Origin of the sequence: Demequina pilifera, assembly GCF_048814985.1 — a bacterium.
Classification (GTDB): domain Bacteria; phylum Actinomycetota; class Actinomycetes; order Actinomycetales; family Demequinaceae; genus Demequina.
Genome location: NZ_JBMDTW010000006.1, coordinates 114873 through 168746, shown reverse-complemented (window position 1 = coordinate 168746; position 53874 = coordinate 114873). Strand labels below are relative to the sequence as shown.

The following is a 53874-nucleotide window of genomic DNA, read 5'->3' as shown; positions in this document are numbered from 1 at the left end:
ACGCCCGACGACCTCCCCGCCGCCCGAGAGCTTCTGGAGCAGCACGCGTGACAACACTGAACATTCGACGTGGACCCGAGTTCACGCGCATCATGGGGCTCGGCGTCGCCCGCGGCGAGACCGCGGTGCCCAACGAGGACATCATCGCGCCGATCAACTCGTCCGACGAGTGGATCCGCAAGATGACCGGGATCGTCACCCGTGTACGCGCGAACCGCGAGACCTCGGTCATCGACCTCTCCGAGGCTGCCGCGCGAGACGCGATCGCCCAGGCGGGGATCGACGCCGCCGACGTCGACACGGTGATCCTGTCGACGATCACGCACCCGTACATGACCCCAGGCGGGGCGCCCGTGCTGGCCGACCGGCTGGGCTCGACGGGCGCGGCCTTCGACATCTCCGCCGCGTGCGCCGGCTATTGCTATGGCATCGGCCAGGCCGATGCGCTGGTGCGGGCGGGCAATGCGCGCCACGTGCTGGTGGTGGGCGCCGAGAAGATGAGCGACTACGTGGACCCCGCGGACCGTTCGATCTCCTACCTGCTGGGCGATGCCGCGGGTGCGGTCGTCATCGGCCCCTCCGACAGTCCCGGCATCGGCCCCACCGTGTGGGGCTCCGACGGCTCCGGAGCACCCCTCATCGGTCAGACGTCCTCGTGGCTCGACGTCCGCGACGACCCCGACACCGCGTTCCCCACGCTGTACCAGGAGGGACCGAGCGTCTTCAAGTGGGCGTCGTTCAAGATGGCGCCGGTGGCCCTCGAGGCGATCGCCGCCGCTGGAGTGACGCCCGAGGACATCAAGGCCTTCATCCCGCACCAGGCCAACGTGCGCATCATCGACCAGCTGGTCAAGCAGATCGGCCTGCCTGCACACGTCGCGGTCGGCAAGGACATCGTCGACAGCGGCAATACCTCCGCCGCCTCCATCCCGCTGGCGACCGAGCGGCTGCTGCGCGACGGGGACGCCCACTCGGGCGACCTCGCGCTCCAGATCGGCTTCGGCGCGGGCCTGGTCTACGCCGCGCAGGTGGTGGTCCTGCCCTAGCGGCGGACACCGAACTAGGCTTCTCACCGTTCCATACGAACCCGATGCGAACGCATCACCACCACAAGGAGAGACACATGGCAGACAAGAATGAGATTCTCGAAGGACTCGCTGAGATCGTCGCCGAGGAGACCGGCCTCGACACGGCCGAGGTCCAGCTCGACAAGTCCTTCACGGATGACCTCGACATCGACTCGCTGTCGATGATGACGATCGTCACCCTCGCTGAGGAGAAGTTCGACGTGCGCATCCCGGACGAGAAGGTCAAGGACCTCACCACCGTCGGCGACGCCGTCGACTTCATCGCCGCCGCGCAGGGCTGACACACCCCCACATCCCCGATCCCCTCTGGAGCAACACCATGACTGTCGTCGTCACTGGACTCGGAGCGACCTCGCCTCTCGGCGGGGACGTCGCCACGACCTGGGAGGGCGCTCTCGCCGGCAGGTCCGGCGTGCGCACCCTCGACAACGACTGGGCGGAGACGTACGGCATGGCCGTCAACTTCGCCGGTCAGCTGGCGGTGTCGCCCCTCGAGGTGCTGTCGCGGCCCGAAGCCAAGCGCATGGACCCGAGCGCCCAGATGGCGATCGTGGCGACGCGCGAGGCGTGGGCCCACGCCGGATCGCCCGAGGTTGACCCCGAGCGCCTGGGCGCCGTGGTCTCCTCGGGCATCGGCGGCGTGTGGACGCTGCTGAGCGCCTGGGACACGATGAAGGAGAAGGGCGCCGCGCGTGTGCTCCCCCTCACCGTGCCCATGCTCATGCCGAACTCCCCCACCGCGTACGTGTCGCTCGAGCTCAAGGCGCGCGCAGGCTCGCACTCGCCGGTGTCGGCGTGCGCCTCCGGCGCCGAGGCGATCGGCATGGGGTTCGAGATGATCGAGTCCGGTCGCGCGGACATCGTGGTCGCCGGCGGCACCGAGGCCGCGATCCACCCGCTGCCCATCAGCGCCTTCGCCGCGATGGCCGCGCTGTCCAAGCGCAACGACGATCCCGCGGGCGCTTCCAGGCCCTACGACACCTCCCGAGACGGGTTCGTGCTCGGCGAGGGATCAGGCGTCGTGGTGCTCGAGTCCGAGGCGCACGCCAAGGCCCGTGGAGCGCACATCTACGCGCGGGTACTGGGTGTGGGCATGACGTCCGACGGCCACCACATCGCCGCCCCCGAGCCGGACGGCACGGGGCAGACGCGCGCCATGGAGCTCAGCCTCCAGCGAGCCGGCTTGTCCACCACCGACGTGGCGCACGTCAACGCTCACGCCACCTCGACCCCCGTCGGGGACATGATCGAGGCACGTGGCATTCGCGCCCTGCTCGGTTCGCACGCGGACCAGGTGGCGCTCAGCGCGACCAAGTCGATGACGGGCCACCTGCTCGGCGGCGCCGGCGCACTCGAGTCGGTGTTCACCATCAAGGCCCTCGAGACGCGCACCGCTCCCCCCACCATCAACGTGACGTCTCCCGACCCGGAGCTCGAACTCGACCTGGTGCGGGACACGCCGCGCGAGCTCCCCGAGGGCCAGCTCGCCGCGATCAACAACTCGTTCGGGTTCGGTGGCCACAACGTGGCGCTGGTGTTCGGCTCCGCCTAACTCGATCGCGCGAACCGTCTCGAACATTCTGGCGTCAGGGGCGCCGTTGAGTGGCTCCAATCGGGGCCAGCGGGCGGAGTGTCGAGGCCATCGATGTTCGGGACGGACCGGCGGCGCTAGATGTGTGTGGGCGTCGCCTGGTGAAACCGCAGCCGCCAGCGGCCGTCGTTGACCCACACCGACGTGCGGTGCGCCTCGCCACGAGAGGCCCTGGTCGGCACCGACGTATAGCGCACGAGCGCCACGTCTTCGCAGATCGCCACCGCGGAGAAGCCGGTCAGCGGCAGATCGACGTCGATCTCCGTCTCCTTCAGCGCCAGAATCTCGTCTCGTGAGTAGGTGCGGCCCGAGCGGCCCACCTCAGTGAACTCCGCAGCGAGCACCGCGTCCATGAAGCGCGGGTCGAATCGCGTCTCGGCCCGCCACATGGCCTCTTCCATCGCCTGGAGAGTGAGGACTTCTTCGTGAGCGAGTTCCTGCATCGCGTGGTCAGCCAACGCGGTGCAGCCAACGCACGGGCGCGCCCGAACCGGCGTAGCGGAAGGGCTCGAGCTCCTCGTCCCACGCAGCGCCGAGCGCCAGGTCCATCGCGCGCTTGAACTCCGCGACGGACGCACCGGCCTCGAGCACCGCGCGAATGCGGTCCTCGGGCACCACGATGTTGCCGTGCACGTCGGTGACGGCGTGGAAGATGCCAAGCGATGGGGTGTGCGACCAGCGACCGCCGTCCGAGCCGAAGGACGGGTCCTCGGTCACCTCGTAGCGCACGTGCTCCCAACCGCGCAGAGCCGATGCCAGGCGCGCTCCTGTGCCGGGGGTGCCCTGCCAGGCGACCTCGGCCCGGTACAGAGAGGAGCCGGCAGGTTGATCCGTCCATTCGAACGAGGCGCGCGCGCCCAGCACAGACTGGGCGGCCCACTCGATGTGCGGGCACATCGCGCGTGTCGCCGAATGCACGAAAAGGACACCTCGGGTGATCGCAGCCATGACCCATCCTTCCTAGTGAGGTACGTCTTCCCCTACGACCTCGAAGGACAACCCGGCTGCACCAGGTGTGTGCTCCTATGGTGCCTCATGTGCGCCGATAACTCCAGCGGCCGCGCACGGCATGTGGAACCCTGGACTCATGCCCGGCCCCACGACCTCTTCCCACGTGATGACGGCGCAGCAGGTCCGCGACGCGGAGCGCGAGGCAATGCGCACCGTCACCGAGCCAGTGCTCATGGCCCGGGCGGCCGATGCGGTCGCGGCTGAGTGCGAGTCCCTCCTGGCGCAGCGGTTCGGACGCACGCACGGATCCCGGGTGGTCGTGCTCGCAGGCAGTGGCAACAACGGCGGCGACGCGCTGCTCGCGGGCGCCCGACTGCACTATCGGGGCGCGGACACCACCGCCATCCTCGTGGCATCGCAGGCGCACGACATGGGGCGCGGCGAATGCGAGGCGGCGGGAGCACGTGTGCTCGAGGTGAGCGCGAGCGATGACGCGGCCGCGCTGCGCGCCATCGAGGAGGCGGACCTGGTGATCGACGGCATCGTGGGCGTGGGAGCGAACCCTGGACTGCGGCCCCCCGCCGATGCGCTGGTCGCCTCGATCCCCGCGAGCGCGGTGGTGGTCGCGGTGGACCTGCCCAGCGGGCTCGACGTCGACTCGGGTGCCGCGGACGCGCCGCACGTGCGAGCCGATGTGACCGTCACCTTCACCGCGCCCAAGCCGTGCCTGGTCGAGCAGCCAGCGGCCGCATCGGCCGGGCGCGTGGTCGTGGCCCAGGTGGGCGTGCCCCGCCGCTGACTCCCCGCTAGCCCTCGAGGGACTCGCGGAGTTCGCGCATGGCGCGCTTGCGGACGTCCCGCGCCAGCCGATCGAGGTAGAGCTTGCCGTCGAGGTGGTCCACCTCGTGGTTGATGAGGCGGGCCCAGATCTCCTCGCCCTCGATCACGACCTCCGCGCCGTCCAGGTCCGTGCCCACGGCCTTGGAGTAGGACGGACGCTCGCACGGGTACCAGAGGCCAGGCACTGACAGGCAGCCCTCGTCGCCGAGCTCCTGCAGGTCGCTGCTGCGCTCCACGATCTCCGGGTTGAGGATGTACCCCACCTCGCCGTCGATGTTCCACGAGAACGCCCGCAGGCCGACGCCGATCTGGTTCGCCGCCAGGCCTGCACGGCCCTCGTGGTCGACGGTCTCGAGGAGGCCCTCGACCAGTGTGCGGACGCGGTCGTCGATCTCGGTGATGGGATCGCACACGGTGCGCAGGACGGGGTCTCCGGTCACCCGGATGTCACGCATAGCCATGCCGCGCATTCTCTCACGCGCGCGGCGCGCGCCGGGAGTCGCGCCGGGCATGCGACGCGCGCGCGGCGCACCATGTGCCAGTCTGGATGGGTGAGCACTCCTCGTGAATGGGGCGCGTACCAGGTCCGCGAATGCTGGCCTGTGCCCGGCGCCGATGCGGACAAGTACTCTCGCGGCGTCGTGGGCCTGGTAGCCGGGTCGGATGCGTATCCAGGGGCGGCCGTGCTGGTCGCCTCGGGCGCGGCACGGGCTGGAGCCGGCATGATTCGCTACGTCGGCCCCCGACGCGCGCAGGACCTGGTGCTCGCGCACCGCCCCGAATGCGTGGTCCACGATCCCGGCGACGCTGCCGAATCCCTTCCGCGTGCGCAGGCCTGGGTGGTGGGGCCTGGCGTCGCCGACCACCCGGAGCAGGATGCGGCGATCGGCGCCGTGATGGCCTCGGGGCTGCCGATGGTCGTGGATGCGGGGGCCCTGGAGGCCGTCGCACGGTCACGCGCATCGGGCTCGCGGGAGGCCCCAGCGGACCGCGTGCTGCTCACCCCTCACGCGGAGGAACTGATGCGCACGCTCGGTGCGCTGCGCCACGATGCGACGGTCATGGACATCGCCGCCGACCGTGCCGGCCACGCGCGCCTGCTGGCGGAGACTGCGCGCGCGACCGTGCTGCTCAAGGGGGCGCGAACCATCGTCGCCTCGCCCGGAGGCGCGGTGGTGGAGCTTCCGAGCGCGCCCCCGTGGCTGGCGACCGCGGGCAGCGGCGACGTGCTGGCCGGGATCGCCGGAACGCTCCTCGCCTCAGGGCTGTCGGCGGCCGATGCGGGGGCGAGCTCCGCGTGGGTGCACGCGCGGGCGGCGGAGACAGCGACTCCCGGTGGCCCGGTCACGGCTCTCGACGTGGCGGCCGCGCTTCCAGCCGCGGTCGCGGCGCTGCTGTCCGGCTCTCGCTGAGGCGGAATAGCCGGAACGTCAACGGCTGTTGACGCTTGAGAGGGACCCCTACGACGGGCAAGGAGAACCGACATGAGTGGAACCGACCGATTGAGCAACGCAGCCGAGGACGCCAAGGGCAAGGTCAAGGAAGGCACCGGCAAGGCGACGGACAACGAGCAGCTCGAGGCCGAGGGCAAGACGGACCAGGGCAAGGCTGCCGCCAAGGACAAGGTGGAGGACGGCAAGGACGCTGTCGCGGAGAAGTACAACGACGCGACCGACCGCAACCAGGACTGATACTCACCGAGCCGACTGACGGCCGAAGCGGCGGGGGCCTTTGCCCCCCGCCGCTTCGGTGTGTATGAGCCATGTGTGCATGAGCCGTGTGTGCATGAGCCGTGAGGAACTCCCTCAGGGGCGCACGCGCGTCGCCTTGAGCCCGTACCGGTGCAACAGCTCCTCCATCAGGGGCGACGGCTCCCCACTCACGCTCAGGTGCTCGGAGCCGAAACGATCCGCCCCGGCATCGGGCGTGGCCCACACCGACCACCCCGGCGCATGGGGCGTGATCGATCCGATATGGATGTCGGTGCGCGCCACGCCCCCACCGCGCCAGTAGATCGTGGTGCGGTCGATGTTGACCATCGACCGGTCGCCCTTCACGCCCCAGCTCGTGCACTCGACGCTGTTGCTCGCGCCGGCCGGGATCTCCGAGTCCTCCCAGTAGCTCGTCTGCCAGTCCTCGTCGATCTCGACGTTCTCGCTGCCGATCTCGATCGCGAAGTCCGGCAGCGCGCGACGGAGCACGCGTTCCCACTCGCTGATGCCGATGGTCGTGGCGAGTTGGCCGCGGACCTCGACCCCGGCATCGGCCTCACGCAACAGGACCAGCCCTCGAACGATGTCCAGCCGCGTCGCCAGCAGGCGGCCGCAGTCGACGTGACGGCGGCACAGCCACGCTGCCTCCGGCGCCTCCCCCGAGGGCGTGACCTCGTAGCCGTCGCTCCACTGCTCATGCCACGAGAGGTCAGACTCGCGCGGGAGGAAGTCCACCAGCGCGCCGGCCTCAGTCACGTCCGCCCCGCAGACGCCGCATCGAGGTGTGCTCATGTCGCCAGGCTAGATCCCCGCACCGACACGCGCCCGGCGGCGGCGCTGCGACGCCCTCGGGGCTCGCTCAGCTGACGTCGTCGTCGACCCAGTCCATGGTCTTGGTGACCGCCTTCTTCCAATTGCGCATCAGGCGCGAACGCTCGTCATCGTCGAGGTCCGGACGCCACCGCTTGTCCTCGTCCCAGTTGTCGATGACGTCCTGCTCACCGTCCCAATACCCCACGGCGATGCCCGCCGCGTAGGCCGCGCCGAGCGCCGTCGTCTCGGCGACCTTGGGGCGCACCACCTCGACGTCGAGGATGTCCGCCTGGAACTGCATGAGTACCTCGTTCACCACCATGCCGCCGTCGACCTTGAGCTCGGTGAGCTCCACGCCGGAGTCCGCGCGCATCGCGTCGAGCACCTCCGCAGTCTGGTACGCCGTCGCCTCAAGAGCCGCTCGCGCGATGTGCCCGGCTGTGACGTAGCGGGTGAGGCCGACCAGGGCTCCCCTGGCGTCCGACCGCCAGTACGGAGCGAACAGCCCCGAGAACGCCGGTACGAAGTACGCTCCACCGTTGTCGTCGACCTCGGCCGCGAGCTTCTCGATCTCCGCGGCGGACTTGATGAGACCCACGTTGTCGCGCAACCACTGCACCAGCGAACCGGTCACGGCGATGGAACCTTCGAGAGCGTAGATCGCGGGCTTGTCGCCGATCTTGTAGCAGACCGTGGTCAGCAGCCCGTTCTTGGATGGCACCAGCTCCTCACCGGTGTTCATCAGCATGAAGTTGCCGGTGCCGTACGTGTTCTTCGCCATCCCGATCTCGAAGCACGCCTGACCGAAGGTCGCCGCCTGCTGGTCCCCCAGGATGCCCGCGATCGGCACCTCGGGCAGCAGGCCTCCCCGCCTGCCCTCCCCGTAGACCTCGGCTGAGGACCGGATCTCCGGCAGCATCGAGAGTGGGATGCCCATGTCGGCCGCGATGGACTCGTCCCAGGACAGGGTCGTGAGATCCATCAGCATGGTGCGGGAGGCGTTCGTCACGTCGGTGACATGGACCCCGCCCTTCTTGCCGCCGGTCATGTTCCAGAGCACCCACGTGTCGATGGTCCCCATGAGCAGGTCGCCGGCTTCCGCCTTCTCCCGCGCGCCGTCGACGTTCTCGAGGATCCACATGACCTTGGGGCCCGCGAAGTAGGTCGCGAGGGGCAGGCCCACGCGCTCCTTGTACTTGTCGGCGCCCTCGTCGCCGCCGAGCTTGTCGATGATCTTCTGAGTGCGCGTGTCCTGCCACACGATGGCGTTGTACACGGCCTTCCCGGTGGTCTTGTCCCACACCACAGCGGTCTCGCGCTGGTTGGTGATGCCCACCGCCTTGATGTTGTCGTGCGTGAGGTCGGCCTTGGTGAGCGCGAGACCCACCACCTCCCGCACGTTGGTCCAGATCTCGTGAGGGTCGTGCTCGACCCATCCCGCTTGGGGGAAGATCTGCTCGTGCTCCTTCTGACCGCTCGAGACGATCGAGCCCGAGTGGTCGAAGACGATCGCGCGCGAACTCGTGGTGCCCTGGTCGATCGCCAGAATGTAGTCGCTCATGGTGCTGTCCTTATCTCTAGAGGTATGGTGCGCGGTCGCGGCGTCGCCGCAGGCCCGCTAGTAGATCGCGCCGGCGAGCAGACCGCCGGCCACGCCGCCGATGAGCGGTCCCACGATGGGAACCCAGGAGTAGCTCCAATCGGAACCGCCCTTGCCCTTGATGGGCAGCAGTGCGTGTGCGATGCGTGGCCCGAGGTCGCGGGCCGGGTTGATGGCATAGCCGGTGGGTCCGCCAAGACTCGCGCCGATGCCGGTCACCAGCAGGGCGGCGGCGAGCGGGCCCAGGTCACCCGGCCAGTTGCCGAAGCTCAGCACCACGAACACCAGCACGAAGGTGCCGATCACCTCGGTGACGGTGTTCCACCCGTACGAGCGAATCGCCGGACCCGTCGAGAAGATGGCGAGCTTCGCCCCTGAGTCGGGGGTCTCGTCGAAGTGCTTCTTGTAGGCCAGGTAGACCACCACGGCGCCGAGGAAGGCACCGACGAGCTGGGCGCCGACGTAGGCGACGAAGTTGCCGGCGCTGACCTCGATGCCGGGACCGAACTCCTCGGCCCCGGAGGCCCAGATGCCGGCCGTCACGGCGGGGTTGATGTGGCCTCCCGAGGAGAAGGCCACGAAGACGCCCGAGAACACCGCGAGGCCCCATCCGAAGTTGATGAGCAGCCAGCCACCGTCGATGCCCTTGGACTTGGCGAGGAGGACGTTCGCCACCACGCCGCCTCCGAGGAGGATGAGCATGCCTGTACCGAGCATCTCGGAGAGGAAGATTTCAGACACGGGGACTTCCTTTCGTTCACGTCATTGTGAGAAGGGGGGGGCGACCAACGTCGCCGAGTGATGCCTGCACGGGCATCGCGGCTAATGGGAGCTGTCGTCTGCCTCCGATCCGGCCAGCGCGAGCATCGGCGCGATGTCCGATGCGATGGACCGCGCGGCGATCGCCTCGCTGTCGCTCGGCTCGCGGGCGGCGGCCGCATCGGCTTCCACACGAGCCCGATACGACGCGATCTCACGTTCGACTCGCTCCTCGTCCCACCCGTGAACGGCGGCGATGATCGCGGCGATCTCCGGCACTGCCGCCAGGCCCCCGTCCTCGACCTCGTACACCAAGCGCGTGCGGTGCATCATCACGTCCTCGAGGTGAATCACCTGCTCGTGCGTGGCCGCGAAGTGGATCTCGGCGCGCAGGTACGCGGGCGCGTGCTCGAGCGGCAGCGCCAGGTCCTCCTGCGCGCTCACCGCGTCGAGAAGCTGGGAAATGCCCGAGCCGTACCGGTGCGTGAGGTGGTCGAACGTCGCACGTGTCCATCCGTACCGCGCGCTGAGCGCGGGTCCCTGACGCTTCACGGCCTTGAGTCCCTCGGCGCCCCACAGTGGGATCCGGTCGGTGATCGACGGGAGGGCCTTGGCTCGCGAACCCAACGCGAAGTCCACGGCATCCTTCGCCATCACCCGGTACGTCGTGAGCTTGCCGCCCGCTATCACCGTCATCCCGGGTGCCGGCGACGCGACCGTGTGCTCGCGCGAGACCTTTGCCGACGACGTCCCATCCTTGGTTCCAGGCTGCAGCAGCGGCCGCAGGCCCGCCCACGTGCCGATCACGTCATCGTGCGTGAGCGGACGGGCCAACACAGCGTTGGCGTGCTCGAGCACATAGTCGATGTCGGTACGGGTCGCCACAGGGTGGGTGGGGTCGAAGTCGTACGGAGTGTCCGTGGTGCCAATGATCCAATACCGCGACCACGGAATGACGAACAGCACCGACTTCTCCGTCTGGAGGATGAGCCCCACGTCGCCCCGGATGGCTTCGCGCGGAACGACGATGTGCACGCCCTTCGAGGCGAGCACCTTGAGTCCGCCCTCGGACTGCGCGAGCGACTCAGTCTCCTCGGTCCACACTCCCGTGGCGTTGATGACATGGCGAGCCTTGATCGTGTGGCGCGTTCCCGTCTCGAGATCCTCGACGACGGCGCCCGTGACGGCTCCCACCGACGAGTGCGTGAGGGAGACGACCTGCGTGCGGTTGGCCGCGAGAGCGCCGTATGAGGCCGCGGTGCGGACGAGTGTGAGCACGAGCCTCGCGTCATCGACGGATGCGTCCCAGTAGCGGATCCCGCCGATCGCCGCGTCATGGCGCAGGTCAGGGAACTGCTCGCTCATGCCGGTGCGGCTGAGGTGGCGATGGACCGGAAGGGCACGACGCCTGCGGCCGTTCACCGAGGCGAGGGTGTCGTAGAGGGCGACGCCCGCACCCACGTACGCGCGTTCCCACACCCGGTTCTCGAGCGGATACAGGAAGGACACGGGCTCGACCAGGTGGGGCGCCAGCTCGGTGATGAGCAGGTCCCGCTCGGTCAGCGCCTCGCGCACCAGGTGGAAGTCGAGCATCTGCAGGTAGCGCAGCCCGCCATGCACCAGCTTCGAGGACCGCGAGGATGTGCCGGAGGCCCAATCCTGCGCCTCGACGATGCCGGTGCGGAGGCCGCGTGTCGCGGCATCCAGCGCGACGCCGGCGCCGGTGACGCCGCCGCCGATCACGAGCACGTCGAGCCCGTTCTCGTCGCTCATCGACTCGAGGTCGGCGATTCTGCTCTCCGGGGTGAGGGTGCTTCTCATGTGCGATTCGTCTCCATTCGTCACCTTCATGAGAACCTAGGGTGAACGAATGAGCAACCGGTGTGCACATACGTGCAGCCACGGGAGGCGGCTATGGGAACTCGTGACAAGTCGGGCAGCGCCGGAATAGGCACGCGGGACGATCTGATGAGAGAGGCCGCCCGGCTGTACTACCTCGAGGACGAGACGATGGAGGCCGTGGCGCGGCGCATGGGCCAATCTCGATCGACGGTGTCGCGCATGCTGAAGGCCGCGCGTGACACGGGAATCGTGCGAATCCAGGTGCGGGACGCCGACACCACGAGCGGCATCGCGCAGGACATCATGGAGCGCTTCGCGATCCGCGCCCATGTGGTGCGTGTGCAGGAGCCGCTCGGCGACGCGGAGCGCCTTGACCGAGTGGCCCGGTTCGCGGCGATGACGCTGCCCGACTGGTTCCACGACGGGATGACGCTCGGCGTCGCCTGGGGAACCACGGTGTCAGGGATCATCGCGCACCTGGCCAACCACCCTCTGGAGAGCGCCACGGTGGTGCAGCTCAATGGATCGGTGTCGCCCAGCACCACCGGGCTCGCCTTCGGAGCCGAGCAGATGAGCGCGATCGCACGGTCCTTCAACGCCAAGCTGATGCCGTTTCCCGTGCCGGCGTTCTTCGACTTCCCGCGCACGCGCGAGATGATGTGGCAGGAACGCTCCGTGCGCCAGGTGCTCGATTCACAGGCGCGCGCCGACGTCGCGCTGTTCGGCGTGGGGTCGATCCACTCCCCCATGCCGTCGCACGTCTACGCGTCGGGCTATCTCGACGAGGCCGATCGGCGGGCACTCGCGACCCATGCGGTCGTCGGCGACGTGTGCACCGTGTTCATGCGCGCCGACGGCTCATGGCGCGATATCGCCATCAACATGCGCGCCAGCGGGCCCACGCCGCTCGAGCTGCGCAGGATTCCGTGCCGCATCGCGGTGGTCGCGGCACCGGCCAAGGCGACCGCGCTGCTGGCGGCGCTTCGCGCGAAGACCATCACCGAGCTCATTCTCGATTCCGGCACCGCTCAGTCACTGCTGCGTCAGGCAGACCGCGGGATGTCGCCGGCGCTCAAGCACCGGGGGCTGGGATAGCACGGGTGCCCGCGCGTCACTGGTCTGTGCGACCGGGGTCCTCTCGCACGGGCAGCTGGGTCTCTCGCGGCCCTTCCGCCACGCGGGGCGTCTGCTCGGCACGTTCCCCTTGGGCAGTGCGCGGCTCCTGGGCGAGGCGCGGCTCCTGCGCCTCGCGCGCCTCTTGAGCCTGACGCGCCGTCTCCACCTCCTCGACGGCGACGTGCCCGGCTCGCTGCAGGGGATCGTCGTCGTTGCGGCCCGTGATCTCTCGGTTGCGCTGTCGCTTGTGCTCGCGCACGAAGGTGTCCCAGCGCCGGAGGTTGCTGCGGACCGCAGACGTGGTGGTCTCGAACTCGTAGCGCTTGTCCTGATTGCGGTAGCGCTTGTACATCGTGCGGTACAGGAACCAGCCGACGACGAACGGCAGGATCAGCAGCGCGATTCCGATCCAGCCGGCGCCATCGCCGTCGCTCGAACTCGCCAGAGTGAGCCCGGACGCTGTCAGGAAGAGGTCCATCATCATGCCCCCGATGCCATCGCGATGATCGCGAGCGGCCACGAGATCGCGGCGGTGACGCCTGACACGGCGAGGGTCACGCCCCATAGCCGCCGCTTGTTGACAGGCACGCTGCCCATGCAGGCTCCGCTGCGGCCATTGACGGCGATGTAGTGCACCATCACCTGGCCGTCGTCCATCTTCTGGGCGTAGCTGTATAGCCAGACGGGCAGGAACACTGAGGCCCACCGGCTGCCGTGGACGGTCAGCTGCTCGTGGGTCCACCGCACGCCGCGGTCGTAGCCGGTGATGTCGTCGCGGATCGACTCGCGGGCCATGGTGAGGAACTGGGTGTGCGCGCGCGATGCCACGTCGTCGATGTTGAGGTCACGCTTCTCGGCCGAGAACTCGCCCAGGTAGTTGCTGTCGAAGGCCACCATCTCCTTGACGTCGTATGGCAGCAGCGAGTTGATGATGTTGTTCGTGTTGGCCCGGTTGTCGATGTTCGAGCGGGAGGCCGAGGACTCGACGATGAGATCGTCGATGTGAAGGTCGAAATCGCGCACCACGTCGAACACGTTCGCGTCGTAGTACGTCGTCGAGCTGTTCTTGCCGGTCTTGACGCTGTAGCGGCGCGTGAGCACCTCGCCCTGGCCGTGGAACCGCGCCCCGACGTTGCCGTCGACGGTCATGTACGGCATGTACACGCCCATCACGTTCTCGGGGGTGAACTCTTCCTTGAACTTCTTGAGCGCAAAGAACTGGCGCTTGTCCACGAACGCCGCGATGCGCCTGACGGCCTCGTCCTTGGAGATGCTGAACGGCAGCACGCCATCGGGCACTGCGCCGTTCGGGATCTTGTCGTTGATCGACAGGATCGACCGGCACCAGTGGCAGCGGGACTCGAGAGAGTGTGCGGTGTCCACCACCACCTCTGAGCCGCATCCCGTGCACTTGATCGTGACCAGGGTGTCGTCGCTGGTGATGTCGGCGGCGCCGGAGGTGTAGACGCGGCCTGACAGCTCATCGATGCCCTCGCCGAGGCCGTGAGTGTCCTCGAGCCGGCTGCCCACCCACTCGTAGCGGCAGAACTGGCAGATCAGGCTGAGCGTGTTTCCCTTGCGGGTGATCTCCGTTGATCCGCACTGCGGGCAGTCGTCATGCCCATGCGCCTTGCCCGTCGTCGTGTCGATGATTGTCGCATCGGGCACCTGCTCCGCGGGCACGCCATTGGCATCGTTGCTCTGTGTCACTGGTCGCTCCCCCGCGGCCCGCTACAGCCCCAGCGCCTTGCGCTTGAGAGCGTCGAAGTCCTCCTGGTTGATGAGGCCCTCGTCGAGCATCGCCTTGGCCTCACGGATCTTGTCCGCCGGGCTCGGCTCGGCCGGCTCTGCGGCCTGAGCCTGCTGCGCCACCCCCTGCTGTGGCGCCTGCTGCTGGCCCGGCTGGTTCTGCATCAGGCCCCCGACGGACCCTCCCGCGGCGTTCATGCCCATGCCCATGAAGGCCAGGCCCTCGCCGCCGCCGTTCTCGCCCGCGGACTGGATGCCGCGCGCGGCCGACTGACGCAGGAACGAGTCGCCGCGACCTCCCGAGAGAGCATCGGCCTTCTGGACGTCCTCGAGCAGAGTCGCGGTGGGCGTGTCGTACTCGATGGCGAGCAGGACGGCCGCATGAATCGTGATGCCGCGCTGCTCGGTCCAGTGGTAGTGCTCCTCGACCACGCTCGAGAGCGTCTTGGCGAACCCGAGAGCGTCACCCTGGATCTGCGAGATGCGGTTGCCGCGCTCGCCGTCGTTCGTGTAGCGCGAGAAGGCCGCGGACAGCGACCCCACCACCTCGTTGAACAGCTGCTCGGACACCGGGTTGTTGACCTCCGTGAGGTCGAAGATGCCGGCATTGGCCGTGATGTACGACGCGGGAACGATGCTCTTCACGAACAGGATCGGGTCCACGACCTTCAAGGTGTACGAGCCGCGGGTCACGGCGCCGGCCTGCGTGTTGAGGTAGTGATCGTCCCAGTAGATGGGCCCCTGAGTGCCGAACCGGTTGTTCGGAATCTCCTTGAGGTTCACGTAGAACGCCAGGTGCTGGACCCCTGGCTGGCCACCGTACTTGAAGCGCTCCCACGAGCTCTCCACCGTGGAGGACAGGAAGCTTCCCCCGGTGAACACCGACTTCGCCTGCTGGTCATCGTCGGAGAAGATGTAGGCGCCGGCCTCAGCGACGAACGTCGTGATGCGTCCGTCATGGAACGTCAGCAGGCCATAGCCCTCGGGGACGACGATCTTCGAGCCGTTGGTGATGATGTTCTCGGAGTGGCGGACGTTGGAGCCGCGCCCCGCGTTCTGACCCTTCAGGACGGCGGGAAACACCACCGCCGTCGCCGGAACGTTGTCCGGCGGTATAAGGAAGTCGATCCACTGGTCGGCGAGCGTCCCTGAGATCGCTCCTGCGGCGGCCTGAATGAAGCCCATGCGTGCCCCTCCTCGCTGTGTGGCGGGACCAGGCTATCGCACGGCCCGTCGGCCCGCGCGGGACGGCGTGTCCACTCCCCTCAACGGCGCGTCCGCCCTGCTAACCGAGGAAGACGTAGAAGGTGAAGACCACCACCGCGATGACCGCGATGACCATCAGCACGATCACCGCCGACCTCAGCGCGGCGTAGCGATCGAGAGCGGGCAGCAGCGCCCTCGTCGCTCCGGCGGACACCACGGCCGGCACCAGCACCAGCACCAGGGCTGCCACGGTGGCGGCCCACGCGTCCTCCTGCCCCACGGCGATGAACACCACCGGCGCCACGGCGAGCACGGCGCCCATCACCGCGAACACCACGGCGGCCTTGCCGATCGGCATGTCGCGGGTGCGCGCGAAGACGATCCGGCCGATGGTGTGGGTGATGGCGGCTATGCCCACCAGCACCACGAGGATGTTGACCGTCGCGATCGAACCCAGCGTCGGGTCCTCCACCGTCGGCGTGCTCTGGGCGTCGGTGAGCGAGCCGAACAGCTGGACGCCGGGGCCCCACATGATCGCCCACACCAGGACGTGGATGGGGATCCCGGCGGCCGTGGCGAGCCACGCGGCGCGGGTGCTGCCGCCGTAGGGCCTGGTCTCAGTCGTGTCGTCGCTCATCTGTCCACCCTAGGTCGGTTCCGTCCGTGCCACCACAACCGCTGGCCCATCGCCCGGGCGTCGATCACGTCTGCACAAGTGCGATGTGCACATTCACTGCGCTGCCGACCACGATGCGCTCGGCAGTCCGAACAGGGGCCTTCAGCGGCAGGATGTACGAGCCATGCTCGGTCGAGGGGAACATCGAGGTCTCCCACGTAGTGGCGCCGATCGTGACCCGCACCCGCACGGCGCCGAAACCTCGGCCCCGACCGGACTGGAGCGACTCGACCTCGTCCGCGATGCCCTCCGGAACGGTGACGAACACCCATTGCGCGCCGTTGCCGGTCCACCGCCACGGCTCTGCGTCGAAGTCGTAAGCGCTCATGGCGACACAGTATTGCCGGGGTGCGACGTGGGCCAGGCGGGGCTCGAACCCGCGACCGACGGATTATGAGTCCGCTGCTCTAACCGGCTGAGCTACTGGCCCTGAGCCGCCCCGAGGGCGGCCGCGCGCCAGTCTATCCGTGACCCGCGCATCGGCCCTCCGGGTGGCGTGACGGGGTGACGGGATCATGTAAACTCGCTGACTGCGATCCTCCATAGCTCAATTGGCAGAGCAGCCGACTGTTAATCGGCAGGTTGTTGGTTCGAGTCCAACTGGAGGAGCCACCTCGAGGCCGGTCCGCAAGCGCGGGCCGGCCTTTCGCATGTCCGGATCAGGCCGCCGGGGAATCGTCCGGGATCGTCACCGACCCGTCGTCCTCCAGGTCCCAGAACGGGTTGACCGCGAGCTCCCACACGTGTCCATCGGGATCTGCGACGTAGCCGCTGTAGCCGCCCCAGAGCGCCTTCGCCGGGCGCTTGAGCATGCGGGCGCCGGCGCTCAGCGCGGCGTGGAACCGCTCGTCGACCTCCGCGTCGGTGTGAAAGTTCTGGGCCAGCGCGACCGCTCCGGTGCCGAGCTCCGACACCGGTCGCCCCTGGTCGTCGGCGAGGGCCGCCGTCGGGAACAGTGCGAGCACCAGACCGTTCAGCTGAAAGAACACCACCTCGTCGGAGCCCTCGCGCTCGACCCAGCCCCACGCGCCATAGAACCGGCGCGCCCGCTCGAGCTCGCCGACGCCGAGCGTGACCACCGACACCCGTTGACGGGCCATGTCTCCCCCTCGAGATCTCTGAGAGGCAGATTACAACGAGGCCTCGGCCTTCTCCTTGGACGTGGTCGAGCCCGCGGATCCGGCGATGATGCGGTGGCGGATGGCGCCCGAGATCGAGTCCACGGCGATGGTCACCAGAATGATGACCACGAGCGTGATGCCGATCTGGTCCCAGTCCCGCTTGCTGAACAGCTGGCTCAGCAGCTGACCGATTCCTCCGGCGCCGATGATGCCGAGCACCGCCGAGGCGCGAATGTTGACCTCGAACCGGTAGAGCCAGAACGCGAGCACTTCGGGCAGCACCTGCGTCCAGTAACCCCATCGCAGGATCGCCCACCGGGACGCACCGGACGCCTGCCCCGCCTCGACGGGACCGGGGTCGATGCCCTCGAGTGCTTCCGCTGTGAGCTTGCCCAGCGTGCCTACCGCACCCACGCCCAGGGCGATCGCGCCCGCCACGGGCCCGAACCCGAAGATCGGCAGCATGATGACGATGACGAACACCAGCTCGGGCACGGCACGGATCGCATTGAGGATCACTCGCGTGATCTGAACCGTGATGGGCCCGGCGACGTTGCGGGCGGCGAGGAACCCGAACGGGATCGAGATGACGGCGCCGAGCATGGTGCCGACCCACGCCATGTAGACCGACTCCATCATCTTCTCGAAGGCGAGCACCCAGTACTCGTTGTAGGGCTCGGACAACGGGTTCTGCAGCAGCCCCTCGCCCATGAGCCTGAAGTAGCGCGCACCGTCAGTGAAGATGCCGGTGATGTGACTCCAGCGCGCGTTCGACAGGAACGCGCCGCCCGCGAAGATCACGGCGAGCGCGATCCAGGCCACGGTGGAGCGGGTCTTGGACGGCTGCTTGGGGCGTGGCGTGCGCGCGAGCGGGCCGCGCGAGGCGTTCCCGGGCGCCTGCCCGTGCTCGGCGCTCACACGAACCTCCGTCGCAGGTACTGAGACAGCTGGTCGATCAACAGCACGATCACGAAGATCGCGACCATCACCGCGGACACGTTCTCGTAGTTGAAGCGCGAGAACTGCACGTTGATCACCGATCCGATGCCGCCACCGCCCGCGATGCCGATGACCACAGACGCGCGGATGTTCAGCTCGAAGATGTAGAGGCAGTACGAGAGATAGTTGGGCATGATCTGCGGCAGCACCGCCCAGCGCGCGCGGGAGAACGTGCCCGATCCGCCGGCATCGGCCGCCTCGAGGGGCCCGCTGTCGACCGCATCGATCGTCTCTGCGGTGAGCTTGGCGGCGATGCCGATGTTGAACATGATGAGCGCGAGGATCCCCGCCAGAGAGCCGGTCCCGACCAGCGCCACGAAGATCAGCACATAGGCGACGTCCGGCAGCGACCGGATCACGGCCGTCGCGGTCTTCACCACTCGGTACATGGCGCCGCTGCGGTTGGTGAGGCGGGACGCGCCGAAGGCGAAGATCAGCCCCGCGAGCACGCCGACGGCGGTCGCCACGACCGCGATCGCGATGGTCTCGACCCAGGCGTCCCACACGCGCCACACGAAGGGCCAGTTGGGGTTGAGGAACTGGCTGATGATCTCCCAGCCGTTCGCGAAGTTCCGCCACAGCGGCGCGAGTGTGAAGTCGATCTCCAGCGCCGCCCAGACCGTGAAGGCGGCCGCGAGGATCAGCCCCGCGATGACGCCAGGAGACGGCGGCGGCTTGCGCGGTCGGGTGGTTTCGGCCGATGCGACGCTCATGCCTGCCCGGAGAGTGCGTCGTCGGCGGTCAGCGAGCGGCCGTAGATGTCCTCGAACACGGAGTCGTCCGCGTCCTTGCCGGAGCCGTCGAACACGACCTTGCCGTCCCGCATGCCGATCACGCGTTCACCGAACTGGCGCGCCATGTCGAGGAAGTGCAGGTTGACCAAGGTGGTGATGCCGAGGTCGCGGTTGATGCGCTGCAGGTCCTTCATGACCCGCTGGGCAGTCGGCGGGTCGAGTGAGGCGATGGGCTCGTCCGCCAGCATCACCGTGGGGTCCTGGGCAAGGGCGCGCGCGATGGCGACTCGCTGCTGCTGCCCGCCGGAGAGCTGCGAGGCACGGGTCCATGCCTTCTCCACAATTCCTACACGCTCGAGCGCCTGGAACGCGAGCTCCTTCTCCTCCTTGGTCCATGCGCCGAACATCGACCGGTAGGCGGGGATCGAGTGGAGCTGGCCCATCATCACGTTGTTCATGACGGTGGTGCGCTTCACGAGGTTGAAGGACTGGAAGATCATGCCGATGCGGGAGCGGATCGCACGCAGCTCACGCTTCGAGGCGCCGGAGACCTCCATGTCGTCGATCGTCAGCGAGCCCGACGTCACCGGCACGAGGCCGTTGATGGCGCGAATGAGGGTCGACTTGCCGGCGCCCGACAGGCCGACCACCACGACGAACTGGCCGTCCGGGATCTCGAGATCCACACCGTCGAGGCCCACCACGCCGTTCGGGTAGCGCACCGTCACATTGCTGAGTCTGATCATTTTTTCACTGTTCCATAGAACGGTCCGCGGTGGCCGCCCCAGACGGGGCGACCACCGCGGAGAGTGCAGGTCCGGTTTACTCGCCGAAGGTCTCTTCGACCGGACGCACCGTGTTGTCGAAGGCATCCTGGTTCGCCGGGTCGAGACCGTCGATCTCGTAGACCGCGGCGAGCGCCGCGGCACCGTCCTCGGTCTCGGCGATCGCCATGAGGCCATCCGTGATCATCTGCTGTGCCTCGTCGCTCAGGTCACCGGAGACCACCACGCCGTCGTTCGGGATGTTCGAGGTGTACGCGAATACCACCACCTGCTCACCGACGTCCGGGAACTCCTCCGCGAGGGCGGTGCGGGCGTCGTTGAAGGAGATGCCGATCGTGGCGTCGCCGTCGTAGACGGCCTGGACGGCCTGCGGGTGGCCGCCTGCGAACTGGGTGTTCGTCAGGTCGACCAGCGGGTCGATGCCCAGAATGTCGGCGAGCTGCGTGGCCGGGAAGTAGTAGCCCGACGCGGAGCTCTCGTCCACGAACGCGATGTCGGTCGACGGGTCGATCTCGGCGAGCGCGTCAGCGCCGGCCGGGCCAGAGCCACCGGTGGCACCGTTGCAGTACGAGTAGTTGACGCCGTCCTCGTCCGCCTCGGTCGTCACGTCATCCATGCAGTAGGTGTCGGGGTCATTGGTGAGCCACTGGCCCACGTACTCCGACGAGCCGTAGCGCACGGCCTGCAGGACGATCTCCGCGCCGGCCTCGTTCTCGGCCTGCACCATCGCGATGGGGCCGAGGAAGCCGATGTCGGCCTGACCGGTCTGCAATGCGACGACCACGGCCGAGTAGGAGTCGGGGACGAAGACCTCGACGGGGATGCCGAGCTCGTCGGACAGCGATGACGCGAGCGCCTCGCCGTCGGTCGTGATCTGGTCGACCTCGTCTGACGGGACCAGGGCGAGCGTGAGCGAGTCGGGAAGGCCCTCGCCCTCCATCGCGTCGGCGGTGGCCTCCGCAGTAGGCGACATCTCGTCGCTGGGCTCCGCGCTTGCGTCGTCGTCGCTGCCGCTTGCGCAGCCCGCGAGCGTCAGGGCGAACGCGCCCATCAGGGCGGTCGTAGCCATGGGGTTGAACTTGATTCTCACAGTCGCACCTTTCGGTTCTTCGAGGCGCCGGCGCCGGGTGGCGTCGCGGCCTTCCTCGGAACCTACCTGCCCCGATTGGGCCCGACTTGCCGAGACTCGAAGATTTTTCACGCTCGTCACACGGCGTTCACACGGTCTTTGCCCTAGCGCGATCAAACCGTGATCAAGGGCGCTCAGGGCTCGCGAAGAGAGCGCCTACGGGTCTCGAGCGCGATGAGGTCCGCGAAGCCTGACTGGTGACCCTCGGTGCCCTCGCCCGCGCGCTGCATGCGACCGCGGACCTCCGCGATCTGGCGCGTCAGACTGAGGTCCATGACGCGAGCGAGCACCGTCCCCGCCCAGTGTCCGAGCGCCTCTGGCCTGTCATGAGGAAGCGGCGTCACCGCGAGCTCCGAGACGACTCCGGCCAGGGTCGACCCCGCCTGCTCCGCCACGGCGTTGGCCCAGTCTCCGCCAGCGTTCCCCGGCCCGCCCGCAGCGACGATCGCGTCGTACACCGCGCGGTACTGCGGAACGGTGAACGCCGTCGAGTCGAGGTCGTTCAACACCAGGCCGCCGAGGGGGTCGGATGCCGCCTCGCGGGGCGCCTGGAGCAGCACGCCCAACGACATCGCCTCCGCACGCACCACTGGGTCGCGCGGATTCGGCCGTGCCGGCCCCTCCCGGTCCTGGGCGGGGATCGCGCCCGTGGACGGGGGCGGCTCTCCCGGGCCGGGCTGCCGCGACCGCCCCGCCTCGGAGACCGCGCGCGAGATCGTCTCCGTGTCCATGCCCAGCCAGCCCGCGAGGCGGCGGCTGTACTCGGGCTGCAGCGCGCGGTCCTTGATGCCAGCGACCACGGGGGCCGCCGCGCGCAGCGCGGCCACTCGGCCCTCGGCGGTGTCGAGATCGTGAGAGCGCAGCGCGGTGCGGATCACGAACTCGAACAGTGGCACGCGGCGCGCCAACAGCTCCGTGACACCGCGGTCACCCCGCTGCTGACGCAGGTCGCACGGGTCGAGCCCCTCGGGATCGACGGCCACGAAGGTCTGCGCGAGGAACTGGTGGTCGAGCTGGAAGGACTTGAGCGCCGCGTTCTGCCCGGCCTCGTCGCCGTCGAACGTGAACACCACCTTGGCGCCCGACTCCCCCACCTTCGTCTGCGGCCCACCGGTGTCGCCCATGAGACGCCTCACCACCTTGACGTGCTCCGAGCCGAAGGCAGTGCCGCACGTCGCGACCGCGTTGGTCACCCCCGCCAGATGGCACGCCATCACGTCGGTGTAGCCCTCGACCACCACGGCGGTGCGTTCGGACCGCACGGTGGACTTCGCGAGGTCCAGTCCGTAGAGCACCTGCGCCTTCTTGTACAGCGCCGTCTCAGGTGTATTGAGGTACTTGGGCCCCTGGTCGTCCTCGTACAGGCGGCGGGCTCCGAAGCCGATCACCTCGCCCGTGACGTCGCGGATGGGCCACACGAGGCGCCCACGGAAGCGGTCGTACAGACCGCGCGCGCCCTCGGACATCATGCCGGTCGCGCGCAGCTCCTCCTCGGTGAAGCCCTTGCCGCGCAGGTGCTCGCCCAGGTGCGACCAGCCCTGCGGGGCGTACCCGACCCCGAACATCTCCGCAGCCTCGCGGTCGAATCCCCGTTCACGGAGGAAGTCTCGGCCGATGCGGGCCTCGGGTGAGGCGAGCTGCTCGGCGAAGTAGGCGGCGGCGATGCGGTGGGCCTCGAGCAGTCGCTTGCGCAGGCCGGTCGTGCCCTCGCGCCGCGACGATCCGCCGGCCTCGTAGCGCAGCTGCACTCCGGCACGGTCGGCGAGATACTCCACGGCCTCGGCGAAGGGAAGGCCGTCCATGCGCATCACGAACTCGATGACGTCGCCACCCTCGCCGCAGCCGAAGCAATGCCACCGGCCCACTCCGGGGCGCACATGGAAGGACGGCGAACGCTCGTCGTGGAACGGGCACAGCCCCTTCAGCGAGCCCACGCCCGCGCTCTTCAGCGCCACGTGCTGCCCGACGATGTCCTCGATCGGCGCGCGCTCGCGGACCGCCGCGATGTCGTCCCGATTGATGGTGCCTGCCACGGCATCACCCTACTCGCGCACGCGCGTGCCCCCGCCCCGTGTCGAGCCGCCCGAACCCGAGACCGGCATCGGGTCGGTAGGCTGAGTGCGAAGACCATCCACGAAAGGAATACCTGTGAGAGTCGACGCTTTCCTGGCTGACTCGGCCGAGGTCGTCCAGGGCAAGATCTACGCCCTCGGCGCCGGATGGAACACCATCTACGTCCGACAGTTCCCGGCCGCGCATCGTCGCCTGGCCGTCGCCGCCACGGTCCACGTGCCGTTCACCGCGACCAACTCCTCCCACAAGTTCGAGCTCAAGCTCGTGACCGAGGACGGCAAGGAGTACCCCATCGGCCTGCGCGCCGACGCCGACGGCAAGGCACAGCCGGTGCGCGCCATGGGCGGCGACTTCACCCTGGGACGCCCCCCGCACCTCGTCGACGGCGACGAGCAGGTGGCGTGCTTCGCGTTCACCATCGACGGCCTGCGCTTCGCCGAGGCCGGAATGTTCGCTTGGGCCATCTCGATCGACGGTGAAGAGGTGTCGCGCCTGCCCATGCGCGTGCAGCAGTCCCAGCAGAAGTAGATGGAGCTCTACGGCGGGGTGATCTACCCCGCGGTTCTTGTAGCGTGCGCGATTCTCGCCCTTGCCGGCCTCGCCACCATCGTCCAGGTCCGCCTCCATCGCGTTCTCGAGTGGGTCGTGACAGGGTTCTGGATCGTCACGGCCGTGCAGGTCATCTCGGTGCTGGTGGTGCTGTTCAGCGGCAATGACGCGGGACTCGTGCTGACCATCGGGTACCTGATCGCTGCGCTCGTGCTGCTGCCGTTGCTCGGCATCGGCCGCCTGGGGGCTCCCGATGCCGCCGCGCTCGACCCCGACCCGAACCGACCGGTGCTGCAGCCCGACCAGATCGCGCGCGTGGACGGCGGCGCGGCCGTGATCGTCGCGGTCGCGGTGGCAGTGCTGGCGTGGCGCGTGATCATCATCCTGGCGACCTGATGTCACCCATCGGGCGCCTGCTGCTCATCGTCGCCTACGCCGTGCTCGGCCTGTCCGCGGCCGGGCGATCGGTGGTGCAGATCTCCACGAAACTGGCCGAGGCGCCGGTGCCGTACCTCGTCTCGGGCGCATCGGCCGTGCTGTATGTGGTCATCGCCGCCGCGCTGTGGCGCGGCTGGCGCACCGCCGCCCTCTGGGGAACCGGCGTTGAGCTGGTGGGCGTGCTGGCGGTGGGGACGCTCGGGTACCTGGTGCCGCAATGGTGGCCGGACGAGACGGTGTGGACCGGCTATGGGTCCGCTTACGGCTGGGTCCCGCTGGCGCTGCCGATCGTGGCGCTGGTGGTGCTGTTGCGGGCACGACGGCGCACGGAGGCCGTCCCCGAGTGACGCGCTAGGACGCGCTTCTCTGGCTTTCGCAGTACTTGTGGTGCCAGTTGTATGCCGAGGTGTCGGTGAGAGACGCCACCTGGTCAAGAGCCACCCGCAGCCGCTCGCCGTCACCTGATGCCTCGCGATAGTCCGCCGCGAACTGCGGCTCCATCGCGTTCTCGCCGCGGTCCGCGACGGCCCCCACGAGTTCCTTGAGCACACGGCGCTGCTTGGCGTACATGGGGCTCATCTCGCGCGGTGCCATGAGGAAGTGCACGGCGATGCCCTTGAGCACCAGAATCTCGTCGAGAGTGTCCTGGGGCACCACGAGCGACGCCCGATGGCGCGTGAGCGCTCCGGGTCCGTACCGCTCGCGCGTGGCCTGGATGATCGAGTGGGCGAACCGGCCGATGATCTGGCTCGTCATGTCCTTGAGCGCCGCCAGCGACCGGCGCGAGCCGTCGTAGTCCTCGGCCCACCACTGGAAGGCCTGCAGGCGCCCCAGCGCAGCGACGAGCGGCTCGTCCTCGCCCGATCCGTACCACTCGCGCACGTGCGCCATCACCGCACGGGCCTGCCCCGGATCGCGCAGCGTCGACAGCTTGACGGCACGGTAGACGATGGCGTCCTCGACGTCGTGGACCGAATAGGAGATGTCATCAGCGAGGTCCATCACCTGCGCCTCGAAGCTCTGCTGCGTGCCGACCGAACCGTCGCGAAGCCACTCGAAGACGGCCAAGTCCTGGTCGTAGACGCCGAACTTGCGGGAGGGCACGCCGTCGGCGCGAAGGGGGGCCGAGGGCTCTCGCCACGGGTACTTCACGACCGCGTCGAGTCCCGCGCGAGTGAGGTTCAGGCCCACGCACCGTCCCGTCGCCGGGTCGATCGACTTGGGCTCCAGGCGCGTGAGCAGGCGCAGCGTCTGCGCGTTGCCCTCGAAGCCTCCGATGTCGCGGCTGATGTCGTCCAGCGCGCGCTCGCCGTTGTGACCGAACGGCGGGTGTCCCAGATCGTGAGCGAGGCACGCGGCGTCGACGATGTCGGGCGAGCACCCGAGCGCCTTGCCCAGTTCACGCCCCACCTGCGCCACCTCCAGCGAATGGGTCAGACGCGTGCGCACGAAGTCCCCCGAGCCCAGCCCCAGCAGCTGCGTCTTCGCGCCGAGCCTTCGCAGCGCGCTCGAGTGCACGATCCGCGCGCGGTCGCGCTCGAATGGGGTGCGCTGGGCGGCCTTGGGAGGCTCGGTGATCCAGCGCTCGGCGTCTGCCGGCTCGTAGCCGTCGGGTAGGTCGCTCACCGTTCGATGCTATCGGGAGCCTAAAAGCCCACGTCACCCCCGCATCGGCCGTTACGAGCTGTTCACCTGGCGTGGTCAGCGCGCCCCCACGGCAAGTGTCGAGATCCGTGCACCTTTGGCGCGCTTACTGCACGCGAATCGACATTTGCAGCGGAAAGCGCGCGTGTAAGGCGGCGAGGGCGGGGATCGCGACGGCATGCCCGCCGGATATCCACAGGTTCGGTGATCTCGCCTGTGCTCAGCGACGCAGCGGACCTAAAGTCCGCCCCATGACCTCCCCACGCATGCACGCCGGCATGACGTCGCTCATCGCGCATGCCGCGTCGGCGCCGCGGGCCTGCTCGCGTGCCGAGCTGACCGCCCGCTGGTCGTCCCATACCCTTCACCGCGCTCTCGAACTGGGGCTGCTGACGCGCATGGCACCCGGGATCTACACCGCCTCGTCTCGATGCCGCGACCCACACATCCTTCTCACCAGCGCGCTGATGTGGGCCGGGGCCCAGGGCGCCGTCACGGGCATCGCCGCGCTGCGCCGATGGCAGTACGACATTCCATGGGACGGCACCGTGGACGTCCTGCTGCCGCGAGCGATCACGCGCCCGCCCCCGGCCCATGTCCGTGTGCGACGCACCGACCTGCACGTCCCGACGGTTCGCCTGGACGCCATCACCACCGTCGTGCCGGAGTTCGCCGCGCTGCACGCGTGGGCAGCCGCACCGCGCCACGCGAGAACGGGGCTGCTGCTGGACCTGCTCCGGACCTCGCGTTTGGACTCCCCCAGCATCACTCGCGCGCTCGCGAAGCAGCCACGGCTGCGGGCCCGCGGAGACCTGCTTCGTGTGCTGGCGGCACACGAGCGCGGGGTGACCAGCTATCTCGAGTTCGTGGCGCATACCGAGGTGTTCAACGGTGCGCGCTGGGAAGGCTTCGAGTGGCAGGCGCGGGTACGAGTCGCGAAGCGGACGTTGACGGTCGACATGCTCCACCGGGAGTCCGGCGTCGCGGTTGAACTCGACGGTCGCCGCTACCACTCCGACGACCATGCCCGCCGGCGGGACCTCGAGCGCGATGCCCTTCTCGCGGCCGCTGGCTACACAGTGATCAGGCTCACCTTCGAGAACATCACCACCAGGCCGCACTGGTGTCGCGCGACGGTCGGCGACGCGATCAAGCTCCGCCTCGAACGCAGGCAGCAATCCGGCTCGCTGCCGAGCGGGTCGGCGGCGCTGGACGTAGCGTAAGGACATGGGACGAGTCCGCGCATACATCGCCAGTTCGCTCGACGGCTTCATCGCTGGACCTCACGATGACATCGGCTGGCTCGAGGCGGCCAGGCCGGAGTGGGCCCCGATGGCAAGCGGCTCGTGGGCCGACCACGCGGACGACGCTGTGAGTTACGAAGCCTTCATGACCGATGTGGGCGCGATGCTCATGGGCCGCCGCACCTTTGACGTGGTGTCACACTTCGACATCGACTGGCCATACGGCGATCTGCCGATCATCGTCGCGACGGGGCGGCCGCTGGACATCGCGCCGCCCACCGTGAGGCCGGCCTCGGCGCCGATTGCGAACCTGATCGCGGAGGCTCGCGACGCCGCCGGGGACAAGGACGTGTACGTTGACGGCGGCAGCATCATCCGCCAGGGACTCGACGAGGGCCTCATCGACGAGATGATCGTGACGATCCATCCCACGGTCATCGGGTCGGGGCGCTCCCTGTTCGCCGGCGCCGAGCACCGCCACCACATCACCGTCGCGGACGTGCGCCGCTACGGGGACGGGATGGTGCAGCTCACGCTGGTGCCCGCGCGTGAGCCGCGCGATGAGTCGCCGGTGCCCGACGGCGGCGGTCCGGCGGCCGATGCGGGGGCCGAGCCTCCACTCGGGCTCGCCTAATACGGCCGGGCCTCCGACCGGCGCTCGCCGCGCACCTACGCGCACGGCGAGCGCCCGCATCGGCCGGGCTTGCTAGCGACTGCGCCACGAGCCCTACCTCGCCGGGCGACATCCGCGGCGACCTCCACCTCCCGGCGCGGCACCCGCCACGGCCCCCACCTCCCGGCGCGGCACCCGCCACGGCCCCCGCCTCCCGGCGCGGCACCCGCCACGGCCCCCACCTCCCGGCGCGGCACCCGCCACGGCCCCCACCTCCCGGCGCGGCACCCGCCACGGCCCCCACCTCCCGGCGCGAGTGTCAGAAACCGTGCACTTCGGCCCCCGCATCTGCACATTTTTCGACATTTGCGGGGAGACAGCGGGGGGGGAAGCGGGAGACCAGGGCGAGCGGGGAGGCGGGAGACCAGGGCGAGCGGAAGACGAGGGCGAGGGGCGGGAGAGGCGTGGGGCCCGGGGCACGAGACGTGCGACGGGGCCGATGCCCTAGCCGCCTGAGACGCTGAGCTCCGCCTCACGCAGGCGGGCCTCGAGATCGGGCGTGATGTCCTGGGTATCGAGCCAGCCCTCGGGGCACGCCGGCCGCTTGGGAGTGCCCTGCCGGCCGCGAGCGCCCTCTGCGGCCTCGCCGGGGTACGGGGTGTCGAGAGGCAGCGAGTCCAGAAGCGAGCGCAGGCCGTCGAGAGTGGCGACCAGTCCCAGTGACCGACGCAGCTCACCTCCCACCGGGTAGCCCTTGAGATACCAGGCCATGTGCTTGCGCATTTCGCGCACGGCCTTGTTCTCGTCGCCGTCGTAGAAGGCCACCATCAGCTCGCTGTGGCGGTAGATCGTGTCGGCCACGTCGCGCAGGCTCGGCTGCGCGCGCTCCGGTCGCCCCTCGAACGCGGCCTGCAGGTCGCCGAAGAGCCACGGCCGCCCCTGGCACCCGCGCCCCACGACCACTCCGTCGCATCCGGTCTGATCGACCATCCGAAGAGCGTCCTCGGCGGACCAGATGTCGCCGTTGCCGAGCACCGGAATGGACGTGACGGCGTCCTTGAGGCGCGCGATTGCGGTCCAGTCGGCGGTGCCCGAGTAGAAGTCGGCGGCGGTGCGCGCATGGAGGGCGACGGCCGCCGCACCCTCCTGCTCCGCCATCACGCCAGCCTCGAGGTACGTCAGGTGCTCGTCGTCGATACCCTTGCGCATCTTGACGGTCACGGGGATCCCGTGGGGGGCAGCCTCGCGAACCGCGGCACGCACGATGTCGCGGAACAGATCCCTCTTCCACGGCAGGACCGCTCCCCCACCCTTGCGCGTGACCTTGGGCACGGGGCAGCCGAAGTTCATGTCGATGTGGTCCGCGCGGTCCTCTTCAGCCAGCATGCGCACCGCCGCACCGATGGTCGCGGGATCCACGCCGTACACCTGGACGGACCGCGGCTTCTCGTCCGGGTCGTGGTGGATGATGCGCATGCTCTCGCGCGTGCGCTCGACGAGCGCGCGCGAGGTCACCATCTCCGCCACGTAGAGGCCGCCGCCGTGCTCTCGGCACAGCCTGCGGAACGCCGCGTTGGTGATGCCCGCCATGGGAGCGAGCACGACCGGCGTGTCGACCTCGATGGGGCCGATGCGCAGCGGCGGCAGCACGCGCGTGGCAGCGGGGGCGGTGGAGCTCATCCCTCCATTGTCGCCGATCCCGGCGCTCACTCGTCCGGCCGGTCGCGTGTCTCGGGTTCGAGTACGGGTGGCGGCGCGTCGGCAAGAGCCGCCGCACCTGCAGTCGGCGCAGCCGTCCTCGCCACCTGCGGGCCCGCGCTGCCGTCGGAAGGCGACGCGTCGCGAGCGATGGCGTCGGTGCCGACCACCAGGGCCGCGATCCCGGTCGTGAGCGGAACGGCGAGCACCAGCCCGATCGAGCTCACGAGGGTGCGCACGGCCTCCTCGGCGATCTCCGCCGTGGTGAGCGTCGACCCGACGGACGTGTCATAGAGGCTGATCAGCATGATCGCAGGCAGGGCCGCTCCGACATACGCGAAGGCGATCGTGTACACCGTCGAGGCGATGTGGTCGCGGCCGATCCGCATGCCGCGACGGAACAGGTTCCAGCGTGAGATGTCGGGCCGGGCCGCGCGCAGCTCCCATACGGCGGAGGACTGCGTGACGGTGACGTCGTTCAGCACGCCCAGTCCAGCGATCACGATGCCGCACAGGACGAGTCCCTGGAGGTCCACGGACCGCCCGGACAGTTCGAGGTGCGCGCCCTCCTCGGACCAGATCCCGGTCAGGTTCGAGGCACCGACGGCCCACCAGGCGAGCACCGCCGTGATGGTGAGCCCCGCGAGCGTGCCCAAATACGCGGTCGTGGTCCGGGAGTTGAACCCGTGGGCGAGGTACAACAGCATCGCCAGGGCACCGGAGCCGGTCACCAGGCCCGTCACCAGGGGATTCGCGCCGTCGAACAGCGCAGGCACGGTGAAGAAGATGATGATGCCGAATGCCGCCGCCAGGCCCAGCAGCGCTCCGATGCCTCGCCACCATGCGATCCCCACCACGAGCAGCACATACGCGATGAGCAGCACGAGCATGGGGCTCGCGCGCTCGAAGTCACCGAAGATCAGCTCCCCGGTCTCGAGCTGGAGCGCCCGAACGTGGTCGCCTTCCTCGTAGTCGAACGTCCCCAGATCGGCCGGCGGCAGCTCCTGCCCGCCGGACTCCTCGTCGCCGGAGATGGTGACCGTGGCGACACCGGTCTGGGCGTCCACCGAGTCGACCGTGGCGGACACCCACTCCGCGCCCTCATAGGTGGTGGGGACGGAGCGCAGCATGGACCAGTCGGAGGGCCACACGGCCATGGCGCCGGCGGTGGTCAGGAACAGCACCACGGCCACGATGGCCGACAGGATCAGCGTGGTGCGCTCGGACGCCCGCGGAGGCCGTTCGAGCGAGTGCGAGTGCCCCGCGCCCATCGGCGGACCTAGGCGCCGACGAGGCGGGTGGCGAGGTAGGACTGCACCTGGCCAAGCGCGACGCGCTCCTGCTGCATCGTGTCGCGGTCGCGGATGGTGACGGCCTGGTCGTCCTTCGTGTCGAAGTCGACGGTGATGCAGTACGGGGTGCCGATCTCGTCCTGTCGGCGGTAGCGCTTGCCGATGGCCTGCGTCACGTCGAGGTCGACGTTCCACGAGCCCCGCAGCTCCTGCGCGAGCGCCGATGCGGTCGGCAGCAGCTCCTCGGACTTTGACAACGGCAGGACCGCGGCCTTGACCGGCGCCAGGCGCGGGTCGAGGTGCAGCACGGTGCGCTTGTCGACGCCGCCCTTGGTGTTGGGAGCCTCATCCTCGTCGTAGGCCTCGACCAGGAAGGCCATGAGCGACCGGGTGAGGCCGGCCGCGGGCTCGATCACGTACGGCGTGTAGCGCTCGTTCGTGGTCGGGTCGAGGTAGCTGAGGTCCTTGCCCGAGTGCTGCGAGTGCGTGGAGAGGTCGAAGTCGGTGCGGTTGGCGACGCCCTCGAGCTCGCCCCACTCCGAGCCGGTGAATCCGAACCGGTACTCGATGTCCACCGTGCGCTTGGAGTAGTGCGACAGCTTCTCCGCCGGGTGCTCGTAGTGGCGCAGGTTGTCGCGGTCGATGCCGAGTCCCGTGTACCAGTCGGTGCGAGCGTCGATCCAGTACTGGTGCCATTCCTCGTCCGAGCCGGGCTTGACGAAGAACTCCATCTCCATCTGCTCGAACTCGCGCGTGCGGAAGATGAAGTTCCCGGGAGTGATCTCGTTGCGGAAGGACTTGCCGATCTGGCCGATGCCGAACGGGACCTTCATGCGCGAGGTGCGCTGCACGTTCTCGAAGTTCACGAAGATTCCCTGAGCCGTCTCGGGGCGCAGATAGTGCAGCCCGGACTCGTCCTCGGTGACCCCCAGGTGGGTCTTGAGCAGCCCGTTGAACATCTTGGGCTCGGTCCACTGGCCGCGGTTGCCGCAGTTCGCGCACGCGATCTCCGCGAGCCCTCCCTCGGGAGCGCGGCCCTTCTTCTCCTCGAACTCCTCGAGCAGGTGATCCTCGCGGTAGCGCTTGTGGCAGCTCAGGCACTCGACCAGCGGGTCGACGAACGCGCCGATGTGGCCCGACGCCTCCCACACCTTGGGCGGCAGGATCACCGAGGAGTCGAGGCCCACGATGTCGTCGCGGCTCGCGACCACGTTGCGCCACCACTGACGCTTGATGTTCTCCTTGAGCTCCACGCCGAGCGGCCCGTAGTCCCACGCGGAGCGGGTGCCGCCGTAGATCTCACCGCACGGGAACACGAAGCCGCGGCGCTTCGCGAGCGAGATCACGTTGTCGAGGCGGGACGGCTGTGCCACTGAGTGCTCCTTGAGGGGTCGGACGGAAGTGCGTCGACAGTCTATCGGCGCGTGACACCGTCCGGACCCGGCCCTGTCCCCCCGCGCGACGCGGCCCCGGAGACCACAGGGGATCTCCGGGGCCGCGCAGGGTGCCGCGAGGTCAGCCGCCGGTCTTGACCGCCGACTTCAGCGACCCGCCAGCGGAGATGCGGACGATGCGTCCGGCCGGGATCTCCAGCGGCTCGCCCGTGCGGGGGTTGCGTCCGGTGCGCGCCGACCGCTCTGCGGTATCGAACTGTGCGAAGCCCGGGAGCTTCACGGTCTCCCCTGCCGCGAGCGACTGGGTGACCGTCTGCTCGAAGGCGCGGAGCGCATCGGCCGCCTGGCCCTGGGTGATCCCCGAGGCCTCGGAGATGCGGGCGACGAGGTCGGTGCGGGTGAGGGTCATGGGTTTCCTTTCACGCCAGACGGTTGTCGTCGGGCTGGATGAGACCGCGCTGGACTGCGCGGACGAGAGGATGGGGCACGCGGTGGGTGACGCCGTCGACGGTGACTGGCACGAGGTCGGCCGACGTCGCCTTCCACTGGGAGCGCCGGGATCGAGTGCGCGACCGCGACTTCTTGCGCTTGGGAACTGCCATGGCGCTACCCCTGCCTAGCCTTGAAGCGCGGGTTGGCCTTGTTGATCACGAAGGTCTTGCCGCGACGACGGACCACGATCGCGCCGTCCTTCTTCGCCAGCGATCTGAGGCTCGCGCGGACCTTCACTTCTGGCCCGCCTCGTAGCGGCGGCGGAACCTCTCGACGCGGCCCGCAGTGTCGACCACGCGGGACTGGCCCGTGTAGAACGGGTGGCTCGCCGACGAGATCTCGACGTCGATCACGGGGTAGGTCTCGCCGTCGGTCCACTTCACCGTCTGTTCCGACGTCGCAGTGGAGCGCGTGAGGATGGAGAAGTCGGAGGAACGGTCGCGGAACACGACCGACTCGTAGCGGGGGTGGATGCCTTGCTTCATGTCTTTCACCAACTCGATTTCGTGACGCCAGGCAGCTCTCCGCGGAGAGCCGCCTGCCTGAATGAGACGCGGGACAGGCCGAATCGCCGGAGATGACCCCGGGGCCTGCCATCCGCCTGATCCCGATTGCGCAGCCGCACGGGCGATGCGTCGCGCGGGAGGGAGTGCAACGCCGCCATCGCGGCGCTGCGCTCCTCGCTTGTCAGGTGGGGGTTGACCGATGCGGTCTTGAGTTCCGCGCGGCGCTCGGCAAAGCGAGCGACCACGGCCTCGCGCTGACGTTGCCGCGCGACTTGGCTCTTCTTGGCCATCAGATCTTCTCCCCTCTCGCGAGGATGCGGCCCACGACCGCGTCGATCCCGTCGCGGTCGATGACCTTGAGCCCCTTCGTACTGACGGTGAGCGTGACGTTGCGACCGAGTGAGGGCACGAAGAACCTCTTCTTCTGGATGTTGACGTCCCAACGCCGCTTGGTTCGCCTATGGGAGTGGGAAATGGTGTGACCAAAGCTCGGGACGGCACCCGTGACCTGGCATCGCTGTCGTGACATGCCGAACAAGTTAGTAATGATTCTCATTCCCGTCAAGTGCTACAGTGCCGACCATGACACAGCGATTCACGATCTCGACCCTCAGCACCATCGATCCCGTGGTGCGCTCTTCCATCTCCTTCGGCCTCGCTCTCGAACGCTCCGACGTGGCGGTGATCCATCACGACTTCATCGGGGACCAGATCCGCCGCACGGTCGCGGACGCCAGCGGCGTGATCGAGTCCGACGCCACGGAGCTCGACCACGCATGCCTGGGCTGCGCGGTCCGCGAGGACCTGGTGCCCACGCTCGCGAGGCTGAAGGAACGCGACCTGTGGAGCCAGGTGCTCGTGGCGCTGCCCGTGACTGCGGAGTCGGCGCCCGTGATGCGTGCCCTCCACACTGAGACGCGGCGCTCCGGTCTGCTCGAGGGCGCACGGCTGGGGGCAGTCGTGTGCGCGGTCGATGCAGCGACCATCGCCGACGACGCGTTCTCCGACGAGTACCTCGCCGACCTGGGGCGCCCGCTGCTCGGCGACGACGAGCGGGTGCTCGCCGAGGCCGTGGCCCCGATGCTCGCCCATGCGGACATCGTGGCGCTCGTGGGGGACGATCCGGCCAGCGCGCACGCCCGCGCCACGGTCGACCACCTGAGGGGACAGGGGTCGACGGTGCTGACGTCCGCCATGGAGGACATCGACGCCGCGCGCATCATGTCCACCGAACATCGCTGCGACGACGCACTCGGGCGCGTGGACCCCCTGCGGATCGATCGCCACGTCGAGCCCGACTGCGCGGGAGTGTGGTCGATCGACCTTTCGAGCGACCGCCCCTTCCACCCCGATCGACTGCGTGCCCGACTGCCCGAGCTCGGCGGCCACGAGGCCCGCACACGCGGCCACTTCTGGCTTCCTACCCGCCCGGCCGATGCGTGTGTCTGGGATGGTGCGGGCCGTCAGGTGAGCGTGGGCTCGCTTGGGCGCTGGGGACGCCACGAGCGCGGGACGCGACTGGTCGTCACAGGGCGCGGGCCCGAGCGGGACACCATCGCCGCAGCGTTCCACGACTGCCTGGTGCGGGACGACGAGCGCGGCACTGACTGGCACGCACACGGCGACGCCCTCGACGACTGGCTCGGCGCCCCGGACCCGTTTTGACTTCGATTCTCATTAGCAATAGGATTCCTGACATGCCTACTCGCACCTCCCTTGTCGCGGCTTCGGCCGCCACCGCCTCACTCGTACTGGCCGGCTGCTCCACCAGCGAGACCGCCCCGGACTCATCCGCGGCCGGCGTGGAGTCCCCAGCGGCCTCCGCGATCTCGGTGGCCGCCGCCTTCTATCCCCTGGAGTTCGTCGCCGAGCACGTGGGAGGCGACCTTGCCACCGTGGTCCCCCTCACCGCTCCCGGCGTCGAGGCGCACGACCTCGAGCTGTCCCCCGCCGCGGTGCGTGAGGTGCAGGGCGTCGACCTGATCCTGTTCCTCAGCGACTTTCAGCCTGCCGTTGACGATGCTGTCGAGACGACGGGTGTGCGCTCGTTCGACGCGCATCACATCGTCGAGGCGCACGAGGCCTCGCACGCCGAAGACGACCATGGCGATGAGGAGTCGCACGAGGACGACGACCACGGCCATGAAGAAGAGGCGCACTCCGACGAGGACGACCACGGACACGAGGACGAGGCTCACGAAGACGAGGCTCACGAAGACGACGACCACGGACACGAGGACGAGGTCGAGGCCCACGAAGACGAGCCCCACGAAGACGAGGCTCACGCCGGACACGATCACTCGAGCGGCGACCCTCACTTCTGGCTCGACCCCACGTTGCTCGCCGAGTACGCCGGTGACGTGGCGGCCGAGCTGTCGGACATCGATCCCGACAACGCGGACACGTACGCCTCGAACGCCGAGTCGCTCGCGGCCGAGCTGCTCGAGCTCGACCAGTCGTACACGGACACCCTTGCCCAGTGCGAGCGCAGCGACATCTTCGTCAGCCACGAGGCCTTCGGATACCTGACCGAGCGATTCGGTCTCGAGCAGCACGGACTCTCGGGGCTTGATCCGGAGGCAGAGCCGTCGCCGGCACGCGTGCGCGAGGTGCGCGACGAAGTCCTCGCCAGCGGCGCCACCACCGTCTACTCGGAGTCCGACGTCGACGCAGCGGCCATCGAGGCCCTCGCCGGGGACGCCGGAGTCGAGACCGCAGTGCTCGACCCGATCGAGGGGGTGACGGGTGACGACGACTACATTGAAGTCATGACCCGCAATCTCGAGGCGCTGCGAGCAGGGCTTGACTGCGCCTGACGACGATCAGACCGCCACGTCCCTCGTGATCAGCGCGAGGGACGTGCGCGCGTCTCTGGGCGGCACCCCGATCCTTCACAGCGTCTCGCTCGACGCGCACCGTGGCGAAGTGGTGGCGCTGATGGGCGGGAATGGTTCAGGAAAGTCGACGTTCGTCCGCACCCTCGTCGGCGCCGTCGTGCCGACGCATGGGGAGATCCGTCTCTCCGGACGTCCACTCACTCCTCACTCACGCCGCTCGCTCGGGTACGTCCCGCAACGGCTGTCGGCCGCCGGAGGTGTATCGGCGACGGTCGGTGAGGTGGTCGCGTCCGGCCTGTTGGGAAGTCGGACCCTGCGCACACCCCGGCGCTCCCGTGCGCGCATCAGCGATGCGCTCGACACGATGGGCATCGGCGATCTCGCCAAGCGTGACGTCACGAGACTCTCCGGCGGACAGCAGCAGCGCACGCTCATCGCACGGGCCTTGGTCAGGCGTCCGGCGGTGCTGATCCTTGATGAGCCCATGGCAGGTGTCGACCTCGAGTCGCAGGTCGCGTTCTCCCATGCGCTCGGGCACCTCAAGGACGAGGGCGCCGCCATCGTGATCGTGCTTCACGAGCTCGGCGCGGTCGCCCGTCACATCGATCGCGCCGTGGTGCTCGAGCACGGATGCGTCACCTACGCCGGCACCCCGCCGGCGGACATGGGCGTGCACGCACTTCCCGGCCACGATCACGAGCACGCTCACGCAGACGAGCAGTCCCTCGGCCGTCCCCCACTCGGGTGGGACGGACCATGATCTCCATTCTTGGCGAGCCGCTCGTCCAGCGCATGCTCATCGTCGCCCTGCTCGTGGGAGCAAGTGCGCCCGTGGTCGGCACCTACCTGGTGCAGCGACGCATGGCGCTGCTGGGCGACGGCATCGGCCACGTCGCCCTCGCGGGCGTCGCCGCGGGCTGGCTCGCAGGTTCCGCCGCCGGCCTCGCCGAGCAGGATGCGCTCGCCGTGCCCGGCGCCGTCGTCTTCGCGATCATTGGCGCGGTCGTCATCGAGCGCATGCGCGCCAGCGGTACGGCCGCGGCAGACGTGGTCATGGCGATCCTGTTCTACGGCGGAATCGCGCTGGGCGTGCTGCTGATCAGCCTTGCCGGCGGCTCGAATGCGAACCTGCTGGGGTACCTGTTCGGATCGATATCGACCGTGACCTGGACCGACGTGTGGGTCACTCTCGCGATGGCGACGATCGTCCTGGTGCTCGGGATCGCGCTGCGGAGTGCGCTGTTCGCGGTCACCCACGACCAGGAGTTCGCGTACTCGATGGGCCTGCCGGTGCAGGTGCTCAACATGGTGGTCGCAGTGCTCGCCGCAGTCACCATCACGGTGTCGATGCGGGTGGTCGGCGTGCTGCTGGTGTCGGCGCTCATGATCGTGCCCGTCGCGATCGCGCAGCTGCTCACCGGCTCCTTCTCTCGCACGATGACGGTCGCCATGGCGATCGGCACCGTGCTCTGCCTCACGGGAGTGGGCATCACGCTCGAGCACGACCTCCAGCCAGGCGCGCTGATCGTGGTGCTCGGCGTCGGGGCCTATATCGTGGTGGCGGTCGGCGCGACCTTTGCGCGCCGTCGCCGACGCACACGCCCGATCGCGGAGACCCCCAGATGACAGCACAGCGCAAGACCAAGCAGCGCACGGCGGTGCTCGAGCTGCTCGACAAGCACTCCGAGTTCCGGTCGGCGCAGGCCTGGCACGACACCCTGCGCCACGACGGCTCGAGCGTGGGCCTCGCCACGGTCTACCGCACGCTTCAGTCGCTCGCCGAGGGCGGTGACGTGGACGCCGTCGTCACGGACTCGGGCGAGACGCTGTACCGCCGGTGCGAGGCCGGCGACGAGCACCACCATCACCTGCGCTGCCGCATCTGCGGGCGGGCCGAGGACATCGACATGCCCGAGTTCGAGACCTGGGCGGATCGCATCGCCCAGTCGCACGGCTACTCGCGAATCGACCACACCGTCGAGCTCACCGGTGTGTGCGGGGAGTGCGCCGCCCGGGGCGCGGACTCACACTGATGCCAGGGGTGCCGTCGTTCATCCTTGCGGGGCCCTGGTGGGGGCTGTTCCTGTTCCTCACGGCCGTCGTCTTCCTTCGCACTCAAGGGACGTACTGGCTCGCGCGCTGGGCACGCGGCGGCGCAGACGCCCTCGCCGAGCGGATGGAGACAAGCGACAGCCGCCGGGCGCGGTTGGCGCGCAAGCTCTCCGGCCCCGGCACGGATCGCGCCCGAGTCTTCCTGGAGCGCAGGGGCTACCTGGGCATCTCGCTGTCGTTCCTGACGGTCGGCTTTCAGTCTTTGGTGAATGCCACTGCGGGCTACACCCGCATGCGCTTCGACCTGTACACGCTCGCCATGATCCCCGGCTGCCTCGCATGGGCGACGGTCTACACCGCGATCGCGCTGTCGCTGTGGGAGGTGTGGCTGCGCTCCCCAGCGCTGCTGGCGGCGGCGGTCGTCGTGATCATCGTGTCGGTGTTCGCGCTGAACCGGTGGCGCCGTCGGTCGACCGCCCGCAAGGAGCGGGAGCTCGCCGCACTAGCCCCCCACTAGGCCGCGCCGAACCGCCTGTTGCGCTGCGCGTACTCGTCGATGGCGGCCCAGAGGTGGGTGCGGTCCACGTCCGGCCACAGCACATCGGAGAACACGTACTCCGCGTAGGCGGCCTGCCACGGCAGGAAGTTGCTCGAGCGCTGCTCACCACTGGAGCGCCAGAACAGGTCGACATCGGGCATGTCGGGTTCGTCGAGGTGCGCGGCGAGAGTCTTCTCCGTCACCTTGGACGGATCGATCTGTCCCGCCGCCGCCTTGACCGCGATGGCCCGGGCCGCATCGGCGATCTCCGCCCTGCCGCCGTAGTTGACGCACATCGTGAGGGTCAGGACCTCGTTGCCCGCGGTCATGTCCTCGGCCTTCTCGAGTTCGTCGATCACGGACTTCCATAGCCGCGGCCGACGACCGGCCCACCGCACGCGCACTCCCCATTCCGCCATCTGGTCGCGGCGGCGGCGGATCACGTCGCGGTTGAACCCCATGAGGAACTTCACCTCGTCGGGACTGCGCTTCCAGTTCTCGGTGCTGAATGCGTACGCACTGACGTGGGTGACACCGATCTCGATGGCCCCGGCGACCACGTCGAGCAGCGCTGCCTCGCCGCGCGCATGCCCCTCCGTCCTCGGAAGTCCGCGCTGCTTGGCCCAACGTCCGTTGCCATCCATCACAACGGCGACGTGTCCGGGCACGGCAGCGGCGGGGAGGTCGGGCGGCGTCGCGCCTCCCGGGTGCGGGTACGGCCGGGAGTGAGTCACGGTGGCCAGCCTAGCCGCGCTCCCACCCCACAGCGGGTCACCTGCGTGACCGTCGGCGACGGGTGAGCACGAGGCTGGTCGCTTGGGGCGGACACGAGGCGCGTCAGTCGCCGAGCCGCTTGGACACCTCGGACAGCGCGGACGCCCGCGCCGCTCGCGAGCGCGGCCCGCGTCGCGCCTCGAGCGCCTCCACGAGCGCCTCGATCACAAGCGCCATCGCGGCTCGCGACGTCTGGACGAGCTCCTCCTGGAACGACTCGGCCGGCGGCGGCACTGCGAGGGAGACCGTCGCCCGCTCCACGAGCGCGGATCGCGCGAAACCGGTGATAGCGAGCACGTCCGCTCCCCCGGTGCGCGCGGCATCGGCGACGTCGAGCGTCGCGCGGTTCACCCCGGATCCGGAGATCGCGAGGAGCACCTCGCCGCTGCGAAGCTGGCGCGCCGCGATCGACTGAGCAAGCGCATCGGGAAGATACTCCGCGGGACGGCCGGCTGTCGTCAGGCGCAGAGCGGCGTCGTAGCCGAGCGGTGCCGACAGTCCGTTCGCCGAGATCACCACGCGGCCGGCCTCGTCGAGCGCCGCCACGAACGCGTCCACCCCGTCTTCGGTCAAGGCTGCCGCGGTGTGTGGGATCGCACGCACGAACCGCTCGATCGCCGCCGAAACGATTCCGAGCGCGCCCGCTTCGTCCGCTGCAGCCGGGCCGTCGAACACCCGTTCCCGCGCGAGCGCGACCCGCAGCTGCGGGTAGCCCTCGTAGCCGAGGGACTGCGCGGTGCGCACCACGGAGGCCCGCCCCACACCGACCACGTCGGCGAGCTCCTGAGCAGTCACATCCACCGCGCGCGCGACGTCTCCGACGATCGCCTCGGCCACACGCCGTTCGCTCGGCTGGAGCGCCGGCAGGAGTGCCGCGATGCGTGCCGACGGGGGCGCATCAGGAGATCCGTTCCAGGCCACGAGCCCTCGCCCCTTCCATGATCCTGCGGCGGACAGCCCCCGAGACCGCGTCGATCGCCATTGTCACGGCGATCACGACGATGATGAGGACGCCCACGGTATCCCACTCGCGATGCTGGGTGTAGGTGGTCAGCATGTCGCCGATTCCACCCACGCCGATGAGACCGAGGATGGCAGAGGTGCGCACGTTGATCTCGAACCGATACAGCGCCAGCGACGTCAGCTCCGGCCGCGCGACGGTCCACAGCCCCCACCGGATCACCTCGACCATCGATCCTCCTGCGGCGCGCACAGCCTCGGCGGTGCCCGCGGGAACCGCCTCGATCGTCTCGTAGGTCCACTTGGCGTGAGTGCCGATCCCGCCGATCGCCAGCGCGAGAGCGCCGGTGAACGGGGTGAGCCCTGTCACGGTGAGGATGACGATCGCGATGATCACCTCAGGCACCGCGCGGATCAGGGCGAACAGCCATCGCAGCGGCAGGCGCAGCCAGATCGGCCCCACCCCTTGAGCGGCGGGGATCCCCAGCACCGTGGACAGCACGACGCCCAGCAGCGCGCCGACCCATGCCATGGACACCGAGCGCCACGTCTGGAACAGCGCCTCGGGGATCATCGCCCAGTTCGGGTCGGAGAACATCAGCGCGCCGTAGTGCGCAAGATCGCCGGGCAGCTGGGCGACCTTGTCCCACTCGAGTCCCAGGCCCCAGAAGGACACGATCACGACCGCCGTCACGGCCCAGCCGAGGAGGCGCAGAGCGATCCGCGACGAACGTCGTGGCAGCGCCGCGCGGGGCGGGGCCTTCGCAGCGAGCGCGGTCACCGCAGCCTCTTTCGCAGCACGTTCGAGACCACCTCGATGACGAGCACCACCACGAGGATCTCGAGGATGATGGTGGCCAGGGCGTCGTATCGGTAGAAGCCGCGCATCTCGTCGATCAGGCGCCCGATTCCTCCCGCGCCGACGATGCCCAAGATCGCGGAGATGCGCACGTTCAGCTCGAGCGAGTACAGGACCTGGGAGACGATCGCCGGCCAGGACTGCGCCAGCGCCGTCAGACGATTGATCTGGGTCTGGCTGCCCCCGGCGGCTCGCCCGGCCTCCATGTAGGCGGCGTCCGACGAGTCGATCGCCTCCGACACCAGCTTGACGACCACGCCGATGTCGAAGAGCACAAGCGTGATGATCCCCGGCAGGGTGCCGACGCCGACCATCGCCACGAGCACCGTGGCGTACACGAGGTCGGGCACCGCACGCACCGTGTTGAGCACGAGCCGCACCGCGCGCCTGAGTGGCGCGTTCGGGTTGGTGGGGCGTGCCGCCCACATCGACAGTGGGACCGCGAAACCGGCCGCGATGGCCGCGCCGACGACGGCCATCTGCAGGGTCTCGAGCAGCGGCTGCCAGGTGCGCGGCCGGATGGACCAGTCCGGGGTGAGCATCTGGCCGATCCGGTCCGCCCCGTTGGTCCAGTTGCTGGCGATCGCGCCCAGGTCCACCTCGATCCCGCCGACGGCGGGGGTGGTCGCGGCGATGGTCACGGCCCCGAGGGCCGCGACCACGCCAAGGGTGCGCGGCCAGCTGCGCGGCCGCTCCGGAACGGTGGGGGCGGCCGATGCGGTCGCGGCGGCGGTGTCCACGCTCACGTTCGCGCTCCGCCGAGTCGGTCCCGCGGCTGCACCGGGCGGCCGTAGATGGCCTCGAAGTCCTGGTCGGTGGCCGTGGCCGCCGAGCCGTCGTAGACCACTTCCCCGGCACGCAGGCCGATTATCCGCGTCGTGTACTGGCGCGCCAGGTCCATCAGGTGGAGGTTCACCAGCACCGTGAGTCCGCGCTCGTCGTTGATCCGGGCCAGGTCTCCCATCACCGCATGCGCGGTGGGCGGGTCGAGGCTCGCCACGGGCTCGTCGGCGAGCATCACGGAGGGCTCCTGGCTGAGCGCTCTGGCGATGGCGACGCGCTGCTTCTGACCGCCGGACAGCATGCCCGCGCGGTGCCACGCCCGTTCGAGCATGCCCACCGAGTCGAGCGACGCGGCGATCACCTCGCGGTCGCGGGTGCTCGCGTGCCCGACGAGGGTGCGCCACGCCGGGTTGTGGGACAGCCGGCCGACCATGACGTTGTGGAACACCGTGGTGCGCTCCGCGAGGTTGAACCCCTGGAAGATCATCCCGATGTCGCCGCGGGCGTGCCTGAGACTGCGGCCGCGCAGGGAGGACATCGTGTGGGGGCCCACCCGGACGATGCCGGACGTAGGCGGCACGAGCGCGTTGAGCGTCCGGATCAGCGTGGACTTGCCCGAACCCGACAGCCCCACCACCGAGACCATCTCGCCCGCCTTGATCGACAGGCTCACGTCCCTCAGTGCCACGACGCCGTTGGGGTAGCGGACGGTGACGCGCTCGAGTTCGATGGGCCACGCCCCGGAGGCCGAGGGCGGGGTGCCCTCGGCCTCGGGACGAGCGATGACGTCGCTCATGTGACCGGCTGCTACTCGCCGCTGAACCGGGCGTTGACCTCACGCGCGAGGTCGATGGCCGCGGGGTCCGCGGGCACCCAGTCCGTCTGGCTGAACAGCGCCTCGAGGGTCTCGGGGTCGACCTCCGAGTAGTCGTCCATGAGGTTCGTGATCTCGGTGCGCAGGTCCTCCGGCAGCTCGTCGGACAGCACCACGCCGCCGTTGGGGTACATCTCGGACAGACCGAACACGACGACCTTCTCGCCGAGGTCCGGCACCTCGGACTCGTCGATGGCGCTGCGGGCGTCCCAGTACGCGAAGCCCACCTCGGCGTCGCCGTTGTAGACGGCCATGATCAGCGTGTCGTTGCCCGTGACGGGCACCTGCTCGACGTCATCGATGCTCAGTCCGAGCTCCTCGAGTGCGAGCACCGGCAGCTGATAGCCGGCGGGCGAGGTGGTGTTGCCGAACGCGACCGTCGTGCCGGGCTCGATCTTGCTCAGCGCGTCGAAGCCGACCGGCCCCACCCCGGAGTTGTCGTCGCCGCTCGCGACGCCGTTGCAGTACAGGAAGGTCTGCCCAGTCGCGGGGTAGGTTGCCTCCACCGGCTCGTCGTCGCAGTACTTGTCGGGGTTGTTCGTGAAGGCCTGGGCCGCGTACTGCGAGGCACCGAACCGCACGTCCTGCAGTACCGCGTGCGCGCCGTAGAGGTCCTCGGCGGCGGCCAGCGAGCCCGCATCCGCGATCGCGATGTGAGCCTGGCCCGAGCCGATCGCCTCGACCGCGGCCTGGTAGTCCTTGGTGACCACGCCCTCGACCGTCAGCCCCAGCTCCTCGGACAGGTAGTCGGTGAGCGGAGCGACCGAGGTGACGAGGTCGGTGACGTTCTCGTTGGGGATCAGCGCGAGGGTGATCTCCGAGGGCCACTCGACGTCCTCCGAGACGGCGGCGTCGGACGTCGTGCCGGCCGTGGTCTCCTCGATGGGGTCGGCGTCGGACGAGCAGCCCGCCAAGGTGGCGAGCGCGGCGACCGCGAGTGCGGACGCGAAATGGCTGTTGCGCATGTGGATACCTTTCGTGGGTGTGGTCACGTGCCCGCGGGCGCGTGTGGGATGGGTGCCGGGGCGGACACCCACATCTCGATGTCGGCGTACAGGTCCTCCAGCCGTGAGGCCGCGAAGGTCGCGCGGTGACCCTCGTGGGCCGCCGTCGCGCCGACGAGCGCCGTGTCGGCGCCGAGCGCTCGTGCCGGCGCTAGATCGAACTCGTCGATGTCGCCAACGGACAGCACGGGTCCGCGCTCGAGTGCGGCCGCGACCTGCGCGGCGAGCCCCTCGGGCTTGCCTGCGGAGCACACGCGCCGCGTGAACGCGTTGGCCACGCCCAGCTGCGACAACGCCTCGGGCACCTGGGTTGGGGGTGCATTGGTCACGAGCACCAGCGCCGCGCGGGCGCCCAGCCGGCCCAAGAACTCCGCAAGGCCGGGCGCCCCGTTCACTGGCGCATCGGCCGTGGCGAGCAGATCGCGGCTGCGACGGTAGGCGGCGGACAGCGTGGGCTCGTCGACCCCCGCGTCGCGTGCCGCGGATGCGACGGCGTCGTAGCCGTCGCGGAAGGACCGTGGATCCGCGGCCAGTCTCTCGCGGCTGCGGGAGATCGCGGCGTCCAGACCAGGGGCATCGGCGAGCGCGATCACGCCGCGCGCATAGGCGTCGACCGGCCCGTCGCCGAGCGCGATGGTCCCGTCGAAATCGAAGATCACAGTGCGGGGCACGCAGGTCCTTCCGGTCGCACCGTCGTGGTTCACCGGGTATCGGTGGACGGTGCGTCCAGACTATGGACCGCTTATGGACGAAAAGTTCACGAAAGGGTGAACGTCCGGTGAAAACTTGACAGAGCTCCGCGCGACGTCACCCTGCGCCCGCCTCGGAGCGGTCCACGTGCCCGAGCGAGCGCACCTTTCGCTCGAGATGGAACTGGGTGTAGGCCGCGATCAGCCCGGCGGCGTCGCGTCGCGGCCGGTCATCAGAGGCATCCGCGGAACGCCAGTCACCGCTCAGCAGCGCCTCGAGCAGCGAGAACGTCTCGGGTGCGGGGGCGGCCGCGCCCGGCGGTCGGCATGCCTCGCACACCGCTCCTCCGCCCGCCACCACGAACGCCCGGTGCGGTCCCTCGCGGCCGCAGCTCGCGCACAGGTCGAAGCTGGGCTCGTATCCCGCGAGCGCGAGGGAGCGCAGCAGAAAGCTGTCGAGCACCATGCCCGGATCGTGCTCGCGCCGACTGAGCGCGCCGAGCGCCCCGTGGAGCAGCCGGTACTGGTCCCAGGCGGGCTCCTTCTCGAGGTCCACCAGCTTGTCCGTCGTCTCGACCATCGCGGTCGCGGCGGTGTACATCCCGTAGTCCTCCGCGATGCGGCGCGCGTACGGCTCCTTGGTCTCCACCTGGCTGACGATGTCGAGGTTGCGCCCCTCGTAGAGCTGCACGTCCACGAGCATGAACGGCTCGACCCTGGAGCCGAGCCGCGAGGACGTGCGGCGCACTCCCTTCGCGACCGCGCGCACCTTGCCGTGGCGTTTGGTCAGCAGCGTGATGATGCGGTCGGCCTCGCCCAGCTTGTGGGTGCGGAGCACGATGGCGTCGTCACGGTAGAGGGGCACTCCCCCATTGTCCCTCGCGCGCGGTCGTGCCGACGTGAGCGCTCGTCAGGGCGCGTCGCCAATCACGCGGCCCAGCGACGTCGAGCGGTCCTCGCTCCACCCCAGGGACTCGTAGAACGCGCGCACCTGACCGTTGGTCTCGCGCACCTGCAGGTTGACCTTGACGCAGCCCAGCTCGCGCAGTTCGGCCAGCGCGCGCTCGACGAGCGCGCTTGCCACGCCGCGGCGCCGATGCTGGTCAGACACCGCGAGGTGGTACAGCCATCCGCGCACACCGTCGTAGCCGGCCATCAGCGCGCCGATCACGTCGCTGCCCCCAACCCCGCTGCCTGGTGGGTCGGACGCCGACCCCGCCCCTGCATCGGGCCCAGGAGCGCACGCGACCCAGAACAGATCGGGATCGCGTGCGACCTTGCGCGCGATCATGCCGTGAGGCTCGTTGCGCGCAGGGTCGTCCGGGAACGCGTGCGCCCACAGCGCGGCGACGGCATCGGCGTCGGCCACGTCGAAGCGCCGGACAGAGAAGGACACCGGAGTGCTACCGCTGCGCGCGGTTGACCGCCGAGATGATCGCCTCGAGAGTCGCGGTCGTGATGGACGGATCCACGCCCACTCCCCACAGGATGTCGTCGCCGATCTGGCACTCGACATAAGCGGCGGCCTGGGCGTCTCCGCCGCCGGTCATGGCGTGCTCGTGATAATCGAGCACCTCCACCTTGACGCCCCGGGTGCCGAGTGCCGCGACGAAGGCGTCGACGGGACCGTTGCCGGAGCCCTCGATGGTCACGGCCTCGTCTGCGTCCCGGATGTCCGCCGAGATCGTGTCCGCGCCCTCGTCCGACGAGGTGGTACGGGTGCCGTGCAGCACGAACCGACCCCAGCGACGGCCCTCCTCGTCGACGGGCAGGTACTCGTCCTGGAAGATGCGCCAGATGTCGTCGGCGGTCTGCTCGGCGCCGGTAGAGTCGGCCGCCACCTGCACTACGCGCGAGAAGTCGATCTGCAGCCGGCGCGGGAGGTCGAGGTTGCGCTCCGTCTTCAGCAGGTACGCGACGCCTCCCTTGCCGGACTGGGAGTTGACGCGGATGACAGCCTCGTAGGACTGGCCCACGTCGCGCGGGTCGATCGGCAGGTACGGCACGGCCCACGGGATGTCGTCGACCCCCACGCCCTGGGCCGCGGCCTTCACGTCCATCGCCTCGAGGCCCTTCTTGATCGCGTCCTGGTGCGAGCCGGAGAAGGCGGTGAACACCAGGTCGCCGCCCCACGGGTGACGCGGGTGCACGTCGATCTGGTTGCAGTACTCGACGGTCCGTCGCACCGCGTCGATGTCCGAGAAGTCGATCTGGGGGTCGATTCCCTGGCTGAACAGGTTCATGCCCAGCGTGACGAGGTCGACGTTGCCGGTGCGCTCGCCGTTGCCGAACAGGCAGCCCTCGATGCGGTCCGCGCCGGCCATGTAGCCCAGCTCGGCCGCGGCGATCGCGGTGCCGCGGTCGTTGTGCGGGTGCAGGCTCAGCACCACGGAGTCGCGGTAGTCGAGGTGGCGGTTCATCCACTCGATCGAGTCCGCGTAGACGTTGGGAGTGGCCATCTCGACGGTCGCGGGCAGGTTGATGATGACCTGGCGCTCGGGGGTGGGCTTCCACACATCCAGGACGGCGTTGCACACCTTGACCGCGTACTCGAGTTCGGTGCCCGTGTAGGACTCGGGGCTGTACTCGTAGAAGACCTGGGTGTCCGGGATGGTCTCCTCGAACTTCTGGCACAGCATCGCGCCGTGGGTCGCGATGTCGAGGATCTGGTCCTCGTCGGCACGGAACACGACCTCGCGCTGCACGATCGACGTCGAGTTGTACAGGTGGACGATGGCGCTGCGCGCGCCCTCGAGCGACTGATAGGTCCGCTCGATGAGGTGCTCGCGCGCCTGCGTCAGCACCTGGATGGTGACGTCGTCCGGGATCTTCTCGCCCTCGATCAGCGCGCGCACGAAGTCGAAGTCGGTCTGGCTCGCCGACGGGAAGCCGACCTCGATCTCCTTGTATCCCATGCGCACCAGCAGATCGAACATGCGCATCTTGCGCTCGATGTTCATGGGCTCGATGAGCGCTTGGTTGCCGTCGCGCAGATCCACGGCGCACCACCGGGGCGCCTTCTCGATACGGCGGTCGGGCCACGTGCGGTCGGGCAGGTCGACGGTGATCTGCTCGTGGAACGGGCGGTACTTCTGAATGGGCATCGCTGACGGGCGCTGGGCTCCGCCGGTGTAGTGGTCGCTCATGAGGGGTGTCCTTCGTCGGGATCTGTGGCTTAAGTGTCAGCCGGCGCGACAGCCTCCGCGACGAGGAGCCGGCCTGGTGTCAGGCCTCGTCGCGGCGACGAAGAAGAAGCGAGCGTGCACGCATGCGTTCACCATAGCGGCTGTGCGCGTGTCCTCGCCAACATGGGTCGAGACGGGCATGTGCGGCGTGGGCGCCCAGCCCACGCCGCACACGGCCCACCCGGATCACCGTGCGAGGTTCACCCCTGCATCGGCTGCGATCACCTTGATGAGTGCCGATGCGTTGAGGTCGCCCCAGCCCTCACCGACAGCGCGCTCCAGCAGGTCCTGCGCGGTGTCCGCGACCGGGACCGCCAGCCCCAGTTCGGCCCCGACCTCCTGGAGCAGCTTCGCGTCCTTGAGCGCCAGCTTGGCGGCGAAGTCCGGCGCGTAGTCGTCCTTCGCCACCGCGTCGCCCACTCCGTCGAAGATGGGCGATCGGAAGTCCGTCACCTTGAGGACGCCGAGCACTGCGTCCACGGGCAGGCCAGCCTTGTTGGCCATCGACAGGGCGGTGCCGAGGGCCGTGAGCTGCGCGAGGACAAGGTAGTTGCCGACGAGCTTCATGCGCACCCCGGATCCCGAGGGGCCCATGTAGTGCACGCTCTCCGCCACGACGCTGAGCGGCTCGCGCACACGGGCGAAGTCCGCCTCATCCCCTCCTGCGACGACCCACAGCCCACCGGCATTCGCCTCGCCGCGCGACCCGAACACCGGGGCATCGACCAGGCGCACTCCACGGGCTTCGTAGGCTTCCCGCTCCTCCACGTGCGCCGAGAAGCTGATGGTCGACAGGTCGACCACGATGGCGTCGTCGCTGACGTGGGCAGCCACTCCTTGTGCCCCCTGCACCACGTCGCGCACGGCAGGGTCGTCCGCCAGGCAGTACATCACCAGGTCCGCTCCGGACACCGCCTCGGCGATGGTGGACGCCACCGACACGTCCACCCCCAGATCCTTGGAGTCCACGGGCGTCCGGTTCCACACGGTCACGGAGTAACCAGCTGCGACGAGGTTGGCGACCATGCCGCGCCCCATCGTGCCCAGTCCCAAGTAGGCGATCTGCGGCTTCGATGCGGCCATCAGGAGTCGCCCTTGTTTCCGTCGCGCCAAGCTTCGAGGAACCGCTGGTAGCCCACGGCCCCGGGGTCCAGCAAGCCGATGCTGCGCTCCTGGAGCCACGATGCGCGGCCCTTGCGCGACTGCAGCGCCTTCGAGCTCTGCACGCCCTCCGTTGCCGCACCGATCGCCGAGTGAAGGGCTTCGGCGTGGTCCGGCTCTGCGATGAAGGCCTCTGCCGCCGGCACCATCGCATCGAGAATCGTCTTGTCCCCCACCTGGGACTTGCCGCGCTGGCCGATGCTCTCTGCGGCAGCCCGCATGAACTCGCCGACCTGCTCGTGCTCGATCTCTCCCTCCTTGGGCAGCACCCGCGAACCAGCGAGCAGCGCACCGGCCACGAGCGCGGCCATCGTCGAGGGATTCGCGTTGGCGAACGCCTTCGCGCAGGCGCGCACGATCGTCACGGCATCTGCATCGTCGGGCAACGCCTCGACCGCGTCATCCACGGCCTGCGCGCCGAGTGACACCGTGATGCCAAGATCGCCATCACCGAGGGCCTGATCGAGATCGGTCAGCTCATCCGCGCTCTGCGAGAAGACTCGGACGCAGTTCTGGATGGACTGCCGGAGTTCCTGGTTGCTGACCATTGCTACGCCTCCTTGAAGAATGGCGACTCGGCGGGGGCGTTGAGGAGCCCCAGCCGATCGTCGTTGAGCTTGAGCAGCGAGATCGACGCCCCGGCCATCTCCAGGCTGGTGGCGTACTCGCCTACATAGTTCTTGTCGATCGTGATGCCGACCTCGTTCAGGTGAGTGTGGACTCGGCGATACATGACGTACAGCTCTTCGAGAGGGGTCGCGCCCATGCCGTTGACGAGCACGGCGACTCGGCTGCCCGACTCGAGGTCGAGGTCCGCGATCAGACGGGGCAGGATGTCGTCGACGATGTCATCTGCGGAAGCGAGAGGCCCGCGAGCGAACCCCGGCTCTCCGTGGATGCCGATCCCGACCTCCATCTCTCCGTCCTCGAGCTCGAAGCTCGGCTTGCCCGTGGTCGGAAGAATCGTCGGAGACAGGCCGATGCCCATGGTCGCGGTGTTCTCCACCACGTCCTGGGCGGCAGCGGCGACCTCGTCCAGGCTCCCCCCGGCCTCGGCGACTGCACCTGCGGCCTTGTAGGCGAAGAAGATCCCCGCGACTCCGCGACGGCCCTCGGCGTTCTCGCGGGGCTGGCTCGCCACATCGTCGCGGCCCAGCACGGTCTTGGTCTCGATGTCCTCGAGCTCGGCGAGGTCGACTGCGAGGTCGAAGTTGAAGACGTCTCCCCCGTAGTTGCCGTAGAGCAGGAGCACCCCCCTGCCACCGTCGACGGCCTTGGCCGCCTCGAGGCACTGCGCGGATGACGGCGACGAGAACACGTTGCCGATGGCCACGCCGTCGCAGAGGCCGCGACCGACATAGCCCTTGAAGAGCGGAAGGTGTCCGCTGCCACCGCCCGTGATGATGCCCACCTTTCCCTGCACCGGTGCATCGGCACGCACGAGGACGCGAGGGTCCTCGCCGGGGTTCTTCACGAGGTCCGGATGAGCGAGGACGATCCCCTCGACCATCTCGTCCACAAAAGCCGTCGGCGAATTGATGATCTTCTTCATGATGCCTTTCCTTTCACACTGAGTTGAGAACGCTGAGTTGAACGGCTCTTCTTCCAACGACTTCGATAATCACGCCATTTGTCCGAATCGACGATCATGACCGCAATGAGAATCACACCTTGGGCAATGGCGTACGCATACGGGGACATTCGCAGCGCGGTGAAGCCGCTGGATACGATCTGCAACGTGAGCGTCGCAAGCACGACGCCGAGCACCGAGGCGAAACCGCCCATGGGGTTGGTGCCTCCCAGAACGGCAATCACGATCACGAGCAGCACGTACGACGACCCGAAGTCAGCCGATGCCGTGGGGTTGCGGGCAAGAATGAAAACGCCGGCCAGGCCACCGAGCAATCCAGTGAGGAGATATGTCGAGCCGAGCACCTGCCCACTCCTGATGCCGGTGTATCGGGCGGCCACGGGATTGGCCCCCTGCAGCTGGACCTTCAACCCGATGGGAGTGCGATTGATGATCAGGCCGATGACCACGGCGATCACAATGAACACCACGAAGAGCATCGGCACCCCTGCGATCGCGGACCGGCCGAACTCCCCGAGTCCGGCGGGCTGTCCCGCGAGGGTCGTCCCCCCGGTCCACACGATGGCGAGGCCGTTGTAGATCTGCATCGTGGCGAGCGTGGCGAGGATGGGCGTGATGCCGATCTTCGCCACCAGGAAGCCGTTGAACAATCCCCCGAGCATGCCCACCGCGACTCCGGCCAGCACGAAGAGCGGAGTCAGCGACGCCGCCAGCTCTGGGTTCTGCTCGCCCACGTTGATGTACAGCGTCGCGATCGTGATCGCCGACAGGTTCGCGATCGAGACGACCGACAGGTCGATGCCTCCGGTCAGCATGGCAAGCATGATCGCGAGACTGAGCAAGCCGATCTCCGGCGCCGTCATCATGATGTTCTGCAGGTTGATCGGGTTCAGGAACACCTGGGGCTCGAGCACCGCGAAGAACGTGAAGAAGACGAGCACCAGGACCAGCATGCGTCCGGATCCGCGCGACCTCTGGATGCGGCCCACCATGTCGGTGGCATGAGCATGCACGCCGGCGTTCACGCGCCCCAAGGCGCTCTCTGGCTTGAGCTTCACAGCACTCATGCGTGTGTCACCTCTTCCTCCTGGACGATTGCGGCAGGCTTGCGCTTCCTGCTGCGCGCGGACGAGACCTGGATCGCCACGCCGATCACGAGCAGCACTCCGACGACCGCGCGCTGCCATGCACTCGGGACGCCCACCAGGATCAGCGAGTTGTTGATGACTTGAATGAGCAGGACGCCGAGGAATGTCCCCAGCACCGAGCCCCGACCGCCAAAGATCGAGGCGCCGCCCAAGACGACGGCCGCGATGATGTCGAGCTCGGTGCCCACGAGGTCCTGCGGACTCGCGGAACGTCCCATGGCGACGTACATCAGCCCTCCGATGGCCGCCAGCATTCCGACCAGGGTGTACATCCACACCTGCGTGCGAACCACCTTGACTCCGGCGCGGCGGGCCGCCTCGGAGTCGCCTCCGATCGCGTAGATGCTGCGGCCGAACATCGTCGACCGAAGCATCCATGCCACGGCGACGCACAGCGCCAGGGCCGGCACCACCAGCACGTGAAGGTAGGCCTGACCCGACGCCGTCTCGGTGTCGATGATGTTGGCCGTGGACAACGAGGCGAACGACTCGGGGAGGTCCGCGATGAAGCGGGTCCCGACGAACGTCAGCAGTGCTCCTCTGAAGATTCCCTGCGTGCCCAGAGTCACGATGAGCGTGGGCAATCGGAAGGTGGCGATCAGGAACCCATTGATCGCCCCGAGCCCGGCGCCGATCACCAGCGCCCCCACGAGCATCACGGCGAGTCCGGGATCCATCCCGCTCGTCAGGGACAGATGCACGACGCCGTAGGCCGCGAACGTCGCGATCGCAGGAAAGGAGACGTCGATTCCGCCAGAGATGATGACGATCAGCACCCCCAGCGCGAGCACCAGTGGCACGATCGCGCTGCGGAGGATGGCGAACAGAATTGGAAGAGAGAAGAAGTCGGGGTTGATCGCGGACATGGCGATCACGAGCGCGACCAGGACCAGCGCGAGGACCCCTTCGTTGTTCGCCCCGCGAAGCCGGGAGAGACTCTGCGCCGTCAGTAGCTGGCTCATGCCGAGACCTTCTCTCGAATGTTGAGATCGTTGACGTCGTCTCCGGTGAGCTCGTGGGCGATCCGCCCGCGGTGCACGACCAGGACGCGGTGACAGCTGGACACCAGTTCGGGTGCGTCGTCCGAGATCACGATGACCCCCATGCCGGCTGCCGCCTGCTCACGCAGGAGCGTCAGGATCTCGGCCTTGGATCCGATGTCGACGCCCACCGTGGGGCCATTGAGGATGAGGATCTTCGGCTCGTTCGCGACCCACTTGGCCAGCACCACACGCTGGGCGTTGCCGCCCGACAGTGACCTGACGGGAGCCGCAGACGTGGGCGCCTTGATCCTGAGGCGAGCGAAGAGGGCGTCGATGGCCTTCTTGGCCGCCGAGGAGCCGATGGTCCCGCCGCGCGTCCGGTACTTGTCGACGGATGCCGCGATCATGTTGTCGGCGATCGACTTCTCGAGGAACAGGCCCTGGGTCAGGCGGTCCTCGGGCACGTAGGCGACTCCCGCCGCGATGGCGTCTTGAACGGAGTTGATCGACACCTCGGACCCGTCGACCGCGATGGTGCCCGAGTCGTGGGGCATCACTCCGAACAGCGCTTCCGCGATCTCCGTACGACCCGACCCGAGCAGACCGGTGATCCCAAGGATCTCCCCATGTCCCACCGTGAAGGAGATGTCTTTGAAGTAGCCGCGCCTGGACAGGCCCTCGACTGCGAGCCGGTCTCCTGCCCCACCGTCGAATGCCGAGATCTCGCGCTCGCTGAGCACCTCGTGGCCCGTCATGTCGCGGGCGATACGTCTGCCGTCGTATTCCGAGGCGGGTCCGCTCGAGACGACGCTGCCGGAGCGCATGATCGTCACCCGGTCGGACACCTTGAGCATCTCCTCGACCTTGTGCGAGACGAACATCAGGGCCACGCCCTGCGCCTTGAGCCGGTCGACGATCGCGAAGAGCCGCGTCACCTCGGTGTGAGTGAGCGCGGTGGTCGGCTCGTCCATGACGATCACCTTGGCGTCATGCACGAGCGCACGACAGATGGCCGTCAGCTGCTTGTCCGCAACCGAGAGCGCCTCGACCTCGTCATTCAGGTCCAGGTCCAACCCCAGCTCCTCGATGACTGCACGCGCCTGGGGCAGCTCCTTGCGAAGCGAGAAGCGTCGCCGTCCGTCCGCGACCGCGGAGGTGAAGAGGATGTTCTCACCCACCGTGAGGTTGGGAAACAGCGAGAAGTCCTGGTAGATCACCTGCACGCCGGCCTTGATCGCCACGTCCGGCCGTACACCGCTGTACGACGTGCCGCCGATCGCGATGGTGCCCGCGTCGGGACGCTCTGCACCGGAGATCACCTTGATCAGCGTGGACTTTCCGCTGCCGTTCTCCCCTGCGAGGCAATGCACCTCTCCGGACCTCAGCTCGAGCGAGACATCGATGAGCGCCTTCACGCCGCCGAACGTCTTGGCGACCCCCGCGACGCTCAGCACAGTGCCGTCGTCAGCGTCGCGACCAACTTCGTTGTTCATGTCGAGAACCATTCTTGGGTGAGACTTCTTTCCGGGCCCCAGTCGGGGCCCGGAAAGAAGTGTGGAACGTGGGTGACGACTTAGAAGTCGTACTCGGAGGCCTTGGCCGCGTCCGCGGCGACGGCTGCATCGCCCACATACACGTTCTCGGTGCCCTCGAGCAGGCGCAGCGACTCGTAGCCCTCGATGCCGAGGTCGGTGCCCTCCTCGATGGTTCCGCCCTGAGCAAGGGTCATCGCAATCTCGAGCTGGGCCTCGCCTGCGAGAGCGGGGTCCCAGAAGAAGATCT

Annotated in this window: 64 protein-coding genes and 2 tRNA genes (2 of these 66 running past the window's edge); 20 read left to right on the top strand and 46 right to left on the bottom strand. The window is 68.7% G+C overall.

Annotated features, from left to right (window positions below; translation table 11 throughout):
- From ACNI14_RS12030 to ACNI14_RS12015, 4 genes are all read left to right on the top strand, one after another.
- Positions 1-51, top strand: partial view of an ACP S-malonyltransferase gene (locus ACNI14_RS12030; RefSeq protein WP_420520283.1) — the 3' end only. It extends 864 nt beyond the left edge of the window; only the last 51 of its 915 coding nucleotides appear in the window; its start codon lies beyond the left edge, outside the window; the stop codon is at positions 49-51.
- A gap of 41 nt (positions 52-92) precedes the next feature.
- The gene (locus tag ACNI14_RS12025) at positions 93-1046 is read left to right on the top strand and encodes a beta-ketoacyl-ACP synthase 3 (protein ID WP_420520341.1); all 954 of its coding nucleotides are present in this window, start codon (positions 93-95) and stop codon (positions 1044-1046) included.
- 77 nt (positions 1047-1123) lie between these two features.
- Entirely contained in the window at positions 1124-1369 is a 246-nt protein-coding gene (locus ACNI14_RS12020; RefSeq protein ID WP_420520282.1) for an acyl carrier protein, read from the top strand.
- A gap of 38 nt (positions 1370-1407) precedes the next feature.
- Positions 1408-2640 (top strand): beta-ketoacyl-[acyl-carrier-protein] synthase family protein, encoded by a 1233-nt coding sequence (locus tag ACNI14_RS12015; RefSeq protein WP_420520281.1) that lies wholly within the window; start codon positions 1408-1410, stop codon positions 2638-2640.
- 116 nt (positions 2641-2756) lie between these two features.
- Here the strand turns inward: ACNI14_RS12015 and ACNI14_RS12010 are convergent, their stop codons facing one another.
- Together ACNI14_RS12010 and ACNI14_RS12005 are read right to left on the bottom strand one after the other, a co-directional pair.
- On the bottom strand, positions 2757-3137 hold the full coding sequence (locus tag ACNI14_RS12010) for a nuclear transport factor 2 family protein (RefSeq protein WP_420520280.1): 381 nt from the start codon (positions 3135-3137) through the stop codon (positions 2757-2759).
- Positions 3130-3627 carry a DUF3145 domain-containing protein gene (locus ACNI14_RS12005; protein ID WP_420520279.1) on the bottom strand — a complete coding sequence of 166 codons (498 nt, stop codon included), beginning with the start codon at positions 3625-3627 and terminating at the stop codon, positions 3130-3132. Before ACNI14_RS12005 ends, ACNI14_RS12010 begins: the two co-directional genes overlap by 8 nt.
- 139 nt (positions 3628-3766) lie before the next feature.
- Between ACNI14_RS12005 and ACNI14_RS12000 the strand changes: the two genes are divergently transcribed.
- Entirely contained in the window at positions 3767-4429 is a 663-nt protein-coding gene (locus ACNI14_RS12000; RefSeq protein ID WP_420520278.1) for an NAD(P)H-hydrate epimerase, read from the top strand.
- A 7-nt stretch (positions 4430-4436) separates the two neighbouring features.
- Here ACNI14_RS12000 and def read toward each other — a convergent pair whose 3' ends face one another.
- Positions 4437-4931 (bottom strand): peptide deformylase, encoded by a 495-nt coding sequence (gene def, locus ACNI14_RS11995; protein ID WP_420520277.1) that lies wholly within the window; start codon positions 4929-4931, stop codon positions 4437-4439.
- A 90-nt stretch (positions 4932-5021) separates the two neighbouring features.
- Between def and ACNI14_RS11990 the strand changes: the two genes are divergently transcribed.
- Both ACNI14_RS11990 and ACNI14_RS11985 read left to right on the top strand, forming a co-directional pair.
- A complete protein-coding gene (locus ACNI14_RS11990) occupies positions 5022-5882 on the top strand; it encodes an NAD(P)H-hydrate dehydratase (RefSeq protein ID WP_420520276.1) in 861 nt (286 codons plus the stop codon).
- 72 nt (positions 5883-5954) lie between these two features.
- Positions 5955-6161, top strand: a complete 207-nt coding sequence (locus ACNI14_RS11985; RefSeq protein ID WP_420520275.1) for a CsbD family protein — start codon at positions 5955-5957, stop codon at positions 6159-6161.
- 114 nt (positions 6162-6275) lie between these two features.
- On the opposite strand, the gene ACNI14_RS11980 is transcribed toward ACNI14_RS11985, so the two are convergent.
- The 4 genes from ACNI14_RS11980 to ACNI14_RS11965 form a co-directional block, all read right to left on the bottom strand.
- Entirely contained in the window at positions 6276-6974 is a 699-nt protein-coding gene (locus tag ACNI14_RS11980) for a hypothetical protein (RefSeq protein ID WP_420520274.1), read from the bottom strand.
- A 67-nt stretch (positions 6975-7041) separates the two neighbouring features.
- Complete coding sequence (gene glpK, locus ACNI14_RS11975) at positions 7042-8556, bottom strand: glycerol kinase GlpK (RefSeq protein WP_420520273.1); 1515 nt, start codon at positions 8554-8556, stop codon at positions 7042-7044.
- Between the two features lie 57 nt (positions 8557-8613).
- Entirely contained in the window at positions 8614-9312 is a 699-nt protein-coding gene (locus ACNI14_RS11970; protein ID WP_420520340.1) for an MIP/aquaporin family protein, read from the bottom strand.
- A gap of 105 nt (positions 9313-9417) precedes the next feature.
- On the bottom strand, positions 9418-11175 hold the full coding sequence (locus ACNI14_RS11965; RefSeq protein WP_420520272.1) for a glycerol-3-phosphate dehydrogenase/oxidase: 1758 nt from the start codon (positions 11173-11175) through the stop codon (positions 9418-9420).
- 147 nt (positions 11176-11322) lie between these two features.
- Here ACNI14_RS11965 and ACNI14_RS11960 point away from each other — a divergent pair, with 147 nt between their 5' ends.
- Positions 11323-12291, top strand: a complete 969-nt coding sequence (locus ACNI14_RS11960) for a sugar-binding transcriptional regulator (RefSeq protein WP_420520271.1) — start codon at positions 11323-11325, stop codon at positions 12289-12291.
- A gap of 16 nt (positions 12292-12307) precedes the next feature.
- On the opposite strand, the gene ACNI14_RS11955 is transcribed toward ACNI14_RS11960, so the two are convergent.
- The 6 genes from ACNI14_RS11955 to ACNI14_RS11930 form a co-directional block, all read right to left on the bottom strand.
- Positions 12308-12796 (bottom strand): hypothetical protein, encoded by a 489-nt coding sequence (locus ACNI14_RS11955; protein ID WP_420520270.1) that lies wholly within the window; start codon positions 12794-12796, stop codon positions 12308-12310.
- Positions 12793-14022 carry a TFIIB-type zinc ribbon-containing protein gene (locus tag ACNI14_RS11950; protein ID WP_420520269.1) on the bottom strand — a complete coding sequence of 410 codons (1230 nt, stop codon included), beginning with the start codon at positions 14020-14022 and terminating at the stop codon, positions 12793-12795. Before ACNI14_RS11950 ends, ACNI14_RS11955 begins: the two co-directional genes overlap by 4 nt.
- A 21-nt stretch (positions 14023-14043) precedes the next feature.
- Positions 14044-15246, bottom strand: a complete 1203-nt coding sequence (locus ACNI14_RS11945; protein WP_420520268.1) for an SPFH domain-containing protein — start codon at positions 15244-15246, stop codon at positions 14044-14046.
- Between the two features lie 100 nt (positions 15247-15346).
- A complete protein-coding gene (locus tag ACNI14_RS11940) occupies positions 15347-15904 on the bottom strand; it encodes a hypothetical protein (protein WP_420520267.1) in 558 nt (185 codons plus the stop codon).
- 64 nt (positions 15905-15968) lie between these two features.
- Positions 15969-16271 carry a DUF1905 domain-containing protein gene (locus tag ACNI14_RS11935; protein ID WP_420520266.1) on the bottom strand — a complete coding sequence of 101 codons (303 nt, stop codon included), beginning with the start codon at positions 16269-16271 and terminating at the stop codon, positions 15969-15971.
- A gap of 28 nt (positions 16272-16299) precedes the next feature.
- Positions 16300-16373: transfer RNA gene (locus tag ACNI14_RS11930), tRNA-Ile, on the bottom strand.
- A gap of 106 nt (positions 16374-16479) precedes the next feature.
- Between ACNI14_RS11930 and ACNI14_RS11925 the strand changes: the two genes are divergently transcribed.
- Positions 16480-16555 (top strand) — tRNA-Asn (locus tag ACNI14_RS11925).
- Between the two features lie 47 nt (positions 16556-16602).
- On the opposite strand, the gene ACNI14_RS11920 is transcribed toward ACNI14_RS11925, so the two are convergent.
- The 6 genes from ACNI14_RS11920 to dnaG all read right to left on the bottom strand — a co-directional run bounded on the left by ACNI14_RS11920 (position 16603) and on the right by dnaG (position 22744).
- Entirely contained in the window at positions 16603-17043 is a 441-nt protein-coding gene (locus ACNI14_RS11920; protein WP_420520265.1) for a VOC family protein, read from the bottom strand.
- 30 nt (positions 17044-17073) lie between these two features.
- Positions 17074-17982 (bottom strand): phosphonate ABC transporter, permease protein PhnE, encoded by a 909-nt coding sequence (gene phnE / locus ACNI14_RS11915; RefSeq protein WP_420520264.1) that lies wholly within the window; start codon positions 17980-17982, stop codon positions 17074-17076.
- A complete protein-coding gene (gene phnE, locus ACNI14_RS11910; protein WP_420520263.1) occupies positions 17979-18776 on the bottom strand; it encodes a phosphonate ABC transporter, permease protein PhnE in 798 nt (265 codons plus the stop codon). Before phnE (ACNI14_RS11910) ends, phnE (ACNI14_RS11915) begins: the two co-directional genes overlap by 4 nt.
- A complete protein-coding gene (gene phnC / locus ACNI14_RS11905; protein ID WP_420520262.1) occupies positions 18773-19543 on the bottom strand; it encodes a phosphonate ABC transporter ATP-binding protein in 771 nt (256 codons plus the stop codon). The genes phnE (ACNI14_RS11910) and phnC (ACNI14_RS11905) overlap by 4 nt, the downstream gene beginning before the upstream one ends.
- Before the next feature lie 76 nt (positions 19544-19619).
- Positions 19620-20651 carry a phosphate/phosphite/phosphonate ABC transporter substrate-binding protein gene (phnD, locus tag ACNI14_RS11900; RefSeq protein ID WP_420520261.1) on the bottom strand — a complete coding sequence of 344 codons (1032 nt, stop codon included), beginning with the start codon at positions 20649-20651 and terminating at the stop codon, positions 19620-19622.
- Between the two features lie 194 nt (positions 20652-20845).
- The gene (gene dnaG, locus ACNI14_RS11895; RefSeq protein WP_420520260.1) at positions 20846-22744 is read right to left on the bottom strand and encodes a DNA primase; all 1899 of its coding nucleotides are present in this window, start codon (positions 22742-22744) and stop codon (positions 20846-20848) included.
- Between the two features lie 115 nt (positions 22745-22859).
- On the opposite strand from dnaG, the gene ACNI14_RS11890 reads away from it, so the two are divergent.
- The 3 genes from ACNI14_RS11890 to ACNI14_RS11880 are packed head-to-tail and all read left to right on the top strand — an operon-like array spanning position 22860 to position 24118.
- Complete coding sequence (locus ACNI14_RS11890; RefSeq protein ID WP_419392197.1) at positions 22860-23312, top strand: DUF6941 family protein; 453 nt, start codon at positions 22860-22862, stop codon at positions 23310-23312.
- Positions 23313-23729 carry a hypothetical protein gene (locus tag ACNI14_RS11885; RefSeq protein WP_420520259.1) on the top strand — a complete coding sequence of 139 codons (417 nt, stop codon included), beginning with the start codon at positions 23313-23315 and terminating at the stop codon, positions 23727-23729.
- Entirely contained in the window at positions 23729-24118 is a 390-nt protein-coding gene (locus ACNI14_RS11880) for a hypothetical protein (RefSeq protein ID WP_420520258.1), read from the top strand. Before ACNI14_RS11885 ends, ACNI14_RS11880 begins: the two co-directional genes overlap by 1 nt.
- Positions 24119-24122: 4 nt before the next feature.
- On the opposite strand, the gene ACNI14_RS11875 is transcribed toward ACNI14_RS11880, so the two are convergent.
- Positions 24123-25397, bottom strand: coding sequence for a deoxyguanosinetriphosphate triphosphohydrolase (locus ACNI14_RS11875; protein ID WP_420520257.1), 1275 nt, complete (start codon positions 25395-25397; stop codon positions 24123-24125).
- Between the two features lie 269 nt (positions 25398-25666).
- On the opposite strand from ACNI14_RS11875, the gene ACNI14_RS11870 reads away from it, so the two are divergent.
- Both ACNI14_RS11870 and ACNI14_RS11865 read left to right on the top strand, forming a co-directional pair.
- Positions 25667-26638, top strand: a complete 972-nt coding sequence (locus tag ACNI14_RS11870) for an endonuclease domain-containing protein (protein ID WP_420520256.1) — start codon at positions 25667-25669, stop codon at positions 26636-26638.
- A gap of 4 nt (positions 26639-26642) precedes the next feature.
- Complete coding sequence (locus ACNI14_RS11865) at positions 26643-27293, top strand: dihydrofolate reductase family protein (RefSeq protein WP_420520255.1); 651 nt, start codon at positions 26643-26645, stop codon at positions 27291-27293.
- Between the two features lie 483 nt (positions 27294-27776).
- On the opposite strand, the gene dusB is transcribed toward ACNI14_RS11865, so the two are convergent.
- The 9 genes from dusB to rpmB form a co-directional block, all read right to left on the bottom strand.
- On the bottom strand, positions 27777-28952 hold the full coding sequence (dusB, locus tag ACNI14_RS11860) for a tRNA dihydrouridine synthase DusB (RefSeq protein ID WP_420520254.1): 1176 nt from the start codon (positions 28950-28952) through the stop codon (positions 27777-27779).
- 26 nt (positions 28953-28978) lie between these two features.
- A complete protein-coding gene (locus ACNI14_RS11855; protein WP_420520253.1) occupies positions 28979-30241 on the bottom strand; it encodes a YibE/F family protein in 1263 nt (420 codons plus the stop codon).
- An 8-nt stretch (positions 30242-30249) separates the two neighbouring features.
- Positions 30250-31635, bottom strand: a complete 1386-nt coding sequence (locus tag ACNI14_RS11850) for a glycine--tRNA ligase (protein ID WP_420520252.1) — start codon at positions 31633-31635, stop codon at positions 30250-30252.
- Between the two features lie 142 nt (positions 31636-31777).
- Positions 31778-32065: an HU family DNA-binding protein gene (locus ACNI14_RS11845; RefSeq protein ID WP_420520251.1), complete on the bottom strand. Its 288-nt coding sequence runs from the start codon at positions 32063-32065 to the stop codon at positions 31778-31780.
- A 10-nt stretch (positions 32066-32075) separates the two neighbouring features.
- Positions 32076-32258, bottom strand: coding sequence for a 50S ribosomal protein L32 (gene rpmF, locus ACNI14_RS11840; RefSeq protein ID WP_420520250.1), 183 nt, complete (start codon positions 32256-32258; stop codon positions 32076-32078).
- 4 nt (positions 32259-32262) lie between these two features.
- The gene (gene ykgO / locus ACNI14_RS11835) at positions 32263-32385 is read right to left on the bottom strand and encodes a type B 50S ribosomal protein L36 (protein ID WP_420520249.1); all 123 of its coding nucleotides are present in this window, start codon (positions 32383-32385) and stop codon (positions 32263-32265) included.
- Entirely contained in the window at positions 32382-32633 is a 252-nt protein-coding gene (locus ACNI14_RS11830) for a type B 50S ribosomal protein L31 (protein WP_420520248.1), read from the bottom strand. Before ACNI14_RS11830 ends, ykgO begins: the two co-directional genes overlap by 4 nt.
- 5 nt (positions 32634-32638) lie before the next feature.
- The gene (gene rpsN / locus ACNI14_RS11825) at positions 32639-32944 is read right to left on the bottom strand and encodes a 30S ribosomal protein S14 (RefSeq protein WP_420520247.1); all 306 of its coding nucleotides are present in this window, start codon (positions 32942-32944) and stop codon (positions 32639-32641) included.
- Complete coding sequence (rpmB, locus tag ACNI14_RS11820) at positions 32944-33183, bottom strand: 50S ribosomal protein L28 (RefSeq protein WP_420520246.1); 240 nt, start codon at positions 33181-33183, stop codon at positions 32944-32946. Before rpmB ends, rpsN begins: the two co-directional genes overlap by 1 nt.
- Before the next feature lie 53 nt (positions 33184-33236).
- Between rpmB and ACNI14_RS11815 the strand changes: the two genes are divergently transcribed.
- Genes ACNI14_RS11815 through ACNI14_RS11790 form a run of 6 tightly spaced genes read left to right on the top strand, consistent with a single transcriptional unit; the run spans position 33237 to position 38060 of the window.
- Positions 33237-34319, top strand: coding sequence for a CobW family GTP-binding protein (locus tag ACNI14_RS11815; RefSeq protein WP_420520245.1), 1083 nt, complete (start codon positions 33237-33239; stop codon positions 34317-34319).
- A gap of 32 nt (positions 34320-34351) precedes the next feature.
- Entirely contained in the window at positions 34352-35470 is a 1119-nt protein-coding gene (locus ACNI14_RS11810) for a metal ABC transporter substrate-binding protein (protein WP_420520244.1), read from the top strand.
- Positions 35457-36251, top strand: a complete 795-nt coding sequence (locus ACNI14_RS11805) for a metal ABC transporter ATP-binding protein (RefSeq protein ID WP_420520243.1) — start codon at positions 35457-35459, stop codon at positions 36249-36251. Before ACNI14_RS11810 ends, ACNI14_RS11805 begins: the two co-directional genes overlap by 14 nt.
- Complete coding sequence (locus ACNI14_RS11800) at positions 36248-37117, top strand: metal ABC transporter permease (RefSeq protein WP_420520242.1); 870 nt, start codon at positions 36248-36250, stop codon at positions 37115-37117. Before ACNI14_RS11805 ends, ACNI14_RS11800 begins: the two co-directional genes overlap by 4 nt.
- Positions 37114-37524: a Fur family transcriptional regulator gene (locus ACNI14_RS11795; RefSeq protein WP_420520241.1), complete on the top strand. Its 411-nt coding sequence runs from the start codon at positions 37114-37116 to the stop codon at positions 37522-37524. The genes ACNI14_RS11800 and ACNI14_RS11795 overlap by 4 nt, the downstream gene beginning before the upstream one ends.
- Positions 37524-38060, top strand: a complete 537-nt coding sequence (locus tag ACNI14_RS11790; protein ID WP_420520240.1) for a DedA family protein — start codon at positions 37524-37526, stop codon at positions 38058-38060. The genes ACNI14_RS11795 and ACNI14_RS11790 overlap by 1 nt, the downstream gene beginning before the upstream one ends.
- Here ACNI14_RS11790 and ACNI14_RS11785 read toward each other — a convergent pair.
- From ACNI14_RS11785 to ACNI14_RS11705, 17 genes are all read right to left on the bottom strand, one after another.
- Positions 38057-38815 carry an isoprenyl transferase gene (locus tag ACNI14_RS11785; protein ID WP_420520239.1) on the bottom strand — a complete coding sequence of 253 codons (759 nt, stop codon included), beginning with the start codon at positions 38813-38815 and terminating at the stop codon, positions 38057-38059. The two genes, ACNI14_RS11790 and ACNI14_RS11785, sit on opposite strands and share 4 nt — an antisense overlap.
- Positions 38816-38918: 103 nt before the next feature.
- Complete coding sequence (locus tag ACNI14_RS11780) at positions 38919-39776, bottom strand: MurR/RpiR family transcriptional regulator (RefSeq protein WP_420520238.1); 858 nt, start codon at positions 39774-39776, stop codon at positions 38919-38921.
- Positions 39754-40596 carry a phosphonate ABC transporter, permease protein PhnE gene (phnE, locus tag ACNI14_RS11775; RefSeq protein WP_420520237.1) on the bottom strand — a complete coding sequence of 281 codons (843 nt, stop codon included), beginning with the start codon at positions 40594-40596 and terminating at the stop codon, positions 39754-39756. Before phnE (ACNI14_RS11775) ends, ACNI14_RS11780 begins: the two co-directional genes overlap by 23 nt.
- Positions 40593-41420 carry a phosphonate ABC transporter, permease protein PhnE gene (gene phnE / locus ACNI14_RS11770; protein ID WP_420520236.1) on the bottom strand — a complete coding sequence of 276 codons (828 nt, stop codon included), beginning with the start codon at positions 41418-41420 and terminating at the stop codon, positions 40593-40595. Before phnE (ACNI14_RS11770) ends, phnE (ACNI14_RS11775) begins: the two co-directional genes overlap by 4 nt.
- Positions 41417-42253, bottom strand: a complete 837-nt coding sequence (phnC, locus tag ACNI14_RS11765; protein WP_420520235.1) for a phosphonate ABC transporter ATP-binding protein — start codon at positions 42251-42253, stop codon at positions 41417-41419. The genes phnE (ACNI14_RS11770) and phnC (ACNI14_RS11765) overlap by 4 nt, the downstream gene beginning before the upstream one ends.
- 11 nt (positions 42254-42264) lie before the next feature.
- Complete coding sequence (locus tag ACNI14_RS11760) at positions 42265-43296, bottom strand: phosphate/phosphite/phosphonate ABC transporter substrate-binding protein (protein WP_420520234.1); 1032 nt, start codon at positions 43294-43296, stop codon at positions 42265-42267.
- A gap of 23 nt (positions 43297-43319) precedes the next feature.
- Positions 43320-44006, bottom strand: coding sequence for an HAD family hydrolase (locus tag ACNI14_RS11755; RefSeq protein WP_420520233.1), 687 nt, complete (start codon positions 44004-44006; stop codon positions 43320-43322).
- A 136-nt stretch (positions 44007-44142) separates the two neighbouring features.
- On the bottom strand, positions 44143-44889 hold the full coding sequence (gene recO, locus ACNI14_RS11750) for a DNA repair protein RecO (RefSeq protein WP_420520232.1): 747 nt from the start codon (positions 44887-44889) through the stop codon (positions 44143-44145).
- A 45-nt stretch (positions 44890-44934) separates the two neighbouring features.
- Complete coding sequence (locus ACNI14_RS11745; protein ID WP_420520231.1) at positions 44935-45420, bottom strand: GNAT family N-acetyltransferase; 486 nt, start codon at positions 45418-45420, stop codon at positions 44935-44937.
- A 7-nt stretch (positions 45421-45427) separates the two neighbouring features.
- Positions 45428-47170 carry a 2-isopropylmalate synthase gene (gene leuA / locus ACNI14_RS11740; RefSeq protein WP_420520230.1) on the bottom strand — a complete coding sequence of 581 codons (1743 nt, stop codon included), beginning with the start codon at positions 47168-47170 and terminating at the stop codon, positions 45428-45430.
- 225 nt (positions 47171-47395) lie between these two features.
- Complete coding sequence (locus ACNI14_RS11735; protein WP_420520229.1) at positions 47396-48292, bottom strand: NAD(P)-dependent oxidoreductase; 897 nt, start codon at positions 48290-48292, stop codon at positions 47396-47398.
- Entirely contained in the window at positions 48292-48918 is a 627-nt protein-coding gene (locus tag ACNI14_RS11730; RefSeq protein ID WP_420520228.1) for a DAK2 domain-containing protein, read from the bottom strand. Before ACNI14_RS11730 ends, ACNI14_RS11735 begins: the two co-directional genes overlap by 1 nt.
- Positions 48919-48920: 2 nt before the next feature.
- On the bottom strand, positions 48921-49922 hold the full coding sequence (locus ACNI14_RS11725) for a dihydroxyacetone kinase subunit DhaK (protein ID WP_420520227.1): 1002 nt from the start codon (positions 49920-49922) through the stop codon (positions 48921-48923).
- Positions 49919-50986 (bottom strand): ABC transporter permease, encoded by a 1068-nt coding sequence (locus tag ACNI14_RS11720; RefSeq protein ID WP_420520226.1) that lies wholly within the window; start codon positions 50984-50986, stop codon positions 49919-49921. Before ACNI14_RS11720 ends, ACNI14_RS11725 begins: the two co-directional genes overlap by 4 nt.
- A gap of 38 nt (positions 50987-51024) precedes the next feature.
- Positions 51025-52071, bottom strand: coding sequence for an ABC transporter permease (locus ACNI14_RS11715; RefSeq protein ID WP_420520225.1), 1047 nt, complete (start codon positions 52069-52071; stop codon positions 51025-51027).
- On the bottom strand, positions 52068-53585 hold the full coding sequence (locus tag ACNI14_RS11710) for a sugar ABC transporter ATP-binding protein (protein ID WP_420520224.1): 1518 nt from the start codon (positions 53583-53585) through the stop codon (positions 52068-52070). The genes ACNI14_RS11715 and ACNI14_RS11710 overlap by 4 nt, the downstream gene beginning before the upstream one ends.
- Before the next feature lie 80 nt (positions 53586-53665).
- A protein-coding gene (locus ACNI14_RS11705; protein WP_420520223.1) for a substrate-binding domain-containing protein crosses the window boundary here: on the bottom strand, positions 53666-53874 show its 3' end. 853 nt of this gene lie beyond the right edge of the window; only the last 209 of its 1062 coding nucleotides appear in the window; its start codon lies off the right edge, out of view — the gene reads right to left on this strand; it ends in the stop codon at positions 53666-53668.

Bases quoted from the DNA above. Each gene is read 5' to 3' on its own strand.
- dusB (WP_420520254.1), bottom strand. From the start codon at position 28,952: ATGAGCTCCACCGCCCCCGCTGCCACGCGCGTGCTGCCGCCGCTGCGC.
- ACNI14_RS11935 (WP_420520266.1), bottom strand. From the start codon at position 16,271: ATGAGCGCTTACGACTTCGACGCAGAGCCGTGGCGGTGGACCGGCAAC.
- ACNI14_RS12025 (WP_420520341.1), top strand. From the start codon at position 93: ATGGGGCTCGGCGTCGCCCGCGGCGAGACCGCGGTGCCCAACGAGGAC.
- ACNI14_RS11845 (WP_420520251.1), bottom strand. From the start codon at position 32,065: ATGACCCTCACCCGCACCGACCTCGTCGCCCGCATCTCCGAGGCCTCG.
- ACNI14_RS11985 (WP_420520275.1), top strand. From the start codon at position 5,955: ATGAGTGGAACCGACCGATTGAGCAACGCAGCCGAGGACGCCAAGGGC.
- ACNI14_RS11715 (WP_420520225.1), bottom strand. From the start codon at position 52,071: ATGAGCCAGCTACTGACGGCGCAGAGTCTCTCCCGGCTTCGCGGGGCG.
- phnC (WP_420520262.1), bottom strand. From the start codon at position 19,543: ATGATCAGACTCAGCAATGTGACGGTGCGCTACCCGAACGGCGTGGTG.
- ACNI14_RS11965 (WP_420520272.1), bottom strand. From the start codon at position 11,175: ATGAGAAGCACCCTCACCCCGGAGAGCAGAATCGCCGACCTCGAGTCG.
- ACNI14_RS12000 (WP_420520278.1), top strand. From the start codon at position 3,767: ATGCCCGGCCCCACGACCTCTTCCCACGTGATGACGGCGCAGCAGGTC.
- ACNI14_RS11760 (WP_420520234.1), bottom strand. From the start codon at position 43,296: ATGCGCAACAGCCATTTCGCGTCCGCACTCGCGGTCGCCGCGCTCGCC.
- ACNI14_RS11815 (WP_420520245.1), top strand. From the start codon at position 33,237: ATGACACAGCGATTCACGATCTCGACCCTCAGCACCATCGATCCCGTG.
- ACNI14_RS12015 (WP_420520281.1), top strand. From the start codon at position 1,408: ATGACTGTCGTCGTCACTGGACTCGGAGCGACCTCGCCTCTCGGCGGG.
- ACNI14_RS11870 (WP_420520256.1), top strand. From the start codon at position 25,667: ATGACCTCCCCACGCATGCACGCCGGCATGACGTCGCTCATCGCGCAT.
- ACNI14_RS11855 (WP_420520253.1), bottom strand. From the start codon at position 30,241: ATGGGCGCGGGGCACTCGCACTCGCTCGAACGGCCTCCGCGGGCGTCC.
- ACNI14_RS12005 (WP_420520279.1), bottom strand. From the start codon at position 3,627: ATGGCTGCGATCACCCGAGGTGTCCTTTTCGTGCATTCGGCGACACGC.
- phnD (WP_420520261.1), bottom strand. From the start codon at position 20,651: ATGGCTACGACCGCCCTGATGGGCGCGTTCGCCCTGACGCTCGCGGGC.
- ACNI14_RS11980 (WP_420520274.1), bottom strand. From the start codon at position 6,974: ATGAGCACACCTCGATGCGGCGTCTGCGGGGCGGACGTGACTGAGGCC.
- glpK (WP_420520273.1), bottom strand. From the start codon at position 8,556: ATGAGCGACTACATTCTGGCGATCGACCAGGGCACCACGAGTTCGCGC.
- ACNI14_RS11920 (WP_420520265.1), bottom strand. From the start codon at position 17,043: ATGGCCCGTCAACGGGTGTCGGTGGTCACGCTCGGCGTCGGCGAGCTC.
- ACNI14_RS11960 (WP_420520271.1), top strand. From the start codon at position 11,323: ATGAGAGAGGCCGCCCGGCTGTACTACCTCGAGGACGAGACGATGGAG.
- leuA (WP_420520230.1), bottom strand. From the start codon at position 47,170: ATGAGCGACCACTACACCGGCGGAGCCCAGCGCCCGTCAGCGATGCCC.
- ACNI14_RS11880 (WP_420520258.1), top strand. From the start codon at position 23,729: ATGTCACCCATCGGGCGCCTGCTGCTCATCGTCGCCTACGCCGTGCTC.
- rpsN (WP_420520247.1), bottom strand. From the start codon at position 32,944: ATGGCCAAGAAGAGCCAAGTCGCGCGGCAACGTCAGCGCGAGGCCGTG.
- phnC (WP_420520235.1), bottom strand. From the start codon at position 42,253: ATGAGCGACGTCATCGCTCGTCCCGAGGCCGAGGGCACCCCGCCCTCG.
- ACNI14_RS11955 (WP_420520270.1), bottom strand. From the start codon at position 12,796: ATGATGATGGACCTCTTCCTGACAGCGTCCGGGCTCACTCTGGCGAGT.
- ACNI14_RS11945 (WP_420520268.1), bottom strand. From the start codon at position 15,246: ATGGGCTTCATTCAGGCCGCCGCAGGAGCGATCTCAGGGACGCTCGCC.
- rpmB (WP_420520246.1), bottom strand. From the start codon at position 33,183: ATGTCACGACAGCGATGCCAGGTCACGGGTGCCGTCCCGAGCTTTGGT.
- ACNI14_RS11735 (WP_420520229.1), bottom strand. From the start codon at position 48,292: ATGGCCGCATCGAAGCCGCAGATCGCCTACTTGGGACTGGGCACGATG.
- def (WP_420520277.1), bottom strand. From the start codon at position 4,931: ATGGCTATGCGTGACATCCGGGTGACCGGAGACCCCGTCCTGCGCACC.
- ACNI14_RS11730 (WP_420520228.1), bottom strand. From the start codon at position 48,918: ATGGTCAGCAACCAGGAACTCCGGCAGTCCATCCAGAACTGCGTCCGA.
- ACNI14_RS11795 (WP_420520241.1), top strand. From the start codon at position 37,114: ATGACAGCACAGCGCAAGACCAAGCAGCGCACGGCGGTGCTCGAGCTG.
- ACNI14_RS11865 (WP_420520255.1), top strand. From the start codon at position 26,643: ATGGGACGAGTCCGCGCATACATCGCCAGTTCGCTCGACGGCTTCATC.
- ACNI14_RS12020 (WP_420520282.1), top strand. From the start codon at position 1,124: ATGGCAGACAAGAATGAGATTCTCGAAGGACTCGCTGAGATCGTCGCC.
- ACNI14_RS11800 (WP_420520242.1), top strand. From the start codon at position 36,248: ATGATCTCCATTCTTGGCGAGCCGCTCGTCCAGCGCATGCTCATCGTC.
- rpmF (WP_420520250.1), bottom strand. From the start codon at position 32,258: ATGGCAGTTCCCAAGCGCAAGAAGTCGCGGTCGCGCACTCGATCCCGG.
- ACNI14_RS11940 (WP_420520267.1), bottom strand. From the start codon at position 15,904: ATGAGCGACGACACGACTGAGACCAGGCCCTACGGCGGCAGCACCCGC.
- ACNI14_RS11970 (WP_420520340.1), bottom strand. From the start codon at position 9,312: ATGCTCGGTACAGGCATGCTCATCCTCCTCGGAGGCGGCGTGGTGGCG.
- ACNI14_RS11710 (WP_420520224.1), bottom strand. From the start codon at position 53,585: ATGAACAACGAAGTTGGTCGCGACGCTGACGACGGCACTGTGCTGAGC.
- ACNI14_RS11790 (WP_420520240.1), top strand. From the start codon at position 37,524: ATGCCAGGGGTGCCGTCGTTCATCCTTGCGGGGCCCTGGTGGGGGCTG.
- ACNI14_RS11810 (WP_420520244.1), top strand. From the start codon at position 34,352: ATGCCTACTCGCACCTCCCTTGTCGCGGCTTCGGCCGCCACCGCCTCA.
- ACNI14_RS11830 (WP_420520248.1), bottom strand. From the start codon at position 32,633: ATGAAGCAAGGCATCCACCCCCGCTACGAGTCGGTCGTGTTCCGCGAC.
- ACNI14_RS11885 (WP_420520259.1), top strand. From the start codon at position 23,313: ATGGAGCTCTACGGCGGGGTGATCTACCCCGCGGTTCTTGTAGCGTGC.
- ACNI14_RS11725 (WP_420520227.1), bottom strand. From the start codon at position 49,922: ATGAAGAAGATCATCAATTCGCCGACGGCTTTTGTGGACGAGATGGTC.
- phnE (WP_420520263.1), bottom strand. From the start codon at position 18,776: ATGAGCGTCGCATCGGCCGAAACCACCCGACCGCGCAAGCCGCCGCCG.